Source organism: Curtobacterium sp. 458 (assembly GCF_030406605.1).
Lineage (GTDB): Bacteria > Actinomycetota > Actinomycetes > Actinomycetales > Microbacteriaceae > Curtobacterium.
In genome coordinates this window covers 1,824,799-1,881,778 of sequence record NZ_CP129104.1, presented here as the reverse complement: position 1 = coordinate 1,881,778, position 56,980 = coordinate 1,824,799, and the positions used below count along the sequence as shown (strand labels likewise).

50 protein-coding genes and 1 tRNA gene are annotated in these 56,980 nt (G+C 71.9%); 28 read left to right on the top strand and 23 right to left on the bottom strand.

From position 1 onward, the window contains the following. The first annotated feature begins 205 nt into the window (after positions 1 to 205). The 9 genes from QPJ90_RS09345 to QPJ90_RS09305 all read left to right on the top strand — a co-directional run bounded on the left by QPJ90_RS09345 (position 206) and on the right by QPJ90_RS09305 (position 9,682). Positions 206 to 1,234 carry a LacI family DNA-binding transcriptional regulator gene (locus QPJ90_RS09345; RefSeq protein WP_290130975.1) on the top strand — a complete coding sequence of 343 codons (1,029 nt, stop codon included), beginning with the start codon at positions 206 to 208 and terminating at the stop codon, positions 1,232 to 1,234. Between the two features lie 93 nt (positions 1,235 to 1,327). After that, positions 1,328 to 2,626, top strand: a complete 1,299-nt coding sequence (locus QPJ90_RS09340) for a sugar ABC transporter substrate-binding protein (RefSeq protein WP_290130974.1) — start codon at positions 1,328 to 1,330, stop codon at positions 2,624 to 2,626. An 87-nt stretch (positions 2,627 to 2,713) separates the two neighbouring features. Next, the gene (locus tag QPJ90_RS09335) at positions 2,714 to 3,598 is read left to right on the top strand and encodes a sugar ABC transporter permease (protein ID WP_290134198.1); all 885 of its coding nucleotides are present in this window, start codon (positions 2,714 to 2,716) and stop codon (positions 3,596 to 3,598) included. Between the two features lie 92 nt (positions 3,599 to 3,690). Then, entirely contained in the window at positions 3,691 to 4,539 is an 849-nt protein-coding gene (locus QPJ90_RS09330) for a carbohydrate ABC transporter permease (RefSeq protein WP_290134197.1), read from the top strand. Then, the gene (locus QPJ90_RS09325; protein ID WP_290130973.1) at positions 4,539 to 5,636 is read left to right on the top strand and encodes a hypothetical protein; all 1,098 of its coding nucleotides are present in this window, start codon (positions 4,539 to 4,541) and stop codon (positions 5,634 to 5,636) included. The genes QPJ90_RS09330 and QPJ90_RS09325 overlap by 1 nt, the downstream gene beginning before the upstream one ends. Then, complete coding sequence (locus QPJ90_RS09320) at positions 5,633 to 6,706, top strand: glycosidase (RefSeq protein WP_290130972.1); 1,074 nt, start codon at positions 5,633 to 5,635, stop codon at positions 6,704 to 6,706. Before QPJ90_RS09325 ends, QPJ90_RS09320 begins: the two co-directional genes overlap by 4 nt. Positions 6,707 to 6,739: 33 nt before the next feature. Further along, positions 6,740 to 8,809 (top strand): hypothetical protein, encoded by a 2,070-nt coding sequence (locus tag QPJ90_RS09315; protein WP_290130971.1) that lies wholly within the window; start codon positions 6,740 to 6,742, stop codon positions 8,807 to 8,809. A gap of 49 nt (positions 8,810 to 8,858) precedes the next feature. Next, positions 8,859 to 9,155 carry a hypothetical protein gene (locus tag QPJ90_RS09310; protein ID WP_290130970.1) on the top strand — a complete coding sequence of 99 codons (297 nt, stop codon included), beginning with the start codon at positions 8,859 to 8,861 and terminating at the stop codon, positions 9,153 to 9,155. Then, the gene (locus QPJ90_RS09305) at positions 9,152 to 9,682 is read left to right on the top strand and encodes a GNAT family protein (RefSeq protein WP_290130969.1); all 531 of its coding nucleotides are present in this window, start codon (positions 9,152 to 9,154) and stop codon (positions 9,680 to 9,682) included. Before QPJ90_RS09310 ends, QPJ90_RS09305 begins: the two co-directional genes overlap by 4 nt. Positions 9,683 to 9,724: 42 nt before the next feature. Here the strand turns inward: QPJ90_RS09305 and QPJ90_RS09300 are convergent, their stop codons facing one another. Together QPJ90_RS09300 and QPJ90_RS09295 are read right to left on the bottom strand one after the other, a co-directional pair. After that, a complete protein-coding gene (locus QPJ90_RS09300) occupies positions 9,725 to 10,357 on the bottom strand; it encodes a maleylpyruvate isomerase N-terminal domain-containing protein (RefSeq protein ID WP_290130968.1) in 633 nt (210 codons plus the stop codon). Between the two features lie 46 nt (positions 10,358 to 10,403). Then, the gene (locus tag QPJ90_RS09295; RefSeq protein WP_290130967.1) at positions 10,404 to 11,339 is read right to left on the bottom strand and encodes an SDR family oxidoreductase; all 936 of its coding nucleotides are present in this window, start codon (positions 11,337 to 11,339) and stop codon (positions 10,404 to 10,406) included. 106 nt (positions 11,340 to 11,445) lie between these two features. Between QPJ90_RS09295 and QPJ90_RS09290 the strand changes: the two genes are divergently transcribed. Then, positions 11,446 to 12,291, top strand: a complete 846-nt coding sequence (locus QPJ90_RS09290) for a helix-turn-helix transcriptional regulator (RefSeq protein WP_290130966.1) — start codon at positions 11,446 to 11,448, stop codon at positions 12,289 to 12,291. Between the two features lie 118 nt (positions 12,292 to 12,409). Then, positions 12,410 to 12,652: a hypothetical protein gene (locus QPJ90_RS09285; protein ID WP_290130965.1), complete on the top strand. Its 243-nt coding sequence runs from the start codon at positions 12,410 to 12,412 to the stop codon at positions 12,650 to 12,652. Positions 12,653 to 12,656: 4 nt separating this feature from the next. On the opposite strand, the gene QPJ90_RS09280 is transcribed toward QPJ90_RS09285, so the two are convergent. From QPJ90_RS09280 to QPJ90_RS09270, 3 genes are all read right to left on the bottom strand, one after another. After that, positions 12,657 to 12,953, bottom strand: coding sequence for a hypothetical protein (locus tag QPJ90_RS09280; RefSeq protein ID WP_290130964.1), 297 nt, complete (start codon positions 12,951 to 12,953; stop codon positions 12,657 to 12,659). A 92-nt stretch (positions 12,954 to 13,045) separates the two neighbouring features. After that, positions 13,046 to 14,356: a SpoIIE family protein phosphatase gene (locus QPJ90_RS09275; RefSeq protein ID WP_290130963.1), complete on the bottom strand. Its 1,311-nt coding sequence runs from the start codon at positions 14,354 to 14,356 to the stop codon at positions 13,046 to 13,048. A 266-nt stretch (positions 14,357 to 14,622) separates the two neighbouring features. Beyond that, the gene (locus tag QPJ90_RS09270) at positions 14,623 to 16,125 is read right to left on the bottom strand and encodes an alpha-N-arabinofuranosidase (protein WP_290130962.1); all 1,503 of its coding nucleotides are present in this window, start codon (positions 16,123 to 16,125) and stop codon (positions 14,623 to 14,625) included. A gap of 262 nt (positions 16,126 to 16,387) precedes the next feature. Here QPJ90_RS09270 and QPJ90_RS09265 point away from each other — a divergent pair, with 262 nt between their 5' ends. The 3 genes from QPJ90_RS09265 to QPJ90_RS09255 are packed head-to-tail and all read left to right on the top strand — an operon-like array spanning position 16,388 to position 19,658. Then, a complete protein-coding gene (locus QPJ90_RS09265) occupies positions 16,388 to 17,752 on the top strand; it encodes an extracellular solute-binding protein (protein ID WP_290130961.1) in 1,365 nt (454 codons plus the stop codon). Between the two features lie 24 nt (positions 17,753 to 17,776). Beyond that, positions 17,777 to 18,742: a sugar ABC transporter permease gene (locus tag QPJ90_RS09260; RefSeq protein WP_290130960.1), complete on the top strand. Its 966-nt coding sequence runs from the start codon at positions 17,777 to 17,779 to the stop codon at positions 18,740 to 18,742. A 1-nt stretch (position 18,743) separates the two neighbouring features. Continuing rightward, on the top strand, positions 18,744 to 19,658 hold the full coding sequence (locus QPJ90_RS09255) for a carbohydrate ABC transporter permease (protein WP_290130959.1): 915 nt from the start codon (positions 18,744 to 18,746) through the stop codon (positions 19,656 to 19,658). Between the two features lie 87 nt (positions 19,659 to 19,745). On the opposite strand, the gene QPJ90_RS09250 is transcribed toward QPJ90_RS09255, so the two are convergent. Continuing rightward, a complete protein-coding gene (locus QPJ90_RS09250; protein ID WP_290130958.1) occupies positions 19,746 to 20,123 on the bottom strand; it encodes a VOC family protein in 378 nt (125 codons plus the stop codon). Between the two features lie 86 nt (positions 20,124 to 20,209). On the opposite strand from QPJ90_RS09250, the gene QPJ90_RS09245 reads away from it, so the two are divergent. Continuing rightward, complete coding sequence (locus QPJ90_RS09245; protein ID WP_290130957.1) at positions 20,210 to 21,274, top strand: ABC transporter substrate-binding protein; 1,065 nt, start codon at positions 20,210 to 20,212, stop codon at positions 21,272 to 21,274. Between the two features lie 223 nt (positions 21,275 to 21,497). Here QPJ90_RS09245 and QPJ90_RS09240 read toward each other — a convergent pair whose 3' ends face one another. Next, entirely contained in the window at positions 21,498 to 23,549 is a 2,052-nt protein-coding gene (locus QPJ90_RS09240) for a transglycosylase domain-containing protein (protein WP_290130956.1), read from the bottom strand. A gap of 245 nt (positions 23,550 to 23,794) precedes the next feature. Between QPJ90_RS09240 and QPJ90_RS09235 the strand changes: the two genes are divergently transcribed. After that, on the top strand, positions 23,795 to 23,998 hold the full coding sequence (locus QPJ90_RS09235; protein ID WP_290130955.1) for a hypothetical protein: 204 nt from the start codon (positions 23,795 to 23,797) through the stop codon (positions 23,996 to 23,998). A 12-nt stretch (positions 23,999 to 24,010) separates the two neighbouring features. Here QPJ90_RS09235 and bla read toward each other — a convergent pair whose 3' ends face one another. Both bla and QPJ90_RS09225 read right to left on the bottom strand, forming a co-directional pair. Next, the gene (bla, locus tag QPJ90_RS09230; RefSeq protein ID WP_290130954.1) at positions 24,011 to 24,943 is read right to left on the bottom strand and encodes a class A beta-lactamase; all 933 of its coding nucleotides are present in this window, start codon (positions 24,941 to 24,943) and stop codon (positions 24,011 to 24,013) included. Positions 24,944 to 24,969: 26 nt separating this feature from the next. Beyond that, a complete protein-coding gene (locus QPJ90_RS09225) occupies positions 24,970 to 25,974 on the bottom strand; it encodes a family 16 glycosylhydrolase (protein ID WP_290130953.1) in 1,005 nt (334 codons plus the stop codon). A gap of 129 nt (positions 25,975 to 26,103) precedes the next feature. Between QPJ90_RS09225 and QPJ90_RS09220 the strand changes: the two genes are divergently transcribed. Next, positions 26,104 to 26,652 (top strand): GNAT family protein, encoded by a 549-nt coding sequence (locus QPJ90_RS09220; RefSeq protein ID WP_290130952.1) that lies wholly within the window; start codon positions 26,104 to 26,106, stop codon positions 26,650 to 26,652. On the opposite strand, the gene QPJ90_RS09215 is transcribed toward QPJ90_RS09220, so the two are convergent. Genes QPJ90_RS09215 through QPJ90_RS09205 form a run of 3 tightly spaced genes read right to left on the bottom strand, consistent with a single transcriptional unit; the run spans position 26,580 to position 28,510 of the window. Next, positions 26,580 to 27,380 (bottom strand): potassium channel family protein, encoded by an 801-nt coding sequence (locus QPJ90_RS09215; protein WP_290130951.1) that lies wholly within the window; start codon positions 27,378 to 27,380, stop codon positions 26,580 to 26,582. The genes QPJ90_RS09220 and QPJ90_RS09215 overlap by 73 nt on opposite strands. A gap of 9 nt (positions 27,381 to 27,389) precedes the next feature. Then, on the bottom strand, positions 27,390 to 27,875 hold the full coding sequence (locus QPJ90_RS09210; protein ID WP_290130950.1) for an AAA family ATPase: 486 nt from the start codon (positions 27,873 to 27,875) through the stop codon (positions 27,390 to 27,392). An 11-nt stretch (positions 27,876 to 27,886) separates the two neighbouring features. Continuing rightward, positions 27,887 to 28,510 (bottom strand): class I SAM-dependent methyltransferase, encoded by a 624-nt coding sequence (locus QPJ90_RS09205; protein WP_290130949.1) that lies wholly within the window; start codon positions 28,508 to 28,510, stop codon positions 27,887 to 27,889. Between the two features lie 155 nt (positions 28,511 to 28,665). Between QPJ90_RS09205 and QPJ90_RS09200 the strand changes: the two genes are divergently transcribed. The 5 genes from QPJ90_RS09200 to QPJ90_RS09180 all read left to right on the top strand — a co-directional run bounded on the left by QPJ90_RS09200 (position 28,666) and on the right by QPJ90_RS09180 (position 34,074). Further along, positions 28,666 to 29,304 carry a TetR/AcrR family transcriptional regulator gene (locus QPJ90_RS09200; protein WP_290130948.1) on the top strand — a complete coding sequence of 213 codons (639 nt, stop codon included), beginning with the start codon at positions 28,666 to 28,668 and terminating at the stop codon, positions 29,302 to 29,304. 75 nt (positions 29,305 to 29,379) lie between these two features. Continuing rightward, positions 29,380 to 32,079, top strand: a complete 2,700-nt coding sequence (locus tag QPJ90_RS09195) for an MMPL family transporter (protein WP_290130947.1) — start codon at positions 29,380 to 29,382, stop codon at positions 32,077 to 32,079. Positions 32,080 to 32,210: 131 nt separating this feature from the next. After that, positions 32,211 to 32,654, top strand: a complete 444-nt coding sequence (locus tag QPJ90_RS09190; RefSeq protein ID WP_290130946.1) for a MarR family transcriptional regulator — start codon at positions 32,211 to 32,213, stop codon at positions 32,652 to 32,654. Positions 32,655 to 32,714: 60 nt separating this feature from the next. Further along, positions 32,715 to 32,927: a hypothetical protein gene (locus QPJ90_RS09185; RefSeq protein WP_290130945.1), complete on the top strand. Its 213-nt coding sequence runs from the start codon at positions 32,715 to 32,717 to the stop codon at positions 32,925 to 32,927. Positions 32,928 to 32,979: 52 nt separating this feature from the next. Further along, on the top strand, positions 32,980 to 34,074 hold the full coding sequence (locus QPJ90_RS09180; protein WP_290130944.1) for an alkene reductase: 1,095 nt from the start codon (positions 32,980 to 32,982) through the stop codon (positions 34,072 to 34,074). A gap of 345 nt (positions 34,075 to 34,419) precedes the next feature. Here the strand turns inward: QPJ90_RS09180 and QPJ90_RS09175 are convergent. From QPJ90_RS09175 to QPJ90_RS09165, 3 genes are all read right to left on the bottom strand, one after another. After that, positions 34,420 to 34,492, bottom strand: a tRNA-Arg gene (locus QPJ90_RS09175). 102 nt (positions 34,493 to 34,594) lie between these two features. Further along, positions 34,595 to 35,371: a dienelactone hydrolase family protein gene (locus QPJ90_RS09170; RefSeq protein ID WP_290130943.1), complete on the bottom strand. Its 777-nt coding sequence runs from the start codon at positions 35,369 to 35,371 to the stop codon at positions 34,595 to 34,597. Between the two features lie 118 nt (positions 35,372 to 35,489). Further along, positions 35,490 to 36,914 carry a glucose-6-phosphate dehydrogenase gene (locus QPJ90_RS09165; RefSeq protein ID WP_290130942.1) on the bottom strand — a complete coding sequence of 475 codons (1,425 nt, stop codon included), beginning with the start codon at positions 36,912 to 36,914 and terminating at the stop codon, positions 35,490 to 35,492. 139 nt (positions 36,915 to 37,053) lie between these two features. On the opposite strand from QPJ90_RS09165, the gene QPJ90_RS09160 reads away from it, so the two are divergent. The 3 genes from QPJ90_RS09160 (at position 37,054) to QPJ90_RS09150 (ending at position 42,542) form a co-directional block, all read left to right on the top strand. Beyond that, the gene (locus tag QPJ90_RS09160; protein ID WP_290130941.1) at positions 37,054 to 38,208 is read left to right on the top strand and encodes a Gfo/Idh/MocA family oxidoreductase; all 1,155 of its coding nucleotides are present in this window, start codon (positions 37,054 to 37,056) and stop codon (positions 38,206 to 38,208) included. Between the two features lie 105 nt (positions 38,209 to 38,313). Continuing rightward, a complete protein-coding gene (locus QPJ90_RS09155) occupies positions 38,314 to 40,128 on the top strand; it encodes a thiamine pyrophosphate-requiring protein (protein WP_290130940.1) in 1,815 nt (604 codons plus the stop codon). Positions 40,129 to 40,220: 92 nt separating this feature from the next. Continuing rightward, positions 40,221 to 42,542, top strand: a complete 2,322-nt coding sequence (locus QPJ90_RS09150) for a bifunctional UDP-sugar hydrolase/5'-nucleotidase (protein WP_290134135.1) — start codon at positions 40,221 to 40,223, stop codon at positions 42,540 to 42,542. A gap of 234 nt (positions 42,543 to 42,776) precedes the next feature. On the opposite strand, the gene QPJ90_RS09145 is transcribed toward QPJ90_RS09150, so the two are convergent. Genes QPJ90_RS09145 through efeU form a run of 3 tightly spaced genes read right to left on the bottom strand, consistent with a single transcriptional unit; the run spans position 42,777 to position 46,961 of the window. Beyond that, the gene (locus tag QPJ90_RS09145; RefSeq protein WP_290134134.1) at positions 42,777 to 44,153 is read right to left on the bottom strand and encodes a Dyp-type peroxidase; all 1,377 of its coding nucleotides are present in this window, start codon (positions 44,151 to 44,153) and stop codon (positions 42,777 to 42,779) included. Continuing rightward, positions 44,150 to 45,376, bottom strand: coding sequence for an iron uptake system protein EfeO (efeO, locus tag QPJ90_RS09140; protein WP_290134132.1), 1,227 nt, complete (start codon positions 45,374 to 45,376; stop codon positions 44,150 to 44,152). Before efeO ends, QPJ90_RS09145 begins: the two co-directional genes overlap by 4 nt. Continuing rightward, positions 45,363 to 46,961, bottom strand: coding sequence for an iron uptake transporter permease EfeU (gene efeU, locus QPJ90_RS09135; protein ID WP_290134131.1), 1,599 nt, complete (start codon positions 46,959 to 46,961; stop codon positions 45,363 to 45,365). The genes efeO and efeU overlap by 14 nt, the downstream gene beginning before the upstream one ends. 69 nt (positions 46,962 to 47,030) lie before the next feature. On the opposite strand from efeU, the gene QPJ90_RS09130 reads away from it, so the two are divergent. Then, positions 47,031 to 47,822, top strand: a complete 792-nt coding sequence (locus QPJ90_RS09130) for a trimeric intracellular cation channel family protein (protein WP_290134130.1) — start codon at positions 47,031 to 47,033, stop codon at positions 47,820 to 47,822. Between the two features lie 309 nt (positions 47,823 to 48,131). Next, positions 48,132 to 48,734 carry a TetR/AcrR family transcriptional regulator gene (locus QPJ90_RS09125; protein WP_290134129.1) on the top strand — a complete coding sequence of 201 codons (603 nt, stop codon included), beginning with the start codon at positions 48,132 to 48,134 and terminating at the stop codon, positions 48,732 to 48,734. Between the two features lie 58 nt (positions 48,735 to 48,792). Here QPJ90_RS09125 and QPJ90_RS09120 read toward each other — a convergent pair whose 3' ends face one another. The 5 genes from QPJ90_RS09120 to QPJ90_RS09100 all read right to left on the bottom strand — a co-directional run bounded on the left by QPJ90_RS09120 (position 48,793) and on the right by QPJ90_RS09100 (position 55,854). Beyond that, a complete protein-coding gene (locus QPJ90_RS09120; RefSeq protein WP_290134127.1) occupies positions 48,793 to 51,150 on the bottom strand; it encodes a DUF3488 and transglutaminase-like domain-containing protein in 2,358 nt (785 codons plus the stop codon). Next, positions 51,147 to 52,478, bottom strand: coding sequence for a DUF58 domain-containing protein (locus tag QPJ90_RS09115; protein WP_290134126.1), 1,332 nt, complete (start codon positions 52,476 to 52,478; stop codon positions 51,147 to 51,149). The genes QPJ90_RS09120 and QPJ90_RS09115 overlap by 4 nt, the downstream gene beginning before the upstream one ends. Next, positions 52,478 to 53,470 (bottom strand): MoxR family ATPase, encoded by a 993-nt coding sequence (locus tag QPJ90_RS09110; RefSeq protein WP_290134125.1) that lies wholly within the window; start codon positions 53,468 to 53,470, stop codon positions 52,478 to 52,480. The genes QPJ90_RS09115 and QPJ90_RS09110 overlap by 1 nt, the downstream gene beginning before the upstream one ends. 168 nt (positions 53,471 to 53,638) lie before the next feature. Beyond that, positions 53,639 to 54,643 (bottom strand): sugar phosphate isomerase/epimerase, encoded by a 1,005-nt coding sequence (locus tag QPJ90_RS09105; protein WP_290134123.1) that lies wholly within the window; start codon positions 54,641 to 54,643, stop codon positions 53,639 to 53,641. Then, entirely contained in the window at positions 54,640 to 55,854 is a 1,215-nt protein-coding gene (locus QPJ90_RS09100) for a Gfo/Idh/MocA family oxidoreductase (protein WP_290134122.1), read from the bottom strand. The genes QPJ90_RS09105 and QPJ90_RS09100 overlap by 4 nt, the downstream gene beginning before the upstream one ends. Positions 55,855 to 55,949: 95 nt before the next feature. Here QPJ90_RS09100 and QPJ90_RS09095 point away from each other — a divergent pair, with 95 nt between their 5' ends. Then, positions 55,950 to 56,960, top strand: coding sequence for a LacI family DNA-binding transcriptional regulator (locus tag QPJ90_RS09095; RefSeq protein WP_290134121.1), 1,011 nt, complete (start codon positions 55,950 to 55,952; stop codon positions 56,958 to 56,960). The last annotated feature ends 20 nt before the right edge of the window (positions 56,961 to 56,980 follow it).

Sequence of the window (56,980 nt, the reverse complement as noted above, 5' to 3'; positions counted from 1 at the left end):
CGTGCACCCGCGGGCCTCGGCGGCGCAGCGCTCCTGACGGACTCCTCACGCCCCGTCCCCGGATCCTGATGCGCCGCTCACCGGCCGCGTCGATGGGACGGACCTTCGGGGTTGCGGACCTGGCGGACTGCGGGTATACCTAAACCGGTTCAATGAAACCGGTTCAAACGATCCGGTCCGATGCACCGCGGCGAGGAGGCCCCCGATGGAACGACGACCCACCATCGTCGACGTCGCGCGGCAGGCCGGCGTCTCGAAGGGCCTCGTCTCCCTGGCGCTCAACGACCGGCCAGGCGTGAACCAGGTGACGAAGGAGCGCATCCAGGCCGCCGCAGCCGAGATCGGCTGGCGTCCGAACCCCGCCGCCCGCAGCCTGACGAGCCGTCGCGCGTACGCCCTCGGGCTGGTCGTGAAGCGGGACCCGCGCATCATCGAGACCGACCCGTTCTTCGCCGCGTTCATCGCCGGTCTCGAGACCGTCCTCGCTGACCGCGGGCAGGTCCTCGTCCTCAGCGTGGTGCCCGACCCCGGTGCCGAGGAGCGCGCCTACCGGTCCCTCGCCGCCGACGGCCGCGTCGACGGGTTCATCCTGACCGACCTCCTGCGCCACGACCGCCGGATCGCGCTGCTCGCCGAGCTCGGCGTCCGAGGGGTCACCCTCGGCGAGCCCGACGTCCCGACGACCCTGCCGGCCGTGCGACGCGAGTACGAGCACGGCATCGACGAGCTCGTCCGGTACCTCGCCGACCTCGGGCACGAGCGGATCGCACACGTCGCCGGCAACGAGGACATGCTCCACGGCCGTGCTCGACGGGAGCAGTTCGAACGGGTCGCCGCCGACCTCGGGGTCGATGCCCACGTCGTCCCGACGGACTTCTCCCCCGAGCAGGGTGCCGAGGCGACCCGGAGGCTCCTGACGCTCGCGCCCGAGGTCCGCCCGACGGCAATCGTCTACGGCAACGACCCGATGGCGGTCGCCGGCATGGCCGTCGCCCAAGGTGCCGGCCTGCGGATCCCGGACGACCTGTCCGTGACCGGACTCGACGGCTCCCAGATCGGGCAGTACGTCTACCCGGCGCTCACCACGCTGGACAACGACCCGGTCGAGTGGGGGCGCGTCGTCGCGTCCACGCTGCTCGACCTCGTCGACGGCAACGACCCCGTCGACCGCACCCTCACCCCGGCACGGCTCATCGTGCGCGGGTCGACGGGCGCGCCCGCACCCCGGCCCTGACGCCGGACCCGACCAGGACGGACACGCGGAGCCCCGCGACTCCGGACGCGTCGGCACAGCACAGCACACCCGACCACCGACGAAGGAGTCACCATGCAACGGCGCATGCTCGCCATCGGGACCGCGATCGCCGCGGCCACCGCACTCGCCCTGACCGGATGCTCCGGCGGGGGAAGCGCGTCGAACAGCGACGCGATGAAGGCCAAGGGCCCGATCACCATCTGGTACTCGAACAACGCGCAGGAGGTCCAGTGGGGCAAGGCCGCGGTGGCCTCCTGGAACGAGGACCACCCGGACCAGCAGGTCAAGGGCCAGGAGGTCCCGGCCGGCAAGAGCACCGAGGAGGTCATCGGCGCGGCCATCACCGCGGGCACGACGCCCTGCCTGGTGTTCAACAACCTGCCGGCGGCGACGGGGCAGTTCCAGAAGCAGGGCGGCCTGGTCGACCTGTCGAAGTTCAGCGGCGCGGACGTCTACATCGAGGCCCGCTCCGGTGACACGGCAGACCAGTACAAGTCGTCGGACGGTGACTTCTACCAGATGCCGTGGAAGTCGAACCCGGTGATGATCTTCTACAACAAGGAGATCTTCAAGAAGGCCGGGCTCGACACCGAGGACCCGAAGCTCAGCACCTACGACGACTTCCTCGCTGCGGCGGCGAAGATCAAGGCATCGGGTGCCGCGCCGTACGCGATCTACCCGACCCCGACGAGCGAGTTCTTCCAGCCGAACTTCGACTACCTGCCGCTCTACGCCGCGGCGACCGGCGGCAAGGGCATGGCGACGAAGGACGGCAAGGCGACCTTCGACACGCAGGCCGGTCGCGACGTCGCCGAGTTCTGGAAGACCGTCTACGAGAAGGGCTACGCGGGCACCGAGCAGCTGCAGGGCGACGCCTTCGCCACCGGCAAGGCCGCGATGGCGATCGTCGGCCCGTGGGCGATCGCGTCCTACAAGGGCAAGGTCGACTGGGGCAGCGTGCCCGTCCCGACGAAGGACGGCATCTCCGCCGACCAGACCTGGACCTTCCCGGACGCCAAGAACGTCGGCATGTACTCGTCCTGCAAGAACCAGGGCACCGCGTGGGACTTCCTGAAGTACGCCACGAGCAAGGACCAGGACCAGAAGCTCCTCGAGACGACCGGGCAGATGCCGATCCGCAAGGACCTCGCGACCACGTACGCCGACTACTTCTCGCAGAACCCCGCGTACCAGGAGTTCGGCTCGCAGGCGGCCCGCACGGTCGACGACCCGGCCGGCGCGAACACGATCGCCGCGCTCCAGGGCTTCCGTGACTTCTACACGAAGGCCGTCATCTCCGGGCAGGGGAACCTCGACTCGCAGCTCAAGGCCGCCGCGTCGAAGTTCACCCAGCAGATGCAGCAGCAGTAGGACGGGAGGCCCGGCTTGACCACGCAGACCGCGTCACGTGCGCGCGGGGTCACGCCGGGCAGCCCGACGGGCGGCGGCCGGAAGCCGCTGCACGTCCGACTGCTCGGCAAGGACCCCCTGGGGTGGCTCTTCAGCGCCCCCTACCTGGTGTTCGTCATCGCGATCTTCGCCTACCCGGTGTGCTTCGCGGTGTACATGTCCTTCAAGGACTACTTCTTCGCCGCTCCCGGTGTGAGCGTCGACCGCCCGTGGGTGGGACTGCAGAACTACGTGCAGGTCTTCCAGGACCCGCAGGTGCTGCAGTCGTTCCGGAACGTCGGCGTCTTCCTCGTCATCAACGTGCCGCTCACCGTCGTGCTCGCCCTCGTGCTCGCGTCGGCGCTCAACGGCGCGGTCCGCTGGTCGACGTTCTTCCGGGTGAGCTACTACGTGCCGTACGTCACCGCGAGCGTCGCGGTCGTCGGCGTGTGGCTCTTCCTGTTCAGCCAGGGCGGTGTCGTGAACAGCGTCCTCGGCCCGCTCGCCCCGAGCCCGTCGTGGCTCAGCAACTCGGCCCTCGCGATGCCGATGATCGCGGTCTTCGTGACGTGGAAGCAGCTCGGGTTCTACATCCTGCTCTACCTGGCGGCACTGCAGAACGTGCCGAAGGAGCTGTACGAGTCGGCGTCCACGGACGGCGCGGGCAAGGTCCGGCAGTTCTTCTCGGTGACCGTCCCGGGCGTCCGCCCCGCCACGGTGCTCGTGCTCCTGCTCAGCACCGTGACCGGCGCCAACCTCTTCACGGAGCCGTACCTGCTGACCGGCGGCGGCGGCCCGAACGGTGCGTCCACGAGCCCCGTGCTGCTCATCTACCAGCAGGGCATCCAGCAGGGCCACCCCGGGTACGCGGCGGCCATCGGCATCGTCCTGATGATCGGCGTCCTGATCATCGCGTTCCTGCAGAACCGGTTCGCAGGTGGGAGGGAATCATGACCGAGGCGACCATGCCCCAGGCCGCAGGCGAGCTGACGGAGACGACCCGCGCCTCCCGGCAGGACACCCCGAGGCGGCGGCGACCCCGCCGCATGGACGGGGTGCAGCTGACCCGCGGCCAGGCCGCGCTGCGCTTCGTCGTGCTGCTCGCCGGTGCGCTGCTCTTCCTGTTCCCGTTCTGGTACATGGTGATCGGCTCGCTCCAGCGCGAGCCGGACACCTCCGTGGCCGGTGCGTTCCCGAACCCCGCGAACATCGACCTGCACAACTACGCACAGATCGACTCCCGTGTGGACCTGCTGCAGGGCCTCGTGAACTCGGGCATCTTCACGGCCGGGGTGGTGCTCTGCACGGTCGTGTTCGGTGTCCTCGCCGGGTACGCGCTGTCGGTGCTGCAGTGGAAGGGCCGCGGCGTGACGTTCGCACTCGCGCTGCTCGTGCAGGTCGTGCCGTTCCAGCTGCTGATGATCCCGCTGTACGTCCTCATCGCCCGTGACTACGGCCTGAGCGACAACTACCTCGGGATGATCCTGCCGTTCGCGATCAACTCCGCCGCGGTGGTGATCTTCCGGCAGTACTTCCTGCAGGTCCCGCAGGAGATCTTCGACGCCGCCCGCATCGACGGCGCCGGGGAGCTCCGGGTGCTCTGGAGCGTCGCGCTCCCCCTCATCCGACCGGCGCTCGTCACCGTCGTGCTGGTCACGTTCATCGGGCCGTGGAACGAGTTCCTCTGGCCGTTCCTCATCACGAAGGAAGCCTCCATGCAACCGCTCGCCGTGTCCCTGGCGAACTACATCTCGAACGTCGCGTCCTCGACCGCGAACCCGTACGGCGCGATCCTCGCCGGCGCGGTGGTGCTCGCTGCCCCGGTCGTCGTGCTGTTCATCGTGTTCCAGCGCTGGTTCATCGCGACCGACATCGGGTCGGGGGTGAAGGGCTGATGCCGGCGCTCACGACCGATCTGCTCGCCGAGGAGTACCAGCGGGCACTGCAGCACACGAACGCGCTGACCGACCGCATCTCGACCGACGACTTCTCGGCGCACTACGCCGACCCGCCCGCGTGGATGATCGGGCCGTTCCGCCGCGACCCGTCGCTCACCTTCACGGCGCCGGAGTGGACCGACCCGACCGACATCGGTTGGACCGCGTCGTCGGTCTTCAACCCGACGCTCGTGGTCGCGCCCGACCAGCGCGGCACCGTGGTCGCGGTGGACCCCGACACCGGCCGGGAGGCACGACACGCCCTCCACCTCGTCTACCGAGCATCCCCGGTGAAGGAGTCGACGTCGTCCCGGATCGGGCACGCGGTCCTGACCGCGGACGGCTGGGTCGACGACGGCGCGCCGATCCTCTGGCCGACGGAGGCGAACGAGGGACTCGGCGTCGAGGACCCGAAGCTGTACCGCGCCGAGGGGCGCTGGTGGTGCTACTACAACGCGATCTGGGACACCCGGGGCAGTGCGCTGCGGGACAGCTACCCGGACGCCGGGGACGTCGGCTGCGACATCGCCCTCGCGGTCTCGGACGACCTCGTGCACTGGGAGAAGACCGGCGTCGTCGTGCCGTACGAGGTCTCGCACCTGTGGGCGAAGGGTGCGGTCATACCCCGGGACGACCGCGGCAACGCCGTCCGGATCGGCGGCGAGTACCTCATGTACGTGTCCGAGGGGTGCGGCGGGAAGCTGACGGTCGGGCACTCGGACGACATGCTCCACTGGACCTTCACGCACGAGGACTACCTCGACGTCAGCGCGCTCGGCCAGCACGTGCACGAGGTCGCCTGCGCCGTGGTCGACGGCGACCGGCTCGTCCTCGACTTCTTCCTCGCCGACCACGACGGCGCGTTCGCGGCCGGACAGGCGCTGTACGACGTCGATGCGCCGTTCACGCAGCTCGACGTGCACGCCGGTGGTTCCCTCGCCTGGGGCGGACTGCTGCGGTGGCCGACGCCGGACGGTCCGCGGCTCTTCGCACAGGGGTGGGACGCGCCGCGCGGCAGCCGCGAGCTGTACTGCTACGAGGAGGTCCCGGCATGACCCGGACCGTGCCGGCAGCCGAGTTCCCGTACGCCCTCGAACGGGTCGGTCTCGTGATGGAACCGCTGGCCGACGAGCCGCTCGAGGCCGAGGGCGTGCTCAACCCGGGCAGCGGGTACGGACCGGACGGCGAGCTCTACCTGCTCCCCCGGCTCGTGGCGGACGGCAACGTCTCCCGCATCGGCATCGCCCGGGTCGTCGTCGAGGACGGCGTCCCGACCGGTGTCGAACGGCAGGGTGTCGTGCTCGAGCCCGAACGGTCGTGGGAGGTCGGCGCGGTGAACGCCGGCGTCGAAGACCCGCGGACCACGTGGGTGTCGGCGCTCGACCTGCACGTGATGACCTACGTGGCCTACGGACCGCTCGGGCCCCACACCGCCATCGCCGTGTCGAGCGACCTCCGGACGTGGCAGCGCCTCGGGCCGGTGCGGTTCGGGTACGACGACGCACTCGACGTCGACCTCTCGATGTACTTCAACAAGGACTGCGTGTTCCTGCCGGAGCCCGTCACGGCCCCGGACGGCACCGAGACCCTCGCGGTGCTGCACCGGCCGGGCTGGGACCTGTCGGAGATCCGGCCGTCCGAGGGGCTGCACCCGCCGGGCTGGGTCGAGGACACCCGTCCGTCGATCTGGATCTCGTTCGTGCCGCTCGACCGGGTCCGTGCGGACGTCGGGGCGCTCGCCGAGTGGCGCGGGCACCGGGTCCTCGCCGGGCCGACGGAAGCGTGGGAGGAGCTCAAGATCGGCGCGGGGCCGGCCCCGATCCGGGTACCGGAGGGCTGGCTCCTGCTCCACCACGGTGTCACGGGCGAGCTCGTCGGCTCGCTCGCGCAGCAGCAGAACGTGAACTACGCCGCCGGGGGCATGATCCTCGACGCCGAACGCCCGTGGGAGGTGCTCGTCCGGACGGCCGAGCCGCTCATGACCGCGGACACTGACGACGAACGGTCCGGCATCGTGCCGAACGTCGTGTTCCCCACCGCCGTCGAGGAGATCGACGGCGTCCACCACGTCTTCTACGGCATGGCGGACTCCAAGATCGGCGTCGCACGACTCGTGCGGCGCTGATCGCCCCCACTCCCCCTCGAACGAGGAGATGCAATGGTGCATCGCACCCTCCTGGCCGCGCTCGTCGCGGCTGCCACGGCCGCGGCGACCCTCGTCGCCGCCCCGGCGCAGGCGACCACCCCGCGCACCGCGACCGCCGAGGCGGGCGCGAGCAGTGCCTCCCGGCCGGTCACGAACCTCGACCACCTCGACTTCCTGCTCGACGACGTGCCGCTGCCGGACGTCCCCGGACACAGCACCTACCAGCAGACGCAGCACCCGACCGCGACCGCACCGTGGGTCTACGCGGACCGGAACGCCGACGGGACTTACCGCCGCGTCGGCGGCGGCACGCTCGACCCGGCGACCGGGCACTGGGGGCAGGGCGCGTTCGACGCCGACGACATCAGCCGCGCTGCCGTCGTCTACGTCCGCGACTGGCAGCAGAACGGCACCGCATCGAGCCGGGAGCACGCCCGGGAGCTCCTGCGCTCGCTCACCTACCTGCAGACCGACAGCGGGCCGGACGCGGGCAACGTCGTGCTGTGGCAGCAGACCGACGCGACGCTCAACACCAGCCCGACACCGCCGGACTCGCCGAACCCGTCCGACTCCGCCGACTCGTTCTGGGTCGGTCGCACGATCTGGGCGCTCGGCGAGGCCTACCCGGCGTTCCGGCACGCCGACCCGGGCTTCGCGCGGTTCCTCCAGGACCGCCTGCGTCTGTCGCTCGGCGCGCTCGAGCGGCAGTCGCTCGCCTCCTACGACCGCTACGACACCGTGAACGGATCGCGCGTCCCGTCGTGGCTCGTCGCCGACTCGACGAGCGCGACCGCGGAGGCCGTGCTCGGGCTGAGCGCCTACGTCCGGGCCGTCCCGAGTGACCGGCAGGCGCGCACGGTGCTGCAGCGGGAGACGACGGGCATCGCGGCCATGCAGCGCGGCGACACGACCTCGTGGCCGTTCGGTGCCGTGCTCCCGTCGGCGACCTCGCAGTCGACCTGGAACGCCTGGGGCGGGATGGCCCCGGCGGCGCTCGCGACGGCTGGTTCCGTCCTGCAGCGCTCCGACTGGCAGCGGGACGCGGAGCGCGAGACCGCGCAGTTCGCCGCCGAGGTGCTGGCCTCCGGCGGCCCGGACAACGGGTGGACGCCGACGCCGTTCGACCGGACGCAGATCGCGTACGGCGCCGACTCGCTCGTGCAGTCGTTCCTCGCCGTGGGCGGAGCCGGGCAGGACCGCCTCGCCGCGATCGCCGCGGGCTGGTACTTCGGCGCGAACCCGGCGGGGGTCCCGGTGTACGACCGGTCGACCGGTGCGTGCGTCGACGGCATCGCCGCGGACGGCACGGTCAACCGGGGCTGCGGCGCCGAATCGGCGATCCACACCGCGCTGTCGATGCTCGCGCTCGACGCCCACCCGGCGGTCCGTACTGCGGCCGAGACGGTCACCTCCCGGTCCGACGTCGACGGCATCACGACCGTCGAGGCCGAGGGCGGGGCGCTGTCCGGTGGCGGGGGCGGCCACGTCCCGACCGTCGTCCGTCCGGATGCGGCGTGGACCGGCTCGGCGAACTGGTCCGGGCAGGCGTACGTGCACGCGCCCGCCGGATCGACCATCACGATCACCGTGCCCGCGTTCCGCCAGGACACGCTCCTCTACCCGGTCGTCTCGCAGGCCTCCGGTCCGTCTGGTCGCACGGACTGGACGGTGCGCGGAGCAGACGGCCGGACGCGGTCGCTCGGCTCGACGCCGAACGGCGGCGCGGGGGCGCAGGGCACGGCGTCGACCTCGTCGTTCCTGCACCCGCTCTCGCTGGGCCGGACCGCGCCGGCGGGCACGACGACGATCACGGCGACCGTGCGCGGCGGATCGGCCGACCTCGACGCGGTGCTGCTCCGGCCGGTGGTCTCGCACCTCGGGCTGGGGGCCGGTGCGTCGCCGTCGGACCTGTTCGTGAACGGGACGACCTCGGCACGATCGACCACCGCGACCTTCGAGCAGCGCTCGACCGTGTCGGTGTACGACCGCTCCGGTCGGCTCGTCCGGACCCTGCAGCTCGCTCCTGGAGCCCAGCGGGTGCCGCTCGCACCGGCCGGGTTCACGGTGGCGGCGCCGCGCTGACGCGTCGGACCACGCTCGCCGTGCGCGTGTGCCCCGCTACCGTTGGGGCATGCGCGCACGGCTCCGTCTCCACGCACCGGCCCTCGTGCTGCTGTTGCTCGCCGGGGTGGCCGTCGTGGTGGCGATCCTCGCGGAGTCACTGGCGTGGCCGGTCGCCCCGGCGTTCCCGTCGCTGCACAGCGGCAGCTACTCGTACGTGGCCGGGTCGGCAAGCTTCCGCGCGACGCTCGTGGCGCGGGCAGTGGCGTGGACCGCCGCGGCCCTCGTCGTGCCGCTGGTCGTCGCTGCCCTGCTCGCCGTCGTCGTCCGCGGCCGTCGCCCCCGCCGAGGGACGGCCGGGTCGTGATCGCCCTCAGGCCGTGGCGTTCCACCGACGCCGACGCGCTGGTCGCTGCACGCACCTCGACCGACGACCTCGGCACGCAGTTCGGCCCGCTGCCGGACTCCGGAGCCGCGGCGCGCTTCATCGAGACCGTGCTCGTGACGGCCCCCGACCGGCAGCACTGGGCGATCGTGGTCGACGGTGTCGCGGTCGGCAACGTCGGCCTCACCGCGATCGAGCGACGGCACGACACCGCGTGGGTGTCCTACTGGCTCGCGCGCTCCGGTCGTGGTCGCGGACTGGCGACCCGCGCGGTGGCCACGGTCGCCGAGCGGGCGTTCGGTGACGGGCTGTTCCGGCTCGAGCTCGGGCACCGGGTGAACAACCCCGCGTCGTGCCGCGTCGCGACGGGTGCCGGCTTCCGGGCCGAGGGCGTCGAGCGACGGAAGCTCCGGTACGGCGACGAGCGGTTCGACGTCGAGACGCACGCTCGGTTGGCGACCGATCCGTCCCCCGAGGTCGAGCCGCTGCCCGTCGACGGATCCGCCTGACGGTCCCGCCCCAAAAAGGCTCAGAGCACGGGCCACGAAGGCTCAGAGCACGGACCACCCGCTCGGGAGCGCCGCCCGTCCGGTGAGGGCGCGGAGCAGCACGGGGGCGTCGCCCGAGGACGGATCGGCGTCGCCGACGAGCAGCCCGAGCACCCGGAGCGCTTCCGCTGACGCCGCAGCTGGCGGATCGAGGTCGAGCCCCGCCGCCACCCGGAGGTCGATCGTGTGCACGGTCAGCTCGAACACCCTCGTCGGCAGGTACGCGGCGAGCGCCCACTCCCCCATCGGCGCGGCGATCCGGCGGTCCCCACCGGCATCGCGGACCTGGGCGACGACCCGCTCCACGATCACCGCGACGCTCGCCGGACGGTCCGTCCCGAGGTCACGTCCGGCCTGCCGCCCTCGCTCCGCCACTGCCGCCGGATCCGCGCGCGAGGACCGGACGACCCGGTAGTAGTCGATCGTGGTCGCTGTCGACGTCGTCGTCCCCTCGTCCAGGTACTGCTCGACCGTGGTGAGTGCCCGCACGGTGTGCCCGACGAGGTCGCTCCGGCTCCACTCGCCGAGTGCCGGACGGTCCCACCCCAGCGGTTCCGCGGAGTCGAGCGCCGCGACCGTCGTCGCGAACCACTCCGCGGCGGTCGCGAACGCGTCCCGCGTGCTCGTCCAGGTCATGTCCCACCCTCCCGACCCCATGCTGGCGCGTACGGTCGATCGGCGTTCAGGCGAACCGCGCTCCCGTCAGCCGCAGGGACTCGTCCCAGACCCGGCGAGCCTCGGTGTCGTCGGTCAGGGACGGCCAGGCGTCGATCCAGCCCGCTGGCCCGCCGACGCCGAGGCGCCACGTCGGGGCCGCGAACCGTCCCGCTCCCGCCGGGTCGGTGGCGGCGAGGAGAGCCGGGTACGCGGCCGTCTCGGGGGTGCCGACGACCCAGCCCCGGGCGGAGAGCCAGCGGATGAGCCGGACCGCGGTGGTGTCGGTGCTCCGGCCCATCTCCGGCCGCGCGGCGAGGAGACTCGTCGGCGCGACTCCCGGGTGGCTGATCGTCGTGGTGATCCCCCAGCCCTGGGCCTCGCTCCGCCGTCCGAGCTCGAACGCGAAGAGCGCCGGGGCGATCTTCGACTGGCCGTAGGCCCGCATCGCGTCGTAGGACCGTTCGGACTGCAGGTCGTCCCACTGCACACGGGCTCGACGGGCGGCGATGCTCGTCTGCACGACGACGCGAGCGCCCGCAGCCCGCAGCAGCGGGAACAGCGCGGCGACGAGCGCGACGTGCCCGAGGTGGTTCGTGCCGAACTGCAGCTCGAAGCCGTCCGCCGTGGTCGTTCGCGACGGCGGGGTCATCACGCCGGCGTTCGCGACGAGGATTTCGATGGGTCGGCCGTCCCGGACGAGCCGCTCCCCGAGCGCCGACACCGAGGCCAGGGACGAGAGGTCGAGGGACTCGGCCTCGAGCCGTGCTCCCGGGTGCTCTGCCCGGATGCGGTCCTGCGCCACCGCGAGTTTCGAGGCGTTGCGAGCGGGCATCACGACCTCGGCGCCGGCCGTGGCGAGGTGGGCGGCGATCCGCACGCCGATGCCGTCGCTGGCGCCGGTGACGAGGGCCCGGCGCCCGGTCAGGTCGGGGATGGTCGGTGCGTGGACGGTGCGTGGCATGCTGGGCCCTCCGTGGTCGGTGCCCTCAGCCTGGCCCGCAGCCCGTCCCGGAGCCACGGCCTGACGATCCGTGGCTGGGAGCACCGTGGTGCGAGAAGATCGCCGCATGATCGACCGAACCGGACTCGCCGACTTCCTGCGGAGTCGTCGCGCCGCGCTCCAGCCCGAGGACGTCGGCCTGCCACGAGGGGCCCGACGTCGCACGAGCGGACTCCGGCGCGAGGAGGCGGCGCTCCTCAGCAACATGTCCGCCGACTACTACGCGCGGCTCGAACGGGGGCGCGGACCGCAGCCCTCGGACCAGATGCTCGCGTCGATCGCGCAGGGACTGCGGCTCTCGCTCGACGAACGCGATCACCTGTTCCGCCTGGCCGGGCACGAACCGCCGACGCGCGGTGCCGGGTCGGACCACGTCGGTCCGGGGATCATGCGGATCCTGGACCGTCTCGTCGACACCCCGGCCGAGATCGTCACCGAGCTCGGGGAGACGCTCCGCCAGACACCGCTCGCCGCCGCCCTGGTCGGGGACGCGTCGATCCGCACCGGGCACGCCCGGAGCATCGGGTACCGCTGGTTCACCGACCCGGCCGCGCGGGCGCTGCACCCCGAGGACGAGCACGAGTTCCTGTCGCGGATGTACGTCTCCGGTCTCCGCGGTGTCCTCGCTCGGCGTGGCCCCGGCTCACGGGCCGCAGCCCTCGCCGAGGACCTCCTCGCCCGGAGCGCCGAGTTCCGCGCGGTGTGGGCGCTCCACGAGGTCGGCATCCGTCCGGCCGAGGAGAAGCACTACGTCCACCCGGACGTCGGCCCGCTCACCCTGCAGTGCCAGGTCCTGCAGGACACCGACCGTGCACAACACCTGCTCGTCTACACGGCCGAGCCCGGCAGCGACAGCGCCGACCGGCTCCGACTCCTGTCGGTCATCGGCTCGTCGGTGTCCTCGAGCGCCTGAGAACGGACCGTCACGCACATGCCGACTCGGGCATGCACCACCGACACCGTGTGCGACACTCGCTCGACCACGACCACGACGTCGATCACGACATCGACCACCGCGAAGGAGCCCGCCCGTGCGTGACTCGGAGAAGCTGCACGTCGTCGCCGCGACGCTCCTCACCGTCGGCTTCCTCGGAGGGTTCGCCGCGGTCGCATCGATCGTCTGGGCGCCGGAGGGCGGTGGCGCGAACATCGGGATGGGGCTGCTCGCCCCTCCGTGCTTCCTCGTGGGCCTGGCCGGCATCGCCGTGTCGGTCGCGGCGCTCGTCACGGGCCGGCGGGAGCGTCGCAGCGCGCGGACGACGCAGCGTCGCTGACGCGTCAGCGCCGGAGGAACGCCCCGGCGACGAGTCGGAGCAGCAGTGCGACTCCGCCGAGCACGCCGACACCGGTCGCCACGATCACCAGGACCACGAAGCGTCCCAGCGCCTGCACCTCGCTCTCGTCCTCGCCCGCCGTGACCTGCGCCGCGCACGCGTACACCACGAGGGCCGTGACGAGCAGCAGCAGTCCGATCCACGTCGCGGCCCGGACCGCGATCGGCTGCCGCAGCGCATCGCTCAGCACCGCGGCGCGCGCGGTCGCTCCCTCGGTCTCCCAGTCGGTCGGTCCCGGCATGGTTCCCCCTCCGTCGGCACGATCCTAGGACGCACCGGTGCCGGCCTGGAGACACGCCGCGGCTCGGTCAGGACGCGCGGGCCACGGGGTGGTCACGCCGGGTGGGAGCCGCCCCACGTCACGGCGATGATCGTCACGTCGTCGGCGCGGTCGCCGCGCTCGGCGAGCGCCGCGACGTCGGCGACGAGACCGTCGATGTCGTCGCGGGCATCGACGAACGCCTGCCAGCGGTCCAGCGACGCGAGGTCGCCGCCGAACAGGTCGAGGACACCGTCACTGACGCTGACGACGCTGTCCCCGGGCTGGAGGTCCGTCTCGACGCTGGTCCACCCGGACCCGACCCCGAGCGGCAGGTGTCCGGAGCGGAGGAACTCGCTGCCGCCTGCCGCCCGACGGACCAGGGTCAGCCCGTGACCGGCGTCGACCCATCGCAGGGTCCCGTCGACGCTGATGCGGCCGTGGAAGCACGTCGTGAACTGCGCACTGACCATGTCCACGGAACCGGTGCTCAGGCCGGCGGAGGTCCACCGGAACGCGAGCGCGGGGTCCGGCTCCTCGAGGCTGCTCCGGATGACGGCGCGGACCGCTGCGGCGATCATGCCGGCCCCGACGCCCTTGCCCATGACGTCGCCGAGCGTGAAGCCCATGCCGCCGTCCGGTGTCGGGTACCAGTCGTAGAAGTCGCCGCCGACGGTGCGGGCCGGGACGCAGGTGCCCGCGACGCGGATCGCCGACGGGAGTCCGTTGCCGTCGACGGGCTGCAGGGAGCGCTGCACGATGGCGGCCTGGGTGACCTCGGCCTCGGCGACCCGGCGCGAGCGCTGGGCGACCGTGAGCTGCGCGAGGGACCGTCGGGAGAGCTCGTTGACCACGGCGGCGGCTGCGCTGTAGACGACGGCGGCGATGACCAGCCGGACGACCTCGCTGCCCGGGAACGCGCGTCCGGGTGCAAGGGCGAGCGGCAGCAGGATCGTCACGAACACGCCGAGTACCGGGACGAGGACCCGCCACCGTCCGTGCCCGGCGGCGATCCAGACGACGGGGAGCACGAGGATCGCGAGGAAGACGGACCGGGTCTCGCCGGTGCCGAACCGCAGGAGTCCGACGGCGACGAAGTCGAGCAGCGGGATGACGATCTCGGCGCGCGCCAGACGGGTCGACCGTGCCATGAGCGCCGCGAGGCCGAGCAGCACGACCGCGAGGCCCGCTCCGGTCCACATCGCCGTGGCGTCGGTCACCGTCAACCACACCGGCAGGAGGGTGCTCGCCGCGGCCGCTCCGACGATCAGCGCGGCGACCAGTGCCTGTTTCGCGAGGGGCTCCCACGCGGCCCGCAGGCCGGACAGCACGATGGGACCCGTGTCGGTCGCCCGGACGGTCCGACGGGGTGGTGCCTGCGTCATCCCGCTCCTGTCGACGGCGCTGTCGTCCCGGTGACGGACGACGTTCCCACGGACCACAGTAGTCCGCCGACACGTGTCGAGCGCGCTGATCGCCGCGCCGGCCCGTGGTGCAGGCGACCGTCCTGCCGGAGCCGAGCCGTGCCTCCAGGCAGACCGCGCGGAGCGCGCAGGGCGCGCCGCACACGGCAACGGGTGCCGACCCGCTGTCGCGACCCGGCACCCGCTGTGCTCACTCGACGCTCGCCGTGGCGCGCGCCGAGGCGTCCTCAGCCGATCGAGACGGCCGTCCAGGAGACGGGCGGCAGTTCGATGGTGATCGTGTCGCCCTCGCGGCGGACGGTCTCGTTGGTGCGGAGGCCGACGCGCTCGGTGTCCGAGAGGTCGTTGACGAGGTGCACGTCGTCCTCCCAGATGCCCTCGGCGCGGACCTCGCCGTCCGCGCCGATGCCGGCGAGGTCGATCGTGACGGTGGTCGACTCGGTCTGGTGGCGGTTCACGAGGAACACCGCGGCCCTGCCGTCCTCGATGGTCGCGGCGGAGTCCACGACCGGGACCTCGCCGTACTTGCCACCGTCGACCGTGTCACCCGAGGCCTTGACCTGGAGCGAGGTGCCGTTCGCGAGCTTGGACGTCAGCGAGAACGGGAAGAACGTCGTCTGGCGCCAGGCCGGGCCGCCCGGCTCGGTCATGATCGGGCCGATCACGTTGACGAGCTGCGCGATGCTGGCCGAGGCCACGCGGTCGGCGTGACGGAGCAGCGAGATGAGCAGCCCGCCGACGACGACCGCGTCCGCGACGGTGTAGACGTCCTCGAGCAGGCGCGGCGCGACCGGCCAGTCCTGCAGCTCGAAGGTCTTCTGCTGCTCGTTCCACTTGCTGAGCGACCAGACGTTCCACTCGTCGAACGAGATGTCGATCCGCTTGTCCGACTTCTTGTGCGCCTTGACGTGGTCGGCGGCGGTCGTGACGGTGTCGATGAAGTGGTCCATGTTCACGCCGGACGCGAGGAACGACGACATGTCGCCGTCCTCCTCGTAGTAGGCGTGGGCGGAGATGTAGTCGACGTCGTCGTAGGCGTGCTCGAGGACGGTGCGCTCCCACTCGCCGAACGTCGGCATCGACGCCCCGGAGGACCCGCAGGCGACGAGTTCGAGGTCGGGCTGGATCTGGCGCATGGCCTTGGCGGTCATCGCGGCGAGCTTGCCGTAGTCGTCCGCGTTCTTGTGGCCGAGCTGCCAGGGGCCGTCCATCTCGTTGCCGAGGCACCACATCTTCACGGCGAAGGGCTCCTGGCGGCCGTTCGAGCGGCGGTACTCGCTCAGTGCGGTGCCAGCGTCGATGTTCGCGTACTCGAGGAGCTCGATGGCCTCCTGCGTGCCACGGGTGCCGAGGTTCACCGCGAGCATGAGCTCGGAGTCCACCTGGTCGAGCCAGTGCTGGAACTCGTGCAGCCCGACCTCGTTCGTCTCGGTGGAGTGCCACGCGAGGTCGAGGCGACGGGGACGCTGGTCGACCGGGCCGACGCCGTCCTCCCACTTGTACCCGGAGACGAAGTTGCCGCCCGGGTAGCGGATCGCGGACACGTTCAGCTCCTTGACGAGCTCGATCACGTCCTTGCGGAAGCCGTGCTCGTCGGCGGTCTCGTGCGCGGGCTCGTGGATGCCGTCGTAGACGTGCCGTCCGAGGTGCTCGACGAACCCGCCGAACAGGCGACGGCGCACCGGCCCCACGGTGAACGCGGCGTCGAGGACGAGGTGTGTGCGGGGCATGGATCTCCTTCGATCGTCGTGCGTCGGGGTGACACGAAAGTGAGCGCTCACCCAGCCACAACGCTAGCCGGTTCGGGGCGGGGACGAAAGGGGTGGTGCTCCGGCGTGTCCAGCGCTAATGTGAGCGCTCACGGAGCGATGATGCCCCACGGCACGTCGCCCCGACCGGAGCAGCGAAGGAGCCTCACCACGGGGCTGCGACGCCGCAGCAGTACGGAACACCGACCCTGTTCCGCTCGGCCCGTCCCGATGGAGTGATGCCATGCCGATCCGACCAACCCCGCCCGTGCAGCCGCGCGGTGGGTCCTTCACCCGGCGGAGCCTGCTCGCCGCAGGAGCCGCGGCCGCCACGGTGCTGCCGCTCGCCGCCTGCTCGAGTCCGCTCGCAGCGGGCATCGCCGGTGCCCCGCTCAACCCGGAGACGCTCGTCTTCTGGAACCTCTTCGGCGGCGGTGACGGCGCTCGCATGCAGCAGATGGAGGCGGGCTACGCCAAGCAGCACGGCGGACCGTCCTCGATCCAGGCGACGACGTTCGCCTGGGGCAACCCGTACTACTCGAAGGTGACACTGGCCACCGTCGGGAACAAGCCGCCGGACGTCGCGATCGCCCACCTCACCCGCGCGAAGCCGCTGTGGGACGGCGACCTGCTCGACCCGATCACCTCGGACGACCTCGCGAGCGTCGGCCTGAGCGCCAGCGACTTCAACCAGAAGGCGTGGACGGCGCAGAAGACCGACGGCAAGAACATCTGCATCCCGCTGGACACGCACCCGTTCGTGCTCTTTTACAACGTTGACGTGTGCCAGAAGGCCGGCCTGATCGACAGTGACGGCAAGCTCAAGGACCTCTCCGGGCTGGAGGCGTTCGAACAGGCACTCGCGGCCGTCTCGAAGGTCACCGGCGGCGTCGCGCTCAACGTGGCGAACGTCAGCGAGATCGCGACCCCGTGGCGCTTCTTCTGGACGATGTACAACCAGATCGAGGGGTCGACGCCGTTCATCAGCGACGGCGGCTCGAAGCTCACGGTGAACGAGGACAACTACACCAAGGTCACCACGATGACCGAGAAGTGGGTGAAGAACGGCTGGCTCAACAAGGGCCTCGACTACGCCACCGCCGAGACCCTGATGTTCACCGGCAAAGCCGGGTTCTTCATGCAGGGCGAGTGGGAGATCAGCACGGCGCAGTCGATCAAGGGGCTGAAGTTCGGCATGGCGCCGATCCCGCAGCTCTTCGACAAGCCGGCCACCCAGGCCGACTCGCACACGTTCATCCTGCCGAGGAAGGACCGCACGCCGGAGCAGCGGAAGGCGCACATGCTCTTCATCAAGCAGATGCTGGAGCAGAGCATGACGTGGGCCGAGGGCGGGCACGTGCCGGCCTACATGCCCACGTTCGACAGCACGGCCTACAAGAAGCTCGAGCCGCAGTCGGACTACGCGTCCGCTGCCGAGAGCGCCGTGTTCGACGACCCCGCCTGGTACGGCGGCTCCGGGTCGACGTTCGAGAACACCGTCGGGGCGCAGCTCGCGCTCGTGCAGCAGGGCGCCTCGAGCCCCGCGGCGGCCCTCTCGGCGATCAAGAGCCAGCTCAGCACGTACCTCAACACCCCCAGCCCGCTGTAAGCCCCGCGCGAAAGGCACGACGACGTGACCGCAGCACCAGTCCTGACCCGCCCGACGGAGGCCGCAACGGTCCCGCGGCGGCTCCGCACGCGTGTGAACAGCACCACCCGTGGCCAAGGCCGCAGCGGATGGCTGTTCCTCGCCCCCTTCGGCCTGTTCTACCTGGCCTTCCTGCTCGGCCCGACGGTCTGGATGATCGTCTCGAGCTTCTTCAACACCTCCACCGTCCGCACCGGGCTCGGCAGCTTCGCCGGGTTCGCGAACTACGCGGAGATGCTCGGACGCGCCGACTTCTGGTCGTCGCTCTGGCACACCCTGCAGTTCACGCTCTACACGACCCCGCCACTGGTCATCCTGGCGTTCGTGTTCGCGGTGCTCACGAACCGGATGAACCGCGGCCAGTGGTTCTTCCGCCTGGCGTTCTTCCTGCCGTTCATCCTGCCGTCGGCGACGATCTCGCTGATCTGGGTGTTCATCTTCACCCCCGCGACCGGTCTGTTCGCGTCCGTCCAGCAGGCCCTCGGCATCACGCCGGGCGCCGGCGTGTTGGCCAGCCCGAACACCGCGATGATCGGCGTCGCGATCGCAACGGTCTGGTGGACCCTCGGGTTCAACTTCGTGCTCTACCTGGCGGGTCTCCAGGAGATCCCGCGCGAGCTGTACGAGGCCGCCGCGGTCGACGGCGCGTCGAGCTGGCAGCAGATCAAGTCGATCACCCTGCCGCTCCTCGGCCGCACGACGACGCTCGTCATCCTGCTGCAGATCATCGCGAGCCTGAAGATCTTCGACCAGGTGTACCTGATGACGAACGGCGGCCCGGGCATCTCCACCCAGGTGTCGCTGCAGCTCATCACGGGTGTCGGCTTCACCGACAACCGCCTCGGTGCCGCGTCGGCGGCGTCGGTGCTCCTGTTCATCGTGATCGTCGCGATCGCGGTCATCCGGCAGCTCGTCGAGCGCGCTGCCGCCAAGCGAGAGATCGGTGCCTGACGTGACCACCACCGAGAGCGTCACCACCGCCCGGCCGAAGCTCCGTTCCGGGGTGTCGGCCGCAGCCCCCGCGAACGCGGCGAAGATCGGCGTATCCGGCAGGGGCTTCAACATCGTGGCCGGGATCATCCTCGGGGTGTTCGCGGTCATCTGGCTCATCCCGAGCCTGTTCGCCCTCAAGACATCGCTGTCCGACAACGGTGTCGCCGCGCTCGGGGCGAACTCGATCCTGTCGAACTGGAACCCGACGCTGCACTCCTACGCCGCGCTGTTCCAGGCCGGCGACATCTGGAACTGGTACCTGGCCTCCGGCATCACGAGCCTCGTGACGACGGCACTCACGGTGCTGTTCGCCTCGATGGCCGCGTTCGCGCTGTCGCGCCTGGTGTTCCGCGGTCGCAACGTCGCGTTCCTGCTCATCATCCTGGGCATCATGATCCCGACGCAGGTCCTGATCATCCCGATCTTCCAGGAGCTCAACGCGGTCGGTCTGCTCAACACCTACTGGTCGGTCATCTTCCCGCAGGTGCCCGCGGTCATCGCGGTGTTCATCTTCAAGCAGTTCTTCGACGGCATCCCCCGGGAGCTCGAGGAGGCTGCACGCATCGACGGTGCGGGCATGTGGAAGATCTACTGGTCGGTGATCCTGCCGCTGTCGCGTCCGGTCATCGCCGCGGTCGCGATCCTGACGTTCGTCGGGGTCTGGAACAACCTGCTGCTGCCGCTGTTCGTGCTGTCCAACCCGGACCTCATGACGATCCCGGTCGGGCTCGCCACGGTCCAGGGCAGCTTCGGTCAGCGCTACGCCGACATCCAGGCCGGTGCGATCCTCGCGGCGCTGCCGCTGATCATCCTCTACCTGATCTTCCAGCGGCAGATCGTGGAGGGCGTGACGGGGTCCGGCCTCAAGGGCTGACGCCACCACCTCACGAACGGAGGCACGGTGCCGGCTGGCACCGTGCCTCCCGTCCGTCTGCTGCCCGCGCAGCGCGCCGGGCGCGCCTCAGAGCGGCGCGAGCCGCGTGCGCAGCAGGCAGAACTCGTTGCCCTCCGGGTCCTGCAGGACGTGCCAGGACTCCTCCCCCGTCTGCCCCACGTCGGCCGGCCGTGCGCCGAGCGCCAGCAGTCGCTCCAGCTCGGCGTCCTGGTCGCGGTCGACCGGGCTGAGGTCGAGGTGCAGCCGGAGGGGCTGCGCCTTCGCGTGCTCGACCTTCGCGAGGATGATCGTCGGCGTCGCGCCGCCGAACCCGGAGGCCGGACCGATCTCGATGCCGTCCTCGTCCTTCCCGAGTTCGACGTAGTCGAGCACCGCGCACCAGAAGCGCGAGAGGGCTTCGGGGTCGGCGCAGTTCAGGACGAGTTCGCTCAGTCGGCTGCTCATGCCGCGGACGCTACCCATCGGTGGGCCCACTCGGTCGTCCGCGACGACGACCCGGAGCACAGGCCGCGCGGCTAGCCTTGCTCGTCGTGACGCTCCCCCGCCGGCCCCTGCGCGCCCTCGTGCTCGCCGCGGTGGTGGCTTGCGCGCTGGCCCTCGCCGGGTGCAGCGGGACGTCCGGCACGGAGACCTCCCCGGACGGCGGGCGCGGTGGCGGTGGCGGTGGCGACGCGAGGACCACCGGCTGGTCGTACCAGGACGCCACCGGGACGACGATCCGCCTCGACCACCGCCCCGAGCGGGTGGTCGCCCTCGACGACCTCGCGATCTCGATGGTCCGCTCCGGCCTGCACCCCGTCGGGACCTTCGGCCGGCTCCCGCTCGCCGAGGACGACCGGTGGGACGGCCTCGACACCGACGGCATCGCGGACGTCGGATCGGCGAGCACGACCGACGGTGCCGGCGACGGCTCGGACGGCATCGACGTCGACCGGGTGGCCGCGCTGAGGCCCGACCTCATCGTGACCACGATCGCGCCGGTGGACGCCTCGGGCACGCTCCCGACCGACCACGTCGGGACGGGCATCGCCGACGCTCCGCAGCAGCGGGAACTGGCGAAGATCGCGCCGGTCGCCGAGGTCCGGTGGGGTGGTGACGGCGCCGACGTCGTCCGCGACGTGACCGACCTCACGCTGTCGCTCGGCGCCGAGCAGTCGGTCGTCGACGCAGCGGAGACCGAGTTCGACGACGCCGCGTCGGCGCTGGAGGCAGCGACCCGCGACCACGACGTCCGGCTGACCGCGCTCTACGCCGACCACGACGGTGTCTACGTCGCCCGTCCCGAGGACGTCCCCGCGCTGCAGCTCTGGGCGTCGCACGGTGCCGACCTGACCGTGCCCGGGCCGAAGGGCTACGCGTGGGGCGTGTACTCCTGGCCGAACGCCGGCAAGGTCCGGGGCGACGTGCTGTTGCTCTCGGACCAGGGCTACCAGGCGGACGACCTCGTGCGGCAGCCGACCTTCGCCGACCAGCCGGCCCTCGTCGCGGGGCAGGTGCACCCGTGGACGTCGCCCGTGCTCGACCACGCGTCCCAGGCCGCAGCGATGCGCCAGCTGACCACGTGGATCACCGAGAGCGAGCGCCTCGACCGGTAGCGCGGCCCCGCCCGCCCGCGCGCGCCCGGCTCGCCCGCGCGCGCCCGGCCCGCCCGCGCGCGCCTGCCCGGCCGTACCCCCGCGCGTCCCCGCCTGCCCGGCGAGTCTCGGCCCCGCGGACAGTCCCGCAGCCGGAGGGCCGCGAAACTGTCCGCCCAGCCGAGTCCCGGGAGACCGGCGGCGCCGGCTGGCCGGCCGCGCCCACCCCGCGGCACGGCGGCGGTCACCCTGCCGGGTAGGCCGCGTTCACCGCCTCCTGCGCCTGCTTCCACACCGATGCCCGCGCACCCGCGTACGTCCCGCCCTGGCCGTTGCCGACGTACCGGAGGTTCGTCTTCCCACCGTCCGTGTTGCCCTGCCAGTACGCGGTGACCACGCGGGAGGTCCCACCGACGAGCCACACCTGGTCCGCGACGTCCGTCGTGCCCGTCTTGCCGAACAGCGTCATGCCGTCGGCGGTCTGCCCGCCGGTCGCCGTTCCACCGCGGAACGCGCCCTGCATGACCTCGAACGCGGTTGCGGCGACGACGGGCGAGAGCACCTGTCGGCAGGTCTCCGGCTGTCCGCCGAGGTCCTTCCCGGTGCGGTCCACGACCTCGTCCACCACGACCGGGTCGCAGCGGACGCCGCCGTTCGCGATCGCGGTGTACGCCGACGCCATGGTGAGCGGCGCGATGTTCTCGGTCCCGAGGATCGCCGCCGGGTTCGCACCGACCCAACCGCCCGTCGCGAGGTGGACGCCGAGCCGCTCCGCGACGTCCCGGACGTCGCAGAGGTCGAGCTGCGCGGCCATCGACACGTACGCGCCGTTGACCGACTGCGCCGTCGCCGCACGGACCGAGTACGGACCGGTCTGGCCCGGTGAGTCGTTCCGCGGGTTCCACGGCTCGTCGATCGTCTGTCCGCACTGGGTCCACGTCCGCTGCTCGTGCCGGGTGCCGTCCACCACCGTGTCCGGGCTCCGTCCGGCCTCGAGCCAGGCGAGCAGCGTGAACACCTTGTAGGTCGAGCCGGGCTGGAACCCGGTCGCGTCGCCGGAGGCCTCGTCCACGGCGTAGTTCAGCGAGCTCGACCCTCGGGGTGCCGCCGCCGAGCGGTCGTACGCGGTGTTCTGCGCCATCGTCAGGACACGTCCGGTCGAGGCCTCGACGGAGTCGAACGTCGCGCCGAGGGCGAGTGCGGGTTCGGCGGCCGGGTCGTACCGGTCGAGCAGTGCCTTCTGCTGGGCGTTCCGGTCGAGGTCGAGCGTCGTCTGCACCCGGTACCCGCCCGTCCGCCAGGCCTCGTCGCGTTCGGCCTGCGTCGCTCCGAGCTGCGGCAGCGACCGGGCGACCTGCACGGCGTGTTCGCAGAAGTACTGCGCGCCGTCGACGACCGACGCGCACCCCTGCTGCGGCGCGGTGAGGTGCACGTACTCCGCCGGCTCCGACGCGAGCGCGGTCCGGAGGTCACGGCCCGACAGGTGCCCCTGCTCGTGCATCGCGCGGAGGATGACGTCTCGCCGGGCCTGGTTGTCCCGGTGGTGGGCCGGCGTCGAGAGGTCCCGGCGCTCCGGCCACTGCACGATCGCCACGAGTGACGCCGCCTCGGCCGGGCTGAGGTCCGTGGCGTCCTTGCCGTAGTACCGCTGCGCCGCGGCCTGCACGCCGTAGGTCTGGTCGCCGAAGTACGCGATGTTGAGGTACGCGGTGAGGATCTCCTCCTTCGAGTACCGCTTCGCCAGGCCGATCGCGAGCTTGATCTCCTCGAGCTTCCGCTGCGGGGTCCGGGCCGTGGCCTCCGCGACCGCCGCCTCGGCCTCGGCCGCGGGCAGCTGCGAGGCCTGTTCGATCTTGATGTTCCGGACCAGCTGCATCGTGAGCGTCGACCCGCCGGACCCGCCCTTCCCCTGCTTCGCCGCGACGCTGACGACACTGCGGACGAGCGAGGTCGCGTCGACGCCCCCGTGGTGCCAGAACCGCTTGTCCTCACCGTCGACGGCGGCGTGCTTGAGCGTGTCGCTGATCCGGTCGTACGGCAGCTGCTCGCGGTTCCGGTCGAACACGTCCGCGAGGTGCACGGGCTTCCCGCCGCGGTACGCCCACACCTCGTTGCGGCTCGGCAGCTCGCCGACCTCGATGTACTCCGGCAGCGACGAGAACGCGTCGATCGCCGACGACGTCCCGAACCCCGCCAGCGCGACCGCCGGCGTCACGCCGACGCCGACCACCAGGCCCGCCAGCACGCTCCCGCCGACGAAGCCGCTCACGGCCGCCATCGCTCGTCCGAACCCCATGTGTCCCCCTCGTGCACCGCGGATCGGTGCGTTCCGTGTCGGACCGTGCCGGGCGGACCCGGACGGTCCCCGGGATCTCCCGGGGGATCCCCGGCGCGTGGACTGGGAGAGCGCCGAGTCGGTACGGATCGTTACCCCGTGACGGCCTGGAGGCCCGTGGCGGCGCCGCCACGGGCCTCCAGGCCGTCCTCCGGTCACGTTCCGGCAACGGCCGCCCCTGCTCGCGCTGCCGGTACGCTCGCCCGGTGACCTGCGAACAGTGCGGACGGCCGGTCCGCGGCGAACCCGTGCGGACGGCGACCCGGACGCTGTGCCGGGAGTGCGGCGAGGACTTCCTCGGAGCCGCCGCCGGTCTGCTCGCGGGCGGCGGTGTCCCCGACGCCGTCGCGACCCGGGGCTGGTTCCGTGCGCTGCGGGACGCCGCCCGCGAGCGACGGGACCGGCGGTAGCGAGCGCCGCCGTCAGCGGCGCAGCGCTCCGACCGCGGTCTTCGTCGCGGCGGCCACGAGCGCGTCCGAGGGCTCGGCGTCCGAGCGGTCGGTGCGGGTCATCACGACGAGCACGATCGGTCGCCGCCCCGGAGGTGTCACGACACCGATGTCGTTCCGGACGCCGTACGACCCCGTGCCGGTCTTGTCGGCGACCCGCCAGCCGGACGGCACCCCGGCGCGGATCGTCCCGTCGCCCGTGGTGGTGCCGAGCATCGCGGTCCGGAGCACGCGCTGGTCGTCGGCGTCGAGGGCGTCCCCGAGGAGCACGGCACGGAGGTCGGCCGCGAACTGCTCGGGCGTGCTGGTGTCCCGGTCGTCGCCGGGCGTCGCCGCGTTCAGGTCGGGCTCGAGCCGGTCGACGCGGGTCACACGGTCACCGATGCCACGGAGCCAGGACTCGACGGCGTCCGGGCCTCCGAGGCGCTCCACGAGGAGGTTCGCCGCGGTGTTGTCGCTCACACTGACGGCTGCGTCGACGAGCGCCCGGACGGTCATCCCGGTGTCGACCGAGCGCGAGGTGACCGGTGCGTACTCGAGCAGGTCGCCGCGGTCGTAGTGGATGATCGTGTCGAGGTCCGCCGCCGTCGACCGGTCGAGCACGGCCGCGGCGATGAACACCTTGTTCGTCGACGCGAACGGGAAGCGCTCGTCGCCGCGGTACGCGAGCGTCGTCCCGGACTCCGTGTCGACGGCGACGACACCGAGTCGGGCGTCGGACTCCCGTTCGAGCGCAGCCAGGGCGCCGTCTGCCGAGACCGTCGGCGCGGCGGTCGGGACGTCGGTGGGTGCAGCGGCTCCCGGAGTCGTCGCCTGCCCGACCGGTGCGCCGGGTCCGGAGCACCCGACGAGGGCTGCGGTGAGGCCGGCACCGACGATCACGGCCGTCCATCGTGGAGCACGCACGACCCCAGCCTGCACGAACGACGGCCTCAGGGTTCGATCGACACCCAGTCGATGAGCACGTGGCCGGGCTTGCCGGTGTTGCCGATCTGGAACGTGTACCGGTGCGGGGTGGTCGGCACCGACTCCGTCACCGTCTCGAGCAGCACCCCGTCGAGGAAGTAGCTGACCGACTTCCCCGGCACCCAGACCGTCGTGTACGTGTGCCAGTCCTTCCACGACGCGTCGGTCAGGATCCGGTACGCCTTGTCGGCGTGGCCCGGCACCATCGAGTGGTGGAACACGTCCGGCTTGCCGGAGAAACCGCCCTCGGGGTAGTCGAGCTCCCCCTCGGACGCGTCGTTCGACGTCGGCCAGAGCATGACCGCCGTCCCGTTGCCCCGACCGCCCTCGACCTTCATGCGGATGCTGAACGTGCCGCCGGTCTGCGCCCACGCCGTCGCCGGCGGTCCGAAGACCCCGGCCGCGCCCTGGGTGCCGTTCATCGCGACGTCCATGACGCCGTCGTGTGCACTGATCAGTGCGCCCGAGTAGTACTTGTCGCTCGTGCCCTCGTCGTACGCCTGCCAGGCGTTCGCGTAGGTCGCGCCGAACGGTCCACCGCTCGCCGCCGGGGTCGTGAAGTCCTCGAAGAACGCCGCCTGCGGACCGAGCACGGGTTCCGGAACGGTCGGGGTGGGTGTCCGGGGTTGCACGGCGCCCTCCGAGGTCGAGCCGGACGGGTGCCCGGAAGCGGCGCCGCCGGCTGGCTCACCGGAGGCGGTCGTGCCGTCGGGAGCAGCACCGTCCGGCGTCTGCTGCGTCGACGCCGCGCTGCTCGGCGTCGCGCCGCTCGGCGACGCGCCGCTCGTCGTCGCGCTGCTGGGCGACGGCGACAGCGACGGGAGGAGCTCGCTGCCCTGCGCCGGCGTGAGGAACGCCAGCATCACGGCGACGGTGACCCCGGCAACGACCAGCACGACGGCTCCGCGGAGGAAGCCCCCGCGCGTCGAGGTGGTCCGCTCGCGCCGTTGCGAGGTGCGTTGCCGTTTCACGATCTGCTCCTGTACTGCCCTGTCACCATCAGGTTCACGCACGGAACGAATCGGCGCCTCCCTTCGCGGGGTCCACGGCGGCAAGCCGCACGGGCGTGCGGGAAACCGAGCACCGGTAGCGTGGCCCGCATGGCCGTCCGACTCACCCGTCTCGACCCCACCGGCGCCGACCGGCAGGCCCTGGTCGCCTTCCTCACGACCGAGGAGTTCCCGTTCCACGTGCGACGTCGCATCGACCGCGCAGACGCCGAGCACGACGTCGACGGCGGTGCATGGCGCGACGACGAACACGACTCGTTCTGGATCGACTCGGACGAGCGGGGCCGCGTCGGCGTGCTCCGCCTGGAGGACCTCGAGGACCCGGTGCCACTCTTCGACCTCCGCATCGCCGGCGAGCACCGCGGGCAGGGGTTCGGCGTGCAGGCGCTCCGCGCGGCGACCGACCACGTGTTCCGGACGCTGCCCGAGGTGACGCGCTTCGAGGGGCAGACCCGCGAGGACAACACGGCGATGCGGCGGACGTTCCTCCGCGCGGGGTGGGTCAAGGAGGCGCACTACCGGGAGGGCTGGCCCGTACCCGGTGGGGAGCCGCTCGCGTCGGTCGCCTACGGCGTGCTGCGGCGCGACTGGGAGTCCGGCACCACGACCCCGGTCCCGTGGGACGACGAGCCGGCCTGACCGCCGGACCCTGCCATGCCTCCGCGCGCGAGCTCGTCGCGGAGTGCTCGGATCTCCGCGGTGAGCTCGCGGAGTTCGCGTCGGGTCGCGGTCTGCGCTTCCTCGTTGCGACGGCCGACCTGATCGATGATCCAGCTCGCGATCGTCGCCGTGACCACTCCGAGGAGGGCGATCCCGCTGATCATCACGCCGGTGGCGATCAGACGACCCTCGACCGTGACCGGTGTGAGGTCGCCGTAGCCGACGGTCGTGATCGTCACGACCGACCACCACAGAGCGTCACCGAACGAGACGATGCTCGCTCCGGGGGCACGGTGTTCGACGTCGAACACCGCCAAGGCGGAAACGAACACGAGCAGGGTCGTGGTCGCGACCACGTACACGGTCACCCGCCCACGGACAGCCGTGCCGGTCGTGTGCTGGAGGACACGGAACAGCTGCACCAGCCGGAGCAGCCGCAGGGGTCGCAGGAACGGCAGCACGATGACGGCGAGGTCGAGCAGGTGCATGACGAACCACCGCCCGCGTCGCTCCGCCGTCGTGAGCATGACCAGGTAGTCGACGATGAACATCGCCCAGGTGACCTTGACGACCGTCTCGCACAGGACCCGCACGGCGCCTGACGGATCGGCGAGCACCTCGATCGCGTACGCGGCGAGGAACGCCAGCGCCGCCGCCGCGAGCGGCCACTGCGTCCACCGGACCCAGGTCGTCTGTCTGAGCTGCATGCACGAACGCTAGCCGGATGCCACCGTCGCCCAGCGCACCAGGTCGTCGAGCCCCGGGTGGTACTCGTTCGTCGTGTCGACCTCGAGCAGTGGGCAGCCGAGGTCGAGCGGCGGCACGGTCGCCGGCGCGTTCGCGAGCGCGCGGTCGTTCAACCGCGCCTCGTGACCCCGGGCGACGAACCGCTCGTGCCACGTCGGCGTCACGCAGTGGAGGTTCCGGATCGGCCACGGACCGCCGAGGACGTCGCGGACCTCCGCCTCGGACTGCCCGCGGTACAACGTCGCCTCCGCGATGACGCTGGACCCCGCCCGGGCGTACGCCGCCGTCACGCTCCAGAACGCGGCGACGCCCTGCGGCACGACCTGATCGCGGTCGACGTCGCCCGCCGCCGTGATCCCGGCGTAGAGCTCGTCGCGGTGCACCTGCGGCCAACCGAGCTGCGCGGCGAGCGCCGTCGCGAGCGTCGTCTTGCCGCTCCCGGGTGCGCCGCTCACGAGCAGGATCGTCACGGCGCTCCCCAGACGACGACGCTCCGCCAGAAGAGTCCCGGCCACACCCGGGCGTCGGGCAGGTGTCGCCGGGCGGACGACCGCACTTCCCGGTGGGACAGGGTCGGCGCGACCGTCGGTGCGGTCATGTGCTCCGGAGCGCGATCGGTCCCGAGCGGGTGCCGCACGAATCCCACGATCGGGTTGGCCACGAGCGAGAAGACCACGCGGGGCAGGTCAGCCCACGTCGAGCGAGTGGGGGCGATCGCGACGAGTCGCCCGCCGGGGCGGACGAGCGCGCGCAGCCGTGGGAGCGCGTCGTCGGCGTCGAGGTGGTGGAGCGAAGCCACGAGGACGACGAGGTCGACCGGCTCGGCGGGCAGCTCCGCGGTGATCCGCGCGCCGCTGCGCGCGGCGAGTCGCGCCATCCGTGGGTCCGGCTCGACACCGGCCGCGTCCGGGAGCACGCGACGGAGCCGGGCGAGCAGCAGCCCGGCTCCGCAGCCCACGTCGAGGACACTGCTCCCCCCGCGCCGCCGGAGCGCGCGGGCATGGGCGACGACGAACCACGAGTAGGCCGCGTTGTGTGACCAGAGGTGTCGCGCGTTCCAGCGGTCGAGGGTGGCCGACAGCGGGTGCATGGTGACCAACCTACGGACAGGCGGCCCGTGGCGGCGCCACCACGGGCCTCCCGTCCGTCCTTCGATCGCGTGGGCGACGCGCGTCGGGGGACGAATCTGAGCATGCACTCGGAGTCGTTGCACTCAGTGCATCGATGCACCTAGTGTTCACAGACGTGACCCTCGCACCCGACCGCCGTGCCGCCCTCAAGGCGAAGCACCGTGCAGCGATCCTGCAGGCCGCGCGCGACCTCATCGCGGAGCAGGGCGGACGCGAGTTCGGGGTCGACGACCTCGCGGCGCGGGCCGACGTCGCGCGACGGACGGTCTTCAACCACTTCGCGTCCCTCGACGAGGTCCTCCTCACCGTCTGCGAAGAGGAGCTGTCGGTCATCATCGACCGCTTCCTGGCCGACATGGCGAAGACCCCGGTCGGCGACGGGTCGCGGTCGTCGATGTTCGACGAGCTCGAGTCCGCCGCCCGCGGAGCCGACCTCGCGCCGGCGATCGCGAGCATGTACCGGATCCTCGGCGAACCCGGCAAGTCCGACCCGAAGGCCGCGGTGCTCACCCAGACCGCGTTCTCCCGGGTCACCGAACGACTGCGCGACGAGGTCACCCGCCGCCACCCGGCCGCGGACGAGCTCGACGCCGCGCTGCTCGTGGAGTCACTCATGAGCGGCATCGTCGTGATCGCGGACCACTGGCTCACGCACACGGGCCCCTCGCTCGACCGCGCATCCCTGGACGCGTGGGACGCGTTGCTGAGCAGACTCGTCCACAGCGTCCGCAGCGGCTACATGCCCACCGACTGATCGTCACCCCCAGGGGTCCACCGGCGCACCCCGTCACCACTCAGCACGCACAACGAAAGGAACGGGGCTCTCCGCATGGCCGGTCTCCTCTACCGACTCGGGCGCTTCTCCGCCCGCAGGCACTGGCTCGTGATCATCGCGTGGATCGTGATCATGGGCATCGCCGGGCTCACCTACAGCCTGTTCGCCGGCTCGATCTCGTCCTCGATCTCGATCCCGAACACCAAGACCAGCCAGGTGCAGGACGAGCTCGCGGACAAGTTCCCGTCCGCGAACGGCGGCACCGGCACGCTCGTCTTCACGACCACGAACGGCAAGGCGTTCACGGACGACCAGAAGACCGAGGTCAAGGACTTCCTCGACGGGCTGAAGAGCGAGGACGGCGTCAAGGACGTCACCGACGGCTTCACGACGCAGCAGCAGCTCGACGACCAGCGGCAGAAGATCGTCGACGGCCGCGAGCAGATCAGCGACGGCCGGAAGCAGATCTCCGACGGCCGGAAGCAGATCGAGGACGGCCAGGACCAGCTCGACGCGCAGAAGTCGCAGCTCGAGTCGGGCAAGACGAAGATCGAGCAGGCGCAGCAGCAGCTCGACGCGCAGAAGGCCCAGGCCGAGGCCGCCGGTGCCGCCGCCTCCGCAGCCGCGCAGGCACAGCTGCAGCAGGCCCAGGCGCAGATCGACGCGCAGCAGCAGCAGATCACCGCGGGTCAGCAGCAGATCACGGCAGCCCAGCAGCAGATCGACGAGAACACGAAGAAGCTCGACGAGAACGAGCAGAAGCTGGACGACAGCGAGCAGGAGCTCGAGCAGGGGTCGAAGCTCCTCGACCTGTCGAAGGACATCCGGTTCGTGTCCTCGAACGACTCCGCCGCGATCGGCACCGTGCAGTTCACGAAGTCGACCTACGAGGTGCCGCAGAGCACGAAGCAGGCCATCTCGGACAAGGCCGAGGCGGCGAAGATCAGCGGCGTCGACGTGTACGTGTCGAACGACATCGCGCAGGGCGTGCCGTCGATCCTCGGTCCGGGCGAGATCATCGGCGTGATCATCGCCGCACTCGTGCTGTTCCTCATGCTCCGCACGGTGATCGGCGCCGCGATCCCGCTCGTCTCCGCGGTGCTCGGCGTCGGCGTCGCGTCCCTCGCGGCGCTGTCGTTCTCGAGCCTCGTCGAGTTCATCTCGGTCACGCCGGTCCTGGGGGTGATGCTGGGCCTGGCGGTCGGCATCGACTACTCGCTCTTCATCCTCAACCGACACCGCACGCAGTTGAAGGCCGGCATGGGCGTGCACGAGTCGATCGGCCTCGCGAACGGGACCTCCGGCAACGCGGTCGTCTTCGCCGGCACGACGGTCATCGTGGCCCTGCTCGCGCTGAACATCACGGGCATCCCGTTCCTCGGGCTGATGGGCACGGTCGGCGCCGTCGCGGTGCTGTTCGCGATCCTCATCGCGACGTCGTTCACCCCGGCGCTGCTCTCGCTGCTCGGCATGCGCATCCTGCGCCGCAAGGAGCGCGAGCGGGTCGGCAACACGGACTCGATCCGGGTGCCGAACAAGCCGATGTCGACCTGGCGCGCCGTCATCACGCTCGTCGCCGGCGTCGCCGTGCTCGGCACCATCGCCCTGCCCGCGACGCAGATGCGACTCGGCCTGCCCACGGGTGCGTCCGAGGACGTCGAGTCGTCGCAGTACCAGGCCTACAAGACCCTGTCGGACGAGTTCGGCGCCGGTCAGAACGGTCCACTGCTCGTCGTGGCGAACCTGCCGAAGGCGGTCAGCAAGGACGACGTCACCGCGACCGAGGTCACCATCGGCCAGGCCCTGGCGAAGAACGACGACGTCGAGGCCGTGCTCCCGATCGGTGCGTCGGAGGACCGCGACATCATCGCGTTCCAGGTGAAGCCCGCCGGCGGCCCGGACAGTGTCTCGACCGAGACGCTCGTGAAGGACCTGCGCGAGCAGCAGGTGAGCGTCGACGACGGGAAGGCCACGCTCGGCGTCGCGGGCAACGCCTCCGCGAACATCGACGTGTCCGAGAAGCTCTCGAACGTGCTGCCGCTCTACCTCGCGGTCGTCGTCGGGCTGTCGCTCATCATCCTGATCATCGTGTTCCGGTCGTTCCTCGTGCCGATCACCGCGACGGCCGGGTTCATCCTGTCCGTGCTCGCGTCGTTCGGTGGCCTGACCGCGATCTACCAGTTCGGCTGGCTCGGCTCCGTGTTCGGCGTGCACGACCCGGCGCCGATCCTGAGCTTCCTGCCGATCATCGAGATCGGGATCCTGTTCGGGCTCGCGATGGACTACCAGCTGTTCCTCGTGTCGGGCATGCGCGAGGCGTACGCCCACGGCGCATCGGCGAAGGTCGCGGTCCAGCGGGGCCTGCACGCCGGACGGGCCGTGGTCACGGCGGCGGCGATCATCATGATCTCCGTCTTCGCGGGCTTCATCTTCTCCGACTCGTCGACGATCAAGCCGATCGGCTTCGGGCTCGCCTTCGGTGTGCTGCTCGACGCGTTCGTGGTGCGGATGCTGCTCATCCCCGCGGTCATGCACCTGCTCGGACGCAGCGCCTGGTGGATCCCGAAGTGGCTCGACCGCATCCTGCCGGACGTGGACGTCGAGGGCGCCAAGCTCGAACGCGCCCACCCGAGCGGCGGGCACGGCGAGCTCGCCCAGCGAGGCGGCGACGCCGAGCACCACGGCGCGCACGCCGCGGCGGCCGAGCCGGACGCGAACCCGCACGAGGGCCACACTCCGACGCACCGCGCGTAGCGCTCCGCGCTGACGCAACCGCCTGGAGGCGCGGTGCCGGTCCCCGAGACCGGCACCGCGCCTCCAGTGCGTCGCCCGTCGCGTAGCGTCCGCGAACCCGGTCGTTCGTGCACGAAGCGTAGGGTGGGGGCATGACCGAGACCGACGTGGACCCGCTCGCCCTCGACCGGCAGCTCTGCTTCGCCCTCGCCGCGACGAGTCGGAGCGTCATCGGTCTGTACCGCGATCTCCTCGAGCCGATGGGGCTCACCCACCCGCAGTACCTCGTGATGCTCGCGCTGTGGGAGCGCGATCCGCGGTCCGTGCGGGAGATCGCCCGCGAACTCCGCCTCGACTCCGCGACACTCAGCCCGCTGCTCAAGCGACTGGAAGCCTCCGGGTACCTCAAGCGTGCTCGCAGCACCGCCGACGAACGCCAGCTCGAGGTCTCCCTGACGACGGCAGGCCGAGCGCTCCGCGACCGTGCCGAGGCGGTGCCGCTCGCCGTGGCCGACCGACTGGGATGGCCGCCCGCCCGGCTCGAGGCCCTCAAGGACGACCTGACCGAACTGCTGGAACGGGTCGACGACATCTGACCCTGGCGCGCCGCAACGCTTCGTGGCAGAATCATTCGTGCACGAACGAAAGGAAGGGCGATGGGTCGCTTCGGCCGCTGGTACGAGAAGTGGAACACCACGCTCATCGAGAAGATGGGCCCGTCGCAGATCGGCGCCGGCCACCCCGAGGGCGTCGACGACCGGACGGTCGACCGCCCCTGCCCCATCTGCGGGCAGCCCCTGTCGCTGCACCAGGTGATCCGACCCGAGGGTCAGGTGCGCTCGTCGACGCTGGTGTGCCCCGGTCGCTGACGATCCGCCCCGAAGGGGAATTGCACCCGGCAACACGTGGTTCAACGGACACGTGAAGCTCTTCGAACCCGCCGACTTCGGCGCACTGCACCTCCGCAACCGGATCGTCATGGCACCGCTCACGCGCACCCGCGCCGGCGCCCAGGGCATCCCGAACGACCTGCTCGTCGAGCACTACCGCCAGCGGGCGGGCATGGGGATGATCATCACCGAGGGGACCTGGCCCGTCCAGGAGGGCCGCTCCTACCCCGGCCAGCCCGGCATCGAGACCGACGAGCAGATCGCCGGGTGGCGCCGCGTGACGGACGCCGTGCACGCCGAGGGCGGCACCATCGTCATGCAGCTCATGCACGGCGGCCGGGTCTCCCACACGTCGATCTCCGAGACGCCGCGCATCGTCGGTCCGAGCGCGATCGCCGCCCCCGGGCAGACGCACCTCGCCGACGGCAGCAAGGCCGACATGCCCGTCCCGCACGAGCTGACCACCGCCGAGGTCCGCGAGGCGGTCCAGGGCTTCGCGCAGGCCGCACGCAACGCGATCGCGGCCGGGCTCGACGGCGTCGAGGTCCACGGCGCCAACGGCTACCTCGTGCACGAGTTCCTGTCCCCCGTGTCGAACACCCGCACCGACGAGTACGGCGGCTCCCCCGAGAACCGCGCGCGCTTCGCGATCGAGGTCACCACCGCCGTCGCGGAGGCCATCGGCGCCGATCGCGTCGGCATCCGCCTCTCGCCGCAGCACAACATCCAGGGCGTGCTGGAGGAGGACGACGCCGACGTCCTCGCCACCTACACCGCGGTGGCGGAGGGCCTCGCGCCGCTCGGTCTCGCGTTCATCGACGTCCTCCAGGCGGAGATCGCGTCGGACCTCGTGCAGACGATCCGCCGCACCGCCGGAGCGCCGTTCATCGCGAACTCGGGCTTCTCGTCGGTGACCACCCGTGACGAGGCGATCGCGCTGCTCGACTCCGAGCACGTCGACGCCGTGGCGGTCGGTCGTCCGGCGATCGCGAACCCGGACCTCGCGCTCCGCTGGGAGCAGGACGAGGAGCTCAACGAGCCGCGTCCGGAGCTGTTCTACGGCGCCACGGCCGAGGGCTACACCGACTACCCGACGCTCGCCGAGTCGCGCGTGCAGGTCGCGTAGTCGACGTGAGCGACTGACGGACGGGAGGCGCGGTGCCGGCTGGCACCGCGCCTCCCGTCCGCCTCGGGGGTGCATTCACTGCGCGCCGTCGCGGAACGACGCCGCCGCTGTCGTGCGACAGCGGCGTCGTTGCCCGCACGCGCGGCCAGGGCGACCGCGAGACGAGCGACGTCGTGGTCGTCGTACGACAGCGACGGAGTCGTTCGACAGCGGTCGACCCAACGACGACGGACGGCAGCCGTGGCGGCGAGAGCCACCCCACCCCGGGAGCAGAAGACGCGGGAACAGAAGACGCCCCCGGTTCCGATGGAACCGGGGGCGTCTTCCCTGCTGTCTCAAACAGTGTGCGCTCGAAGGGACTCGAACCCCCAACCTTCTGATCCGTAGTCAGATGCTCTATCCATTGAGCTACGAGCGCGTGGCGTTTGCGGCCGTGGAAGACTCTACAACAGGTGCGGGCCACGCGCCAATCGAGGCCCTCCGGACCGGCCGCTCGGCGTGTCGCGCCATCGCCGACGGCCTAGGCCTCCTCGTCGAACACCTCGCCGAGGAACGTCTGCAACGCCTGCCACGACCGCCGGTCCGCCGTCGCCTGGTACTGCGCGCCGTGGTCGGGAGCGTCCGTGCCCGGGACGGCGAACGCGTGCATCGCGCCCGAGTAGGTGACGACCTGCCAGTCGACCTCGGGCGCCGCACGCATCTCGTCCTGCCACTCGTGCACCTTCTCGTCGGGGACGACCGGGTCGGAACCACCGGTGAGCACCAGGAGCTTCGCCCGGATCTGGTGCGCGTCGGACGGCTCGTGGGCGATCAGACCGCCGTGGAACGACACCGCGCCGACGAGGTCCGCTCCGGTGCGGGCGAGCTCGAGGGCCGTCGACCCGCCGAAGCAGTAGCCCATGACGGCGATGCGGGTGTGGTCGACGTCGGGGTCGCGGCGGAGCTGCTCGAACCCGGCGAGTGCACGGGCCCGGAGCAGCGGGAGGTCCTGGTAGTACGAGCCGGCGACCTGGCCGGCCGTGTCGTCGCCGGGTCGGACGTCGGCGCCGTAGATGTCGGCGCCGAACGCGACGTACCCGAGGCGCGCGAGCATCGTCACCCGGGCGTGCACGTGCTCGTTGACGCCGTGCCAGTCGTGCACGACGAGCACGGCGGGACGCGGGCCCGCGATGGCGTGGTCCTTCGCGAGCACGCCCTCGAGGACGGTGCCCTCGTGGTCGTAGCGCACGGTCTCGACGCGCACGTCGGCGCCGGCGGGGTCGGGGACGGTCTGCAGGATGTCGTCGATGGTGGTCACGAGCCGACGCTACGCCCGCTGACCGGGCGGCCGCCCCGCCCGTGTGCGTGGTGACCGGACGACGGACGGGAGGCACGTGGCGGCCCCGCCACGTGCCTCCCGTCCGGTGGTCGGCCGCTCAGGCGTCGATGTTGTCCCAGCCGTCCGGCCCCTCGGACCCGGCGGCGTAGTCGTCGAGCGGCGTCTTCCCGTCGCGCCAGGCCTGGAGGAACGGCTCGACGACCTTCCAGCCCTGCACGGCGCTGTCCCCGCGGACGGAGAGCGTGGCGTCGCCCTCGAGGACCCCGGCGAGCACCTCGCCGTAGGCACTCAGCCGGCCGGGGTTGAAGGTCACCGACAGCGCGGTGTGGTCGATCGTGTACGGGTCGCCGGGGCCGTTCACGTTGAGTTCGAGCTGCATCTCGTCCGGGGCGATCCAGATGCGGAGCCGGTCGGGCCGCTCGGCACCGGTCAGCCCGTTCGGCACGTGCGGCGAGTCCTTGAACGTGATGACGATCTCGCGACGCTGCTGCCCGAGCGCCTTGCCCGACCGGAGCGTGATCGGGACGCCGGCCCAGCGCCAGTTCGCGACCTCGAGGGTGAGCTGCGCGAGCGTCTCGGTGCCGAGCGAGGGGTCCACACCGTCCTCGTCGACGTAGCTCGGGAGCTTCCGGTCGCCGACCGTGCCGGCCGTGTAGCGCGCTCGCTTGCCGGCCGCGACGACGTCGCCACCCCAGGGTCGGACGGCGCGCAGCACGAGTTCCTTCTGCGTGCGGAGGTCGTCGGCGTCGATCGACGCGGGTGCCTCCATCGCGACGACGGCCATCACCTGGAGCAGGTGGCTCTGGATCATGTCGACGAGGGCGCCGGCCTTGTCGTAGTAGCGGGCACGTCCCTCGAGTCCGAGCGTCTCGTCGTAGACGATGTCGATGCGCTCGACGTGCTGGGAGGACAGCAGCGGCTCGACGATGCGGTTGGCGAAGCGCAGGCCGAGCAGGTTGAGCACGGTGGAGCGGCCGAGGAAGTGGTCGACGCGGTGGATGCGCTCCTCGGGCAGGAACCCGTGCAGCACGTCGTTCAGGTGCTCGGCGCTCGCGGCGTCGGTACCGAACGGCTTCTCGAGCGCGAAGCGGGTGCCTTTCGGGAGCTCGAGCCCGGCGAGGACCTCGCAGCTCTTCTCGGTGACGGCCGGGGGCAGGGCGAAGTAGACGGCCGGGTCGTGGTGGCAGTCCGCGAGGAGGGCCTTCAAGTCGTCCGCGCTGGTGACGTCGGACTTGCGGTAGCTCGACGCCTCGACGACGGCGCGGAGCCGGCCGCTCAGTCGCTCGGAGCCGTCGTGCGCGCCCTCGTCCTCCTCGTTCTTCGACGCCTGTGCGTTCTCGAACGCATCGTGCACGAGACGCTTCCAGTCGTCGTCCGACAGGTCCTCCGTACCGGCTCCGACGAGCTGCACGTCCCAGTCCTCCTTCACCTCCAACAGGGTGGCGAGACCGGGGAGCAGCAGCCGCTTGGAGAGGTCGCCGCTGGCACCGAGGATGAGCAGGGTGGTCTGGAGGCTCGACATGCCCCAGAACGTACTCACGAGTCCTGCAGGTGGCCGGGTCCGGACCCGTCTCCGTCGGGCTGCGCGCCGCGCACACCACCGGCGGGCGTGCGCCCGGTCGCGCCGCTACGGTGGGGGCAGTCCGGCGCGAGGGAGCACCATGAGCAGTGAGCACGACGGGCGGCGCCTCCGCGTCGCGGTGATCGGCACGGGCATGATCGCGGGCGTGCACGTCCGCGCGGCGTCGGCCGCGGGTGCCGAGGTCCTCGGGGTCCTCGGACGCACCCCGGACCGGTCCGCCCAGGTCGCCGAGCAGCTCGGGCTCCCCCGTGGGTACGGGTCGCTCGACGAGGTCATCGCGGACGCTCCCGACGTCGTGCACGTGTGCACCCCGAACGGCCAGCACCACCCGCAGTCCCTCGCGGTGATCCGCGCCGGCATCCACGTCGTCTGCGAGAAGCCGCTCGCGCTCGACCCCGAGCAGGCGGACGAGCTCGTCGCCGCGGCGGCGGAGGCCGGTGTCGTCGCCACCGTCCCGTTCGTGTACCGGTACCACCCGGTCGTCCGGGAGATCCGCGCCCGTGTGGCCGAGGGCGAGCTCGGTCGACTGCTCGCCGTGCACGGGCACTACCTGCAGGACTGGATGCTCGACGAGGACGCCTCCTCGTGGCGGGTCGACCCGTCCTCGAGCGGTGCATCGCGGGCGTTCGCCGACATCGGCTCGCACTGGTGCGACCTCGTCGAGTTCGTCACCGGCCAGCGCTTCGTCGAGGTCTCGGCCGCCACCGACGTCGTCTACCCGACCCGACCCGCGGCGTCCGGCCCGTCGTTCTCCGGATCCCCCGACCCGGACCCGCTCGCGGACGCCAGCCAGCGCGCCGACGTCACGACGGAGGACACCGCGGTCGCCACGTTCCGCACCGGTGCCGGCCGCATCGGGAACGTCGTCATCTCGCAGGTCTCCGCCGGCCGCAAGAACCGGCTCTGGTTCGAGGTGGACGGCACCCTCGGGTCGGCCGCCTTCGACCAGGAGCAGCCGGAGTCGGCCTGGTTCGGCACCGAGCGCGGCGCCCAGATCATCGTCCGCGACCCCACGCAGGGCCCCCCGGACCAGCGGCGCCTCGCGGTCGTGCCGGCTGGCCACCCGCAGGGCTACCTCGACGCGTTCACGGCGTTCGTCGCCGACACCTACGACGCCGTCCGCGGCGGGTCCCCCGAGGGGCTCCCGACCTTCGCGGACGGCGCGCGCGCCGCGGCGATCATCGCGGCGGTCCTCGACAGTGCGCGCGACCGCGCCTGGCACGCGATCGGCTGAGCGCTCCGCGCCCGACTGGAGGCCCGCATCACGTGACCGGCGTCGGTCACGTGGTCCGGGCCTCCAGTCTGAACGCGTACAGCCTGCGGGATGCACGCTGGTCGCATGGGCACCACCGTGAGCGACTTCGTCATCGACCGCATCAAGTCCTGGGGCGTGTCCCGGGTGTTCGGCTACCCCGGGGACGGCATCGGCGCGTTCGACGGAGCACTCGGCAAGGCGGACGGCAGCGAGCGTGCCCTCGAGTACGTCCGGCCGACGCACGAGGAGATCGCCGCGCTCATGGCGACCGCGCACGCGAAGTTCACCGGCGAGGTCGGCGTGTGCGTCGCGACGTCCAGCCCCGGAGCGTTCCACATGCTCAACGGCCTCTACGACGCGCAGATGGACAACCAGCCGGTCGTCGCGATCGTCGGACAGCAGGGCCTGGCGTCGATCGGGACCTTCACGCAGCAGGAGTCGAACCTCGAGCGGGTGTTCGCGGACGTGGCGTGCTACGTCGAGACCGTCGCCTCGCCGGACGCTGCCGGGGTCGTGATCGACACGGCGTTCCGCACCGCGATGCTCCGGAAGCAGCCCGCCGTGGTGGTCCTCCCCCACGACGTGCAGGCGATGGCGTGGGAGGAGCCCGCGGCCGAGCACTGGGTGTCGCGGTCGAGCGACGTCCCCGCCTCCACCCGCATCACGCCGTCGGCCGAGGACGTCCGGCGGTTCGCGGAGATCCTCAACGCCGGCGAGAAGATCACCTTCCTCGTCGGGGCCGGTGCCCGCGGTGCGACGGACCAGGTCCTCGCCGCCGCGGAGAAGACCGGCGCCGGCATCATCACCGCCCTCCGCGGCAAGGACGTCGTGCCGTCGGACGTGCCGTACCACACGCAGCAGGTCGGGCTCCTGGGGTCGCGGCCGAGCCTGACGCAGATCAAGGAGTGCGACACGATCGTGCTCCTCGGCACGAACTACCCCTACGGCGAGTACCTGCCGGCGACCGGGCAGGCCCGCGGTGTGCAGGTCGACATCAAGCCCGAGCAGCTCGGCCTCCGCTACCCGACCGAGCTCAACCTCTGGGGCGACGTCGGCGCGACGCTCGACGCGGTCCTGCCGCTCCTCGAGCAGACCACGGACCGCTCGTGGCAGGAGCAGCTCGCCGACGAGATGCGGGAGTGGGAGGCCGAGATGGCCCGCCAGGCCGAGGTCTCCTACAGCGACGGCGTCAACCCGCGGCGGGTGATCAGCGCCGTGAACGAGCGCCTGCCCGAGGGCGTCACCGTCACATGCGACGCCGGGACCACCGCGGACTGGTACGGACACCACATCCGCCTCCGCCGGGGCATGCACGGCGACATGTCCGGCCGGCTCGCGACCATGCTCGCCGCGATGCCGTACGCCGTGACCGCCAAGTTCGCGTTCCCGGACGCTCCGGCCGTGTGCACCATCGGCGACGGCGCGTTCCAGATGCTCGGCATGAACGAGCTCATCACCGTGAAGAAGTACATGGCGAGCTGGCCGAACCAGCAGCTCGTCATCGTGATCATGCACAACGACGACCTCGGGCAGGTCTCGTGGGAGATGCGCACCGAGGACGGCAACCCGATGTGGCGGGGCTCGCAGGACGTCGAGACGATGGACTACGCCGGCTACGCCGAGCTCCTCGGGTTCACGGGCATCGCCGTGCACGACGACGCCGAGGTCGAGGCGGCCGTCGAGCGAGCGTTCGCGAACCCGGGCGTGACCGTGATCGACGCCTACGTCAGCCGGAGCGTGCCGCCGCTCCCGCCGCACATCACGGCGGAGTACGCGATCAACACGGCGAAGAGCCTGCTGAAGGGCGACCCGGTCGAGCTCGACGTCGTGAAGGACTCGGCGAAGGCCATGGCGGCGGAGGCCGTCGAGCGGGTGAAGGGCGCGCTCGGCCGCGACTGAGCGGGTCGCGGGTGTTGCTCGTGTGAACATCGTGTGACGCGTTCGGGGGGCGTCTGGCGTGTTGCCTGTGCGTCCTCCTAGGTTCGTCGCCGATGAACACTTCCCACCACTCCCGAACGCGTCGTGGGCGCCTGGTCGCGGGCGCTGCGCTCGCGACCGCCGGTGTCCTCGTCGCGCTGTCCGTGCCGTCCGTCGCCAGTGCTGCCGAGGGCGACACCACGATCGACCTGTACAACGTGAACGACTTCCACGGTCGGATCGCGCAGTCCATCTCACAGACGAACGGCGTCCCGACCCCCCGCGACGGCGACGCTGCCGGAGCGGCGACGTTGGCCGGCGCACTGGAACAGCTCCGCGGCGACGGCACGACCTCCGCGTTCGTCAGCTCCGGCGACAACATCGGCGGCTCGACGTTCGAGTCGTTCATCCAGGACGACCAGCCCACGATCGACGTGCTCAACCAGATGGACCTCTCCGTCAGCGCGATCGGCAACCACGAGCTCGACAAGGGCCAGGACGACCTCCGCGACCGCGTGATCGGCGGCCAGGGCGAGGGCGTCCGTGCGGCGCAGTGGGACTACGTCTCCGCGAACATCCTCGACTCGGCCACGGGGAAGCCCGCGTTCCAGCCGTACTCGATCCAGGAGATCAGCGGCGAGCGCGTCGGCTTCATCGGCGCGACGGTGGACCTGATCGGCCAGGGCCTCGTCGCCCCGGACGGCATCGAGGGCCTCGAGATGGGCGACATCACGACCGAGGTCAACAAGGTCGCCGCGCAGCTCACCGACGGCGACACGGCGAACGACGAGGCCGACGTGCTCGTGCTGCTCGTGCACGACGGCGCGGAGTCGTCGACGCCGGTCACGCCGACCTCCGACACCGACTTCTCGCGCGCGGTCTACGGCGTCACCCCGAAGGTCTCGGCGATCCTGTCCGCCCACACCCACCAGACGTACGCCTACTCGGTCGTCCCGACGGGCGGCACCGTCGCCCGCCCGGTGATCCAGACCGGCTCGTACGGCTTCAACCTCGGCCACGTGCGGCTCACGGTCGCCGCGGACGGCACCGTGACCCCGGCGGCACCCGAGAACCTGCGCTTGGTCGACGGGACCTACACGCCCGACCCCGCGGTCCAGGCCACCGTCGACGCCGCCGTCGCCGAGGCCGACCGGCTCGGCGCCGTCGAGCTCGGCACCGTCGACCGCGACCTCAAGCGCGCGGTGCAGACGGACGGCTCCGAGAACCGCGGCGGCGAATCGACGCTGGGCAACTTCGTCGCGGAGGTCCAGCGGAGCCAGACGCAGCGGCAGGGCTCGCAGATCGCGTTCATGAACCCGGGTGGCCTGCGCGCGGACGTTGCCTCGGGCGCGGTCACCTACAAGGAAGCCGCGGTCGTCCAGCCGTTCGCGAACACGCTCGTCGTCCTCGACCTCACCGGCGACCAGATCCGGCAGGCGCTCGAACAGCAGTGGCAGCCGACGTCGGCCAGCCGCCCGTTCCTCAAGCTCGGCGCGTCCGAGGGCTTCGCCTACACGTACGACCCGGAGGCTGCGGCCGGCTCCCGCATCACCTCGATGACCCTCGACGGCGATCCCGTCGAGGCCACGCGCACCTACAAGGTGACCGTGAACTCCTTCCTCGCGACGGGCGGCGACAACTTCGGCGCGTTCAAGGACGCCGCCGCGAAGCAGGACAGCGGCATGGTCGACCTCGAGGCACAGGTTCAGTACTTCCGGGCGAACCCGACGGTGGAGGTCCAGCAGGACCAGCGCGCCGTCGGGGTCCGGACGAACGAGCCCGAGGGCGGGTTCCAGCCCGGCGACGAGGTCCGGATCGACCTGTCCTCGCTCACCTTCAGCAACGCCACCGACCAGGCCGGCGAGGTCGCGGTGAGCGCCGACGGCGAAGAGCTCGACCGTGCCACGATCGACACGTCGGTCGTGGACACCACGGACGAGCAGGGGCGCGCGACGCTCGAGTTCACCGTCCCCGGCGGCGAGGCCGGGGTGGCGCGCTCGGCGCTGACGACGCGCGCCGCGGCCACGACCGACGAGCCGCTCGTCGTCACCCTGCCGAACGGGCAGACGATCACCCTCGCGGTGACGATCCCGGTCGCCGCCGAGACCGCGGACCCCGGTACCGACCCGACCGACCCCGCTGACCCGGGCACGACGCCCGGTGCGGGCAACGGCGGTGCCGTCGACGGCGGCGCGGGCACGGGTGTCGACACGGACGGCGACGGCACGGTCGACGTGATCGTCGCCGACGACGCCGACGGCGAGCTCGCCTTCACGGGCGCCGAGCTCACCGGTCCGGCGATCGCCGCCGGGCTGCTCCTCCTCGCCGGCATCGCCGGTCTGGTGGTCGCTCGACGACGACGCGCCCTGCGCACCGGAGCGGTCACGACCGACTGACGGGCGACCGGATGACGGACTGGAGGCGCGGTACCAGCTGGCACCGCGCCTCCAGTCCGCTCAGGTCCCTGTCCCCGCGGAGTGGGACGGCGTATCCTCAGCCGTGTCGCACAGCGACGCGTCGCGCCGGGTCATCTCTCATCCGCCGGCGGTGGTTCCGCTCGGTGCGGACTCCGCGGCGCGGGTGCTCTCCGTCTCCAGGGAAACGACGGAGGGCACCCACCACCCGGCCCGTCAGCGGAAGAGCTGCTCCGCGATGTACGAACCCTTCCGGGGCGCCGGCGGGACGGCGAAGACCCCGGAACCGATGTGCGAGACGTACTCGTTCAACCGGTCGGATGCGCCGAGCTTCCGCTGCAACCGGGTGAAGTGCTCCGGGTCGGACACGTACGCGGCGAACAGCAGCCCGGCGTCGAGCTGCCCGTACTGGTTCAGCCCGTCCGTGTAGTTGTAGCCGCGTCGGTGGATCTTCACGCCACCGTTCGCCTCGTGCGCCGCGAGCGCGATGTGCGAGCGGACGTCGATCTTCGTGGTGCCGTCACCGTGCGCCGCGTGGAAGTCGGGCGTCGTGTGCTCGGAGCCGCCGGACAGCGGGGCACCCTCGATCTTCGTCCGGCCGAAGACGCGCTGCTGGTCGCTGACGTTGTCGGCGTCCCAGGTCTCGAGGTTCATCCGGATCTTCCGGACGACCTGGTACGTGCCGCCGCGCATCCACGCGGCGCCGTCGCCCGGGTCGTCGACCCACACGAAGCGGCTGAACTCCTCGTCGGTGGACACGTTCCGCGTGCCGTCCTTGAACCCCATGAGGTTCCGCGGCGTCGACTGCGAGGGGCCGGCCGAGGCGCGTCCGAAGCCGAGCACGGTCCAGCGCACGGTCGCGGTGCCGCGCGCGATCCGAGCGAGGTCGCGCACGGCGTGGTACGCCACCTGCGGGTCGTCCGCGCACGCCTGGAGCGACAGGTCGCCGCCGGTCAGCTGCTCGTCGAGGTTGTCGCTCGGGAGGGTCGGGATCGCCGCGAGACTCGCCGGACGCTTGTCCGCGAGACCGAAGCGCTCGTCGAACACGCCGGGGCCCAGTCCGACCGTGACGGTGAGGGACGCCGGGCCGAGGTCGAGGGCCTCCCCCGTGTCCGCTCCGACGCCGTTGCCGTGCGCGGGCTCGACGCTGCCGACGGTCTTCCCGGCCTGCAGCTGTGCGATCGCCGCCGACCAGCGGGCGAGGAGCACCTGCAGGTCCGTCGTCACCGACGTCGACAGGTCGAACGTCATGAAGACGCAGTGCCGCTGCGGCACGGTGCGGATGCCGCCCTGGGGCTGCCCGGACGCCGTCGCGTAGAACGGGTGCTCCTGGGAGAGGTCGATCGACTCGTCGCCGTTCGCGGCCGCGGCGAACGGGTTCACCCCGGTGGCTGCGGTCGCGCCGGCGACGCCCACCGCGGCACCGACACCGGCCCCGGCCGCGGCGAGGCCGGCGCCGAAGAGGCCGCGTCGGGACACGCCTCCCCGGCCACCCGCAGCCGACGTGGTCGCGGTCGCGGTGTCGCCCGGCGCGGTCGCGGCGTCGCCGGTGCGCGCGCCCGGCGCGTCGCGGTGCTCGTGCTCGCTCGTCACGCGGTGGCGACCTTCTCGGCCAGTCGGGACAGCGGATCCTGCAGCGCCTGGACTTGCTGCGAGATCGCGTTCGCGTCGTCGCGCTTCAGGTCGCCGGTCCAGGCCTTGAACCCACCGAGTCCGTCGGCGTCGCGGTAGCCGTCCATGAGCGCGTTCGTCGCGTCGAACTGCTTCGCGATCTGCTTCGTCAGCGTCGGGTCCGTCTTCGTCAGTCCGGGCTTGAGGTACGCGAAGGCCTGCCGCGCGCCCTCGACGTTGGCGGCGAGGTCGACGAGGTCGATGTGGCTGTAGGCCTCCTCCTCGCCGGTGATCTTGTTGGACTGGACCTCCTCGAGCAGCCCCGCGGCGCCGTTCGCGAGGTCCTCCGGCTTGTAGTCGAGCGTCGGGACGAGCTTCGCGAGCAGGTGCACGTTCTCGGTCAGCGCCGCGGCGGTCTTCTTCGTCGACGCGGTGATCTTCCCGGCTTCGAAGAGGTCCTTCTCGACTGCGTGGAAACCGCTCCAGCCGACGGACTCGTCGAGGTTCGAGGCCCGCATGTCGATGAGGTAGTCGAGGTTGCCGGCGTTGTCGGTGGCCTTAAACCCCTTCTTCACGAAGCCGTCGACGTCGCTCTCGATGTGCTCGTAGAACGGCCGGGCGTTCGCGTAGTCGGTCTTCGCGGCGGCGAGGTCGCCCTCGTCGACGTGCGCCTGCAGCTGCTCGACGGCCGCGACCATGTCAGTGACCTGGCCGTCGACGTACGTCGCGTAGCCCTTGGTGCCCTCGGCCAGCAGCGTCGCAGCGCTGCTGTTCGCGGTGTCCGCGACCTTCCCGGTCACGGTGAAGTCCGTGAGCTCGGTCGTCGCACCGGGGCAGTACACCTGGTACTTCCCGCCGGTGAGCGTCGCGGTGAAGTGCACGGGCTCGAGGCCGGGCGCGAGGTTCTCCTTCTCGCCGAGGATCCGCTGGTCCTGCAGGAGCTCGACCTCGGTGATCGCCGTCGACGACTCGTTCTTGACCGTGAAGGTGACCGGTCCCGCCGGCACCTTCGTCGTGGAGACCGCGCAGGCGTCGGAGCCGTCGTTCGTCAGCGTGACGGTGACGCGGGCGACCTTCCCGGACGCGGACGGGTCGCTCGACGCGGAGGACGAACCGGACGCGCAGCCGGTCAGCGCGAGCGCGGTCACTGCGCCGAGGGCGCCGAGGGTGATCAGGGGGCGGACGGTGGACTTACCGAGCGGCATACGCGGGGCTCCTCGTGGGGTCGTCGGCGGGCGGGCCGCGCGACGGGGTGGTGTCGGGGTCGGGCGCAGGGATGGCTGTGGTGCGGCGGCGGTCACGGAGCGCGAGCAGCAGTTGCGCTGCGGCGGCGATGCCGAGCGCGAGCGGCAGCCAGGCTGCCCAGAGTTGCAGTTCCGCACCGCGCGTCGCGGCGGTCGCCGCGGTCGCGGCGGCGCGCTGGGCGACGGCGTCGGGGACGCTCCACACGGCGCGGTCGAGCGTCGTGGTGCGAGCGGACGGGAGGCCCCCACCGCTCAGCGTCAGCACGTCGCGTTCCGAGGCGGTCGCGTCCAGGACCCCACCGTCGACGGTCCAGAGGGTGGTGGTCCGCTTCGTGGCCCACCGCGCGGTGAACGGCCCGGGATTCGTGGACGGGGAGATGCCGACGGGGATGCGGCCGAAGAGTCCGACGAGGTCGTCGAGCGTGAGACTGCTCGGCTGCTCGGAGGCGGCACCGTCGTCGACCACCTGCCAGCGGTCCGCCACCGCACCGGCGCGGGTGACACGGCGGTGCGTCGACGCGGACAGCTCGACCTCCGCCTGCGACCCGTTGCCCCGGGTGCGGAGTGCACCGGTCGTCCCGTGCACCTCGGCTGTGAGGCTCGTCTGGTCACCGTCGAGGCGGACGGTGTCGGACAGGTGCGGGGCGGAGGCAGCGACGGCCGGGACGCCGGCGGCCAGCGCGACCGCGGCGACCGCCAGACCACCGGCGACGACCGTGCGGACGAACGGCACCCGCGCCGGGGCCGGGCGCCAGGCACGCGGCCAGAGGGACAGCGCGAGCACGGGTACGAGGTAGAGCACCCAGCCGAGCACCTCGATGACACGGGGGTCCGGTGGGATGCCCAGCACACCGGTGACGAGGGCGCCCTGCACCGAGCCGTTCGGCGCGAGCCAGGACAGGTCGACGGTGCGCTGCTGCCCGATGACGATCCAGCCGGCCTCGTGGGCGTGACGGATGGCAGTGAGGACGAGCCCGGCCGCGACGAAGACGAGGAACACCCCGGTGCCGGTGAAGAACCGCGACAAGTTCAACCGGACGCCGCCCGTGTAGATGCCGTAGCCGATGAGGACCGCCGCGGCGATGCCGATCACCGCACCGAGGGCGGCCGAGCCGGTGTCGCTCGACGCTTGGAACGTCGCGAGCAGGAACATCGCCGTCTCGAAGCCCTCCTTGAGGACGGCGAGGAAGGCCATGCCGGAGAGGGCCCACGCCGTCCCGCGGCCGAGGGCTGCCGTCGCACTGGCCTCGAGGTCCTTCCCGAGCGACCGCGCATGCGTGCGCATCCACACGATCATGCCGGTGACGAAGACGACCGCGACGATGCCGATGATCGTCTCCATGCCCTCCTGCTCGGCCTGCGGCAGCGCCTGCTCGACGAGCTGGAGCCCGAAGCCGACCGCGACGCTGAGCAGCACGGCCGTGCCGACGCCGAGCCACATCGGCGCGAGGGGGACGCGGTTGCGACGCAGGAACGCGGCGATGATGCCGACGATGAGCGTCGCTTCGAGGCCTTCACGGAGGCCGATGACGAGTGTGGCGAGCATGGCGTAGGTGAGGCTAACCTAACCCGGGCTCGGCTCGCCACTCCCGCCTCGTGGGGTTTGATGGTTCTCATGAACCTGCTGACCGCCGAGGGCCTGGCATCGGTCACGAACGTCCTCGACCTCGCCGGTGTCTTCGCGTCGGCGCTGCTCGGTGGCTCGATCGCCCGGACGATGGACTTCGACCTCTTCGGCTTCCTGGTCGTCGGGTTCGTCTCGGGCCTCGGCGGTGGCATCCTGCGCGACACCCTGCTGCAGAACGGTCCCCCGGTCGCACTCGTCGACCCGCTGTACGTGCCGGTCGCGATCGCCGGGGCGCTCGTGGCGTTCTTCGTGTCGTTCTCCGAGGTGACGTGGGACCGCCTCTTCACGATCCTCGACGCCGCCGTCATCGGCATCTGGTCCGTGGTCGGCGTGCAGCGGACGTTCGACGCGGGGCTCGGCTGGCCGGCCGCGATCATCATGGGCACGATCACCGCGGTCGGGGGCGGCGCGATGCGCGACCTGCTGCTCCGCCGTGTCCCGGCGGTGTTCGGCGGGAACGCCCTGTACGCCACCGTCGCGGTCGCCGCCTCGGCCGTGATGGTCGTCGCGTCCTTCCTCGGATCGCCGTCGATCGGGATCGTCGCGGCGATCGTGCTGTCCCTCGCGCTGCGGTACGGCGCGGTCCGTCGCGGCTGGGGCCTGCCGAACGGGCGCGACTGGCAGCCGCAGTCGACCCTCGGCTCCCTGCTCCGGCGCGGCCGTGGCCTACGGGTCGTCCGTCCGGACGCGCTGCGACTCCTCCGCCGACCGGGCCGCCGCTCGGGGGTCGGCAGCGTGCACGAGCACCACGAAACGGATGCGGAGAGCCAGGACGCGTAACGGACTACCGCCGCGAGGCCGCGCGGGCGTAGCATCGAGACCGCTGGGTATCGAAACCGGCGCACGTGGCACCGAGCACCGACGCGACCCGAACGCGGCGGTTCACGAGCAGCGTGCCGAGGGGGCTTCGCTGATGCCGCGCGGGATCAGACGCGCGGCGCGGCAGGTCTCCGCGGACCGAGGACGTCCGGACGACGCGAGCGTGTCGGACGGTGTCGTCGGACCCGCCAGAATGGTCCCGACCACCACCACACGCTCCACGACGTCGACCCGACGACGAGCGAGGGGGCACTGTCGAACCAGGATCAGATGAGCGACGTCGCTTCCCCCACTTCGCGAACCCCTCGGGCAGAGGTCCGAGAACGACTGCTGACCGCCGGCGCGCAGGTGTTCGCCGAGCAGGGCGTGCACGAGTCCCGGCTCGACGACGTCGCCGCGCGCGCCGGCTTCAGCAAGGGTGCCGTCTACTCGAACTTCAGCTCCAAGGAAGACCTCGTCGCACAGGTGATGCAGCGCGCGACGAACCTCGTGCTCGGGTCGTTGCAGGAGCTCGTGCACGCCGACATCGCCTCGGTGCAGATCGGCGACGTCGTCCGGCAGGCGTTCGGCCGCCACGACCAGAGCGCGCAGTTCGCCCTGCTGTCGGAGTTCCGCGGCTACGCGACGCGCCACCCGGAGCTCATGCCGGAGTTCGTGGCGCAGCGCCGGAGCCTGCAGGACGGCGTGCAGGAGCTCGTGGACCTGTGGTTCGGCGCCCACCCGGAGATCGACCCCGGCATCCCCCTCGACACCTTCGCGACCGCCCTGATCGCGGCGAACGTCGGCCTCGTGTTCGACGCGCCCGCCCTGCCCGGGCTCGATCCCGGCGAGGTCGTCGCGGCGCTCGTCGAGGCCGTCGTCCGCCCGCGCTGACCGAGCGCACCACCGGCCTCGACGCCTCGCCGCGACCGCTCGCGACGGGGCCTCGACGCTACGCCGGGCTCCGGCGTGTCCGGCGTCCCTCGTGCGACCACGCCGACGAGGGCAGCAGGCTCGGCGGCAGCACGCGCGATCGCACCCGCCGACCGGCGGACACCGACGCGTCCAGCGCACCACGGGCCTCCCGGATGGCCTGCTCGAGTGCGTCGCGATCGGATGCCTCGGCACCGGCCGCACCGAACCGCTCGTGGTCGACGGCGTCGACCACCCGGTCGAGCGCCGGGACGACGGCCGGCGGCAGGCCCGGACGCAACCGACCGAGCACCGCTCGTGCGGTCCGGGCGGCGGCTGCGGCGTCACCCGGTGGTGCCAGGCCCGGCGCGTAGCCGTGGTCGGCGACGTCGTCGAGGACCTCACGCCAGGCAGCCGCGGCCGGGGAGCGTCCCGACCGGACTGCTGCGAGTCGCGACCGGCGACGGAGAGCACGCACCACACCGGGTGCGAACAGGAGCGCGACGGCGAGGACGATGCCCGCGGCGAGGCCGAGCGCGCCGTTCCCACCCCCGGTGCCCGGCGTGGCCGCGGCACCCGGCGCTGCCGAGGCCGACGGGGTGGCCGATGGCTCCGTCTCGGCGGGTGCGGAGCGGTCCGGCGCCGGGAGCGGGGTGTCGGGCGTCCCCGGTGTCGCGGACTCGGAGGGCTCGGTCGAGGGCTGCGCCGCTTCGTCGGAGTCGGGCGTCGGCTCGAACGCCACCCACCCGGCGCCCTGGATGTACAGCTCCGGCCAGGAGTGCAGCTGCCGGTTCGACACCGTGTACTCGCCGTCGGCCTGGTCCGTGCCGGCGCGGTAGCCGACCGCGATGCGGGACGGGATGCCGAGCGTGCGGGCCATCACCGCCATGGCGGACGAGAAGTGCACGCAGTACCCCTCGCGCACCCGGAGGAAGGTGTCGATGACGTCCATGCTGTCGCCGTCGTAGCCCTGCTCCACCGGGGCGGTCTCGGAGTAGGTGAAGAGGTCGCTCCGGAACCACCGCTCCAGCGCACGTGCTTCTTCGTAGTCGTTCCCGGCACCGGCTGCGACCCGTGACGCCGTGGACGCGATGTCCTTCGGGAGGTCCTTCGGGAGGGTGAGGTCGGTGCGGAGCTGCTGTTCCGACGGCCGGGCGAACCCGCGCCCGTCGACCCGGGCGAGCATGCCTGTGCGGGCGAACGCGTCGAGGTACTCGTTCGCGAAGGTCGAGGCGCCGTAGACCTCGTAGGTGGCACCCCGCGGCGTGGCCTGGCCGGTGGACCGCAGCGTGTTCGACTGTCCCATCCACCGCCACTGCTGCAGGTCGAGGTTGGTCGAGCGCGCCTGGACGGACACCGCGCCCGACGGCACGGGCAGGTAGTTGCTCGAGAGCCCGGTGATCCGGATCGTGACGTCACCGCGCGTCGAGAGACGAGGGTTCACCCCGACGGCCCACTGCTGCTGGTCGGCCGTCTCCGACTGGCTCGCGTCGGTGACCGTCGGTACCCAGTCGCCGCTGCCGAACTCGTCGAGGTCCGCGAGCTTGAGGTACTCCGGCTGGCCGTCGGACGACCGGTACCGGAAGACCTCGAGCGCGTTCGGCCGACGGAGGTCCTGCCCGAGGTTGAGCAGCGTGCCGGGACGGCCGGGCTGGATCGGCGACTGGATCGCCCCCGTGACACCGGAGAGCCAGCTCGCGTTGAGCGGGATCACCGACGGCAGACCGACCGCGACCACGAGGCCGATCGCCCCGACGACGGCCGCGGGCAGCGCGCGTTGCACGGGCCGGACCGACAGCCAGAGGATCGCGAGGAACGCCACGGCCGTGAGCACCACGAGCACCGGCGATGCGGGCGTGCCGGTGATGATGCCGGGGACGATGAGGATCACGAGCGCGGGCGTCGCGGCGAGGGCGGCCGTCGGTGCCACGGCGGCGAGGAAGAGGGACACCGCGGCGACCCAGGCGATCGCGACGACCACGACGAGCCGGATGGCGTCGGTCTGCGGCAGTGGCGCGGGGTTCAGCCGGATGGCGGCGATCGTCTCCCCGAGCGCGCCGTTCCGGTCGAGCCACCCGAGGGGTTGCACGTCGTTCACGAGTGCAGCGGCGCACGAACACGCGATCACGGCGGCGACGAGCGCGACGAACCGGATGCCGGGTGCGCGTCGGCGCACGGCGAGCACGACGGCGACGAGGACGGCCGCGACGACGACGCCGCCGACCCACCACGCGATCCCCTGCACGAGCGGGCGCAGGGCGAGCGCGGCGATCAGGACGGGCACGGGCGCGAGGACGGTGATCCACGCGCTGGGGGTGTCGCGCTGCTCGTCCGGTCGGTCGAGGATCTCGTGCACGTCGACCCCGCGCCGACGGGCGGGCGTCTGCGTCCCGGTCACCGGATGCTCCCGGGTGCGGACGCCCCGGCGACGGGGACGACGAGCGTGCGCCAGCCGCCGCGGTCGAGGATGCCGCGGACGACCGGCTCCGGCGGGACGATGGTCGCCAGGATCCCCCGGCTCGACCCGATGGTCGCCGACACGAGCTCGGCGGCCTGCTCGGCGGTGCACCGCCCGGTGACGACGGCGGTCATGCCGTGCACGTCGCGGCCCCGGACGTCGGGCAGCACCTCGGTGACGTCGCGGGCGTCCGAGCGCACCCGCACGTCGGCGAGGCCCACCAGGACGTCGGTGAGCCCGCCGGCGTCACCCGCGTGCCGGGTGACGCCGTCCGGGTCGTCGCTCACGAGGACGACCCGCGAGGTCCGGGCGGCGAGGGCGCGGGCGACGCTGGCGGCGACGACGACCGCGTGCTCGAACGCGGCGTCACCGCCGAGGTCGGACAGTTCGGCGAGGTCGTCACGGCCGAGCGCCTGGTAGGACTCCCGGCGGACGTCGAGCGCGATCACGGCCTCCGGCGGCTGTGCCTGCGTGGTCTGGCGGACGTGGAGTTCCCCGCGCCGGGCGCTCTGTCCCCAGTGCACGCGGCGGATCGGGTCGCCGGGACGGTACGGGCGGAGTTCGCTGTCGTCCGCGGAGCCGCCCTGGCCCACGCGGCCCTCGTCGGCGGACACCGCACCCGCGAGGGCACCGGTGTCGATCGCGGTGAGCGGCGTCGATGCCGGCACCACCACCACCTCCTCCGCGCGGACGACGGGCCGGTCGATGCGCAGCAGTCCGAAGGGGTCCTCGACGCGGATCGTGACCGGGCCGACGAGCCCGCGGCCGCGGTGCATCGCCAGCGCCTCGACGTCGAGCACGGCCGGCGGGGTGCGGGGTCCGACGGTCGCGTACGTCTCCGCGTCGGACACGCTCGCGAAGACGTCGTCGAGCTGCTCCCGGACGAGCAGTGTGGACCGGGGCCCGAACTTCAGGCCGGTGCCCTGCAGGGTGACGCGCTCGCGGTACACCTCGCCGACCTGGACGATGGCCCGCGCGGCGCTCCGGCTCCCCCGCAGCGGTGCCGCGACGACGAACGCCATCACGGTGCCCAGCACGAGCAGGACGAGCAGCAGCAGTCCCGCCGACACCGCGACGCTCGTGCTGCCGACGAGCCCGCCACCGACGAGACCGATGCCGACCGCGAGCAGCGTCCATCCGCGCACGGTCGGGCGTGGGAACGGCGTCCGACGCGCCAGCGCCAGACCGCGTCGCCCGTACCGCACCGCGACCGAGCGCGCCGCTCCCGCCCGCCGGGCGAGCGACGAGGGCGCCGCGGACGAGGACATCAGGACCGGACGGGGGTGGCGGTGAACGGCACGCTGGTGTCCGAGACGATGCGGACCACGATGTCGCGGACCGTGTCGTCGCCGGAACCGCCGAGGCCGCGCGCGACCGGCACGAGACGGTGGGCGAGCACGATCGGTGCGAGCGCGGCGACGTCGTCCGGCGTGACGAAGGGGCGGCCGAGGAGCGCGGCGTGCGCCCGGGAGGCCTGCGCGAGGTGGAGGGTGGCCCGGGGGCTCGCCCCGAGGACGAGGTCGGGGTGGTGGCGCGTCGCGCGGACGATCGCGACGATGTACGCCTCGACGTCGGGCGAGACGTGCACGCCCCGGACGGCGGCGATCATGCCGCGGAGCGTCGCGACGTCGACGATCGGTCGGAGTGCGGACAGCGGGTCGCGGCCGCCGCGGTTCGCGAGCATCTGCCGCTCGGCGTCGAGGCTCGGGTACCCCATCGCGATGCGCGCGGTGAAGCGGTCGCGCTGGGCCTCGGGCAGCGGGTACGTGCCCTCCATGTCGATCGGGTTCTGGGTCGCCACGATCATGAACGGCGACTCGAGCGGCCGTGTCACGCCGTCGACGGTCACCTGGGCCTCGGCCATGGCCTCGAGGAGCGCCGACTGGGTCTTCGGGCTGGTCCGGTTGATCTCGTCGCCGATGACGACGTTCGCGAAGACCGGGCCCGGCGAGAACCGGAAGGTCCCCGACGACTGGTCGAACACGTTCACTCCCGTGACGTCGGAGGGCAGCATGTCGGACGTGAACTGGATGCGGTTCACGGACCCGCCGACCGACGCGCCGAGTGCCTTCGCCAGCACGGTCTTGCCGACCCCGGGCACGTCCTCGACGAGGAGGTGTCCCTCGGCCAGCATCACCGTCAGCGCTGTCCGGATCGCGTCGGTCTTGCCGTCGACGACGGTCGAGACGGCCGCGACGATCGCGGCGCCCGCGTCGCGGACGTGCTCGAGCGGGACGGCTGGGGCGGTCGGTTCCGGCACGCAGGCCTCCTCGGCTCGGGACAGGTGTCGTGCATGCTACAACGGCCCGGTGACAGCCAGCGGAGGATGCGTCACCGACCGGACCCACCGCTCTCGACGCGGCGAGGGACGGACGGGAGGCACGGCATCTGCTGGCACCGCGCCTCCCGTCCGACCTGTGGTCGCGGCTCAGACGCGGGCTGCGAGCGCCGCGTCCGCCGCCGTCAGGACGCGCGCCGCCACGGCGACGCCCTCCTCGCGCCCGAGTTCGGTGTCCTCGTGCTCGATGTTCACCCAGATGTCGGGGTCGACTTCGTGGAGCGCGGCGAGGAACTCCGTCCAGTAGGCGACGTCGTGCCCCTTGCCGAGCGCGACGAAGTCCCACGCGGCCGTCTTCGGCCACTCGTTCGCCCACTCGTCGCCGCCGAGGTTCGTGCGCGCCTCGCCGGGCGACAGGCGACGGAAGGAGTTGTCGAGCACACCGTTGATCGCCGCATGGGGGTTGACGCGGACGTCCTTCGCGGCGGCGTGGTACACGAGCGTGCCGAGGTCGCGCACGACCGCCACGGGGTCCATCTGCTGCCAGAACAGGTGGCTCGCGTCGAGTTCGACACCGGTGTTCGTCAGCTCGCCCCGCCCGACGAGCTCGCGGACGGACGCCGGGTTGAACACGAGGTTCTGCGGGTGCAGCTCGAGGGCGACCCGCACACCGAGCTCCCGGGCGAGCGCGTCGATCTCCTGCCAGAACGGCACCGCAACGCTCCACTGGTGCTCGAGCACGTCGAGGGCGGCGGAGTTCCACGCATTGACGATCCAGTTCGGTCGACGCCCGCCCGGCTCACCGGCGGGGAGGCCCGACATGGTGACGACCCGGGTCTGCCCGAGGCGGGCCGCGAGCCGGATGCTCCGACGGAGGTCCTCGGCGTGCGCCGGTCCGATCGCGGGGTCCGGGTGCAGCGGGTTGCCGTTGCAGTTGAGTCCGGCGATCTCGACCCCGGTGCCCTCGAACTGCGCGAGGAACGCGTCGCGTGCGGCGTCGTCAACGACGATCGCGTCGATGTCCGGAACGTGCACCGGGGGCAGGAATCCGCCGGTGTTGAGTTCGATGCCGGTGAGGCCGTTGCCCGCGATCGCCGTCAGGGCGTCGGCGAGCGGCCGGTCGTGGAAGATCGCGTTGTAGAGACCGAGCTTCATGCGAGCGCTCCTTCGGTGGTGGGGACGTCGACGGTGGCCCCGCCGGCCGCGGCGGACCGTGCCACCGCGTCGAGGACCTCCATGTTGTGGACGCCGTCGTCGAACGTGGCGTTGGCCGGCAGCGGGTCGGCGGTGTTGCCGACGACCTCGTCGAGGAAGGCACGGGCCTGGTACTCGAACATCTGGTTCTGGCCCCAGCCGACGCCCGGCGCGTCCATCGCCATGCCGCCGGCGACGTACGGGTGGTCCGGGCCGAGCACGACCTGCCGGAAGCCGCCGAGCCGTGCGCCGTCGGACCGCAGGGCGAGGCCGATCTCGCTCGGGCGCTCCTGGTCCCACCGGGCAGCACCCTCCTCGCAGAAGACCTCGACGACGAGGCCGTTCGGGTGCCCGGCGGCGACCCGCGAGACCTCGAACGAGCCGACCGCGGCGCCGTCCCCGAGCCGCGCGCCGAACGTGGCGTAGTCGTCGTTCTCGACGTCGGCTTCCTCGCCGGTGAGCGAGACCGCCTGGCCGCGGAGCGCGAACCCGGCTGCGATCGGACGCTTCGTGATCGCGGTGGTGAAGGCGCCTCCGTTGACGCTCCGGACGTCACCGGTGAGGAACTCGGCGACGTACGTCAGGTGCGATCCGACGTCGGCGAGTGCGCCGGTCCCGGGAGCGCCGGCGAACCGCCACGAGAACGGCACCTCGGGCGAGGCGCCGTAGTCGGTCCAGTACCGTCCGGAGACGTGCAGGACCCGGCCGAGCGTGCCGTCCTCGACGAGCTGCCGGATCGCAGCGAGCCCCGGGGCACGCCGGTAGGTGAAGCCCACACGGCCGAGAACGCCGTCCGCCTCGGCGGCGCGAGCCGCGTCCGCCATCGCGCGCGCGTCGTGGAGCGTGTCCGACAGCGGCTTCTCGCACAGCACGTGCTTGCCCGCCGCGAGCAGCCCCTCGACGATCTCGCGGTGCAGGTGGTTCGCGACGACGACGCTCACCACGTCGACGTCGTCCGCCTCCGCGACCGCCCGCCAGTCGGTGTCGTGCCGCGCGTAGCCGAACCGCCGCGCCGCTTCGTCGGCGAGCGGCTCGTAGACGTCACCGACCGTGACGAGCCGGACGGGCGGCAGGCTCCGGCCGAACAGGGACGGGGCGTTCCGCCACGCGGCCGTGTGGGCCTTGCCCGCCATGCCCGCGCCGATGACGGCGACGCCGATGCTGTCGCTCATGGTCTCTCCCTCGAGATCGTGGCCGATTCTGGAACGTTCCAGACCGTGCGGCTAGACTGTACCTCCCCGAACCCATGTCCTGTCAAGGAGTGCCCGTGCCGGACCGCGCCCCGACGATCATCGACGTCGCCGCGCGCGCCGGGGTGTCGAAGTCGCTCGTGAGCATGGTGATGCGGGCGGACCCGGGCGTCTCCCCACGACGTCGGGACGCGGTGCTCGCCGCCGCCGCCGAACTCGGGTACCGGCCGAACCGCGCGGCGGCGATCCTCGCCGGCACCCGGACCCGCACGATCGGCGTCGTGGTCGACGACTTCCGGAACCCGTGGTTCGTGCCGCTCCTCGACGGCATCCGGGACGCCCTCGCACCGCACGGGCTCCGGCTCACCCTCGCGGACGTCCGCGCGAACGCGCACCTCGGGTCCTCCCCCATCGACGACCTCCTCTCGCTCCGCGTCGACGGGGTCGTGCTCGCCGCCGAGGGCTTCCCCGACCTGGTCGCACCGTCCGGCACCCCGGTCGTCGTCGCCGGCGCGCGCGGTGACGTCCCCGCGGACCTCGACGTCGTCGCGTCGGACGAGTCCGCCGGCGGGCGGCTGGCGGTGGCGCACCTGGTCGGCGCGGGTCACCGGCACGTCGTGCACGTGACCGGCTCGGGAGGCCCGGCAACGGTCCGCAGGGAGGCCGCCGTCGCCGAGATGGTCGCCTCCGGCGTCGAACCGCTCGTGTACGGCTCGGGTCCGACCTCGGAGGCCACCGGCTACGAGGGCACGCGGCGGGCGCTCGCCGAGCACCCGGAGGTCACCGCGGTGTTCGCCGCGAACGACGTCATGGCGATGGGCGCGATCGCCGCCGTCCGGGAGGCCGGGCTCCGGGTACCGGAGGACGTCTCGGTCATCGGGAACGACGAGACACCGCTCGCGTCGTCACCGCTGTTGCGCCTGACGACGGTGGACCCGCACAACGAGGAGGTCGGTCGGCTCGCCGCGGTTCGGCTCGTCGAGCGGATCGCCGGCGGCGTGGGTGCCGCCGGTGCCCCGACGCCGACACGGACCCTCGTCGACCCGACGCTGGTCGTCCGCGCGACGACGGGGCCGCCGCGCCGCTGACGTCCCCGCGGCGCCGCCGG

Excerpts from the sequence above, each read along its gene's own strand:
- QPJ90_RS09345 (WP_290130975.1), top strand. The coding sequence starts at position 206 with ATGGAACGACGACCCACCATCGTCGACGTCGCGCGGCAGGCCGGCGTC.
- QPJ90_RS09340 (WP_290130974.1), top strand. The coding sequence starts at position 1,328 with ATGCAACGGCGCATGCTCGCCATCGGGACCGCGATCGCCGCGGCCACC.
- QPJ90_RS09330 (WP_290134197.1), top strand. The coding sequence starts at position 3,691 with ATGGACGGGGTGCAGCTGACCCGCGGCCAGGCCGCGCTGCGCTTCGTC.
- QPJ90_RS09325 (WP_290130973.1), top strand. The coding sequence starts at position 4,539 with ATGCCGGCGCTCACGACCGATCTGCTCGCCGAGGAGTACCAGCGGGCA.
- QPJ90_RS09320 (WP_290130972.1), top strand. The coding sequence starts at position 5,633 with ATGACCCGGACCGTGCCGGCAGCCGAGTTCCCGTACGCCCTCGAACGG.
- QPJ90_RS09315 (WP_290130971.1), top strand. The coding sequence starts at position 6,740 with ATGGTGCATCGCACCCTCCTGGCCGCGCTCGTCGCGGCTGCCACGGCC.
- QPJ90_RS09310 (WP_290130970.1), top strand. The coding sequence starts at position 8,859 with ATGCGCGCACGGCTCCGTCTCCACGCACCGGCCCTCGTGCTGCTGTTG.
- QPJ90_RS09300 (WP_290130968.1), bottom strand. The coding sequence starts at position 10,357 with ATGACCTGGACGAGCACGCGGGACGCGTTCGCGACCGCCGCGGAGTGG.
- QPJ90_RS09295 (WP_290130967.1), bottom strand. The coding sequence starts at position 11,339 with ATGCCACGCACCGTCCACGCACCGACCATCCCCGACCTGACCGGGCGC.
- QPJ90_RS09290 (WP_290130966.1), top strand. The coding sequence starts at position 11,446 with ATGATCGACCGAACCGGACTCGCCGACTTCCTGCGGAGTCGTCGCGCC.
- QPJ90_RS09280 (WP_290130964.1), bottom strand. The coding sequence starts at position 12,953 with ATGCCGGGACCGACCGACTGGGAGACCGAGGGAGCGACCGCGCGCGCC.
- QPJ90_RS09275 (WP_290130963.1), bottom strand. The coding sequence starts at position 14,356 with ATGACGCAGGCACCACCCCGTCGGACCGTCCGGGCGACCGACACGGGT.
- QPJ90_RS09270 (WP_290130962.1), bottom strand. The coding sequence starts at position 16,125 with ATGCCCCGCACACACCTCGTCCTCGACGCCGCGTTCACCGTGGGGCCG.
- QPJ90_RS09265 (WP_290130961.1), top strand. The coding sequence starts at position 16,388 with ATGCCGATCCGACCAACCCCGCCCGTGCAGCCGCGCGGTGGGTCCTTC.
- QPJ90_RS09250 (WP_290130958.1), bottom strand. The coding sequence starts at position 20,123 with ATGAGCAGCCGACTGAGCGAACTCGTCCTGAACTGCGCCGACCCCGAA.
- QPJ90_RS09240 (WP_290130956.1), bottom strand. The coding sequence starts at position 23,549 with ATGGGGTTCGGACGAGCGATGGCGGCCGTGAGCGGCTTCGTCGGCGGG.
- QPJ90_RS09220 (WP_290130952.1), top strand. The coding sequence starts at position 26,104 with ATGGCCGTCCGACTCACCCGTCTCGACCCCACCGGCGCCGACCGGCAG.
- QPJ90_RS09215 (WP_290130951.1), bottom strand. The coding sequence starts at position 27,380 with ATGCAGCTCAGACAGACGACCTGGGTCCGGTGGACGCAGTGGCCGCTC.
- QPJ90_RS09205 (WP_290130949.1), bottom strand. The coding sequence starts at position 28,510 with ATGCACCCGCTGTCGGCCACCCTCGACCGCTGGAACGCGCGACACCTC.
- QPJ90_RS09195 (WP_290130947.1), top strand. The coding sequence starts at position 29,380 with ATGGCCGGTCTCCTCTACCGACTCGGGCGCTTCTCCGCCCGCAGGCAC.
- QPJ90_RS09190 (WP_290130946.1), top strand. The coding sequence starts at position 32,211 with ATGACCGAGACCGACGTGGACCCGCTCGCCCTCGACCGGCAGCTCTGC.
- QPJ90_RS09185 (WP_290130945.1), top strand. The coding sequence starts at position 32,715 with ATGGGTCGCTTCGGCCGCTGGTACGAGAAGTGGAACACCACGCTCATC.
- QPJ90_RS09165 (WP_290130942.1), bottom strand. The coding sequence starts at position 36,914 with ATGTCGAGCCTCCAGACCACCCTGCTCATCCTCGGTGCCAGCGGCGAC.
- QPJ90_RS09160 (WP_290130941.1), top strand. The coding sequence starts at position 37,054 with ATGAGCAGTGAGCACGACGGGCGGCGCCTCCGCGTCGCGGTGATCGGC.
- QPJ90_RS09155 (WP_290130940.1), top strand. The coding sequence starts at position 38,314 with ATGGGCACCACCGTGAGCGACTTCGTCATCGACCGCATCAAGTCCTGG.
- QPJ90_RS09150 (WP_290134135.1), top strand. The coding sequence starts at position 40,221 with ATGAACACTTCCCACCACTCCCGAACGCGTCGTGGGCGCCTGGTCGCG.
- efeO (WP_290134132.1), bottom strand. The coding sequence starts at position 45,376 with ATGCCGCTCGGTAAGTCCACCGTCCGCCCCCTGATCACCCTCGGCGCC.
- efeU (WP_290134131.1), bottom strand. The coding sequence starts at position 46,961 with ATGCTCGCCACACTCGTCATCGGCCTCCGTGAAGGCCTCGAAGCGACG.
- QPJ90_RS09130 (WP_290134130.1), top strand. The coding sequence starts at position 47,031 with ATGAACCTGCTGACCGCCGAGGGCCTGGCATCGGTCACGAACGTCCTC.
- QPJ90_RS09125 (WP_290134129.1), top strand. The coding sequence starts at position 48,132 with ATGAGCGACGTCGCTTCCCCCACTTCGCGAACCCCTCGGGCAGAGGTC.
- QPJ90_RS09115 (WP_290134126.1), bottom strand. The coding sequence starts at position 52,478 with ATGTCCTCGTCCGCGGCGCCCTCGTCGCTCGCCCGGCGGGCGGGAGCG.
- QPJ90_RS09105 (WP_290134123.1), bottom strand. The coding sequence starts at position 54,643 with ATGAAGCTCGGTCTCTACAACGCGATCTTCCACGACCGGCCGCTCGCC.
- QPJ90_RS09100 (WP_290134122.1), bottom strand. The coding sequence starts at position 55,854 with ATGAGCGACAGCATCGGCGTCGCCGTCATCGGCGCGGGCATGGCGGGC.